General features: G+C 63.5%; 54 protein-coding genes and 2 tRNA genes (2 of these 56 cut by a window edge). 31 read left to right on the top strand and 25 right to left on the bottom strand.

All coding sequences use genetic code 11. The features are described from left to right. The 7 genes from cysE to B5M41_RS13430 form a co-directional block, all read left to right on the top strand. Positions 1–574: the 3' portion of a serine O-acetyltransferase gene (cysE, locus tag B5M41_RS13460; RefSeq protein ID WP_134649124.1), read on the top strand. Its footprint begins 260 nt before the window's first position; 574 of the gene's 834 nt are visible here — the last part of the coding sequence; its start codon lies off the left edge, out of view; it ends in the stop codon at positions 572–574. Positions 575–727: 153 nt separating this feature from the next. Beyond that, the gene (locus B5M41_RS13455; protein ID WP_134649125.1) at positions 728–931 is read left to right on the top strand and encodes a DUF3126 family protein; all 204 of its coding nucleotides are present in this window, start codon (positions 728–730) and stop codon (positions 929–931) included. Positions 932–1,150: 219 nt separating this feature from the next. Then, positions 1,151–1,504: a phasin family protein gene (locus tag B5M41_RS13450; protein WP_134649126.1), complete on the top strand. Its 354-nt coding sequence runs from the start codon at positions 1,151–1,153 to the stop codon at positions 1,502–1,504. Positions 1,505–1,750: 246 nt separating this feature from the next. Next, positions 1,751–2,101: an ATP-dependent Clp protease adapter ClpS gene (clpS, locus tag B5M41_RS13445; RefSeq protein ID WP_134649127.1), complete on the top strand. Its 351-nt coding sequence runs from the start codon at positions 1,751–1,753 to the stop codon at positions 2,099–2,101. Between the two features lie 9 nt (positions 2,102–2,110). Then, positions 2,111–4,624, top strand: a complete 2,514-nt coding sequence (clpA, locus tag B5M41_RS13440) for an ATP-dependent Clp protease ATP-binding subunit ClpA (RefSeq protein WP_134649128.1) — start codon at positions 2,111–2,113, stop codon at positions 4,622–4,624. Positions 4,625–4,687: 63 nt separating this feature from the next. Beyond that, the gene (locus B5M41_RS13435) at positions 4,688–5,431 is read left to right on the top strand and encodes an AzlC family ABC transporter permease (RefSeq protein ID WP_134649129.1); all 744 of its coding nucleotides are present in this window, start codon (positions 4,688–4,690) and stop codon (positions 5,429–5,431) included. Next, on the top strand, positions 5,428–5,772 hold the full coding sequence (locus B5M41_RS13430) for an AzlD domain-containing protein (RefSeq protein WP_134649130.1): 345 nt from the start codon (positions 5,428–5,430) through the stop codon (positions 5,770–5,772). The genes B5M41_RS13435 and B5M41_RS13430 overlap by 4 nt, the downstream gene beginning before the upstream one ends. 6 nt (positions 5,773–5,778) lie before the next feature. On the opposite strand, the gene B5M41_RS13425 is transcribed toward B5M41_RS13430, so the two are convergent. From B5M41_RS13425 to B5M41_RS13410, 4 genes are read right to left on the bottom strand one after another with little or no spacing between them, the layout of a single operon-like run. Further along, positions 5,779–6,201 carry an HIT family protein gene (locus tag B5M41_RS13425; protein WP_134649131.1) on the bottom strand — a complete coding sequence of 141 codons (423 nt, stop codon included), beginning with the start codon at positions 6,199–6,201 and terminating at the stop codon, positions 5,779–5,781. Between the two features lie 15 nt (positions 6,202–6,216). Continuing rightward, a complete protein-coding gene (locus B5M41_RS13420; RefSeq protein ID WP_134649132.1) occupies positions 6,217–7,410 on the bottom strand; it encodes a GNAT family N-acetyltransferase in 1,194 nt (397 codons plus the stop codon). A gap of 1 nt (position 7,411) precedes the next feature. Beyond that, entirely contained in the window at positions 7,412–8,137 is a 726-nt protein-coding gene (locus B5M41_RS13415; RefSeq protein ID WP_134649133.1) for a glycerophosphodiester phosphodiesterase, read from the bottom strand. Then, positions 8,137–8,601 (bottom strand): RidA family protein, encoded by a 465-nt coding sequence (locus B5M41_RS13410; RefSeq protein ID WP_134649134.1) that lies wholly within the window; start codon positions 8,599–8,601, stop codon positions 8,137–8,139. Before B5M41_RS13410 ends, B5M41_RS13415 begins: the two co-directional genes overlap by 1 nt. A gap of 179 nt (positions 8,602–8,780) precedes the next feature. On the opposite strand from B5M41_RS13410, the gene B5M41_RS13405 reads away from it, so the two are divergent. The 14 genes from B5M41_RS13405 (at position 8,781) to lpxB (ending at position 23,129) form a co-directional block, all read left to right on the top strand. Then, entirely contained in the window at positions 8,781–9,608 is an 828-nt protein-coding gene (locus B5M41_RS13405; protein ID WP_134649135.1) for a cell envelope integrity EipB family protein, read from the top strand. Between the two features lie 244 nt (positions 9,609–9,852). Further along, on the top strand, positions 9,853–10,614 hold the full coding sequence (rpsB, locus tag B5M41_RS13400) for a 30S ribosomal protein S2 (protein ID WP_134649136.1): 762 nt from the start codon (positions 9,853–9,855) through the stop codon (positions 10,612–10,614). Between the two features lie 233 nt (positions 10,615–10,847). Beyond that, positions 10,848–11,774, top strand: coding sequence for a translation elongation factor Ts (gene tsf / locus B5M41_RS13395; protein WP_134649137.1), 927 nt, complete (start codon positions 10,848–10,850; stop codon positions 11,772–11,774). 204 nt (positions 11,775–11,978) lie between these two features. After that, positions 11,979–12,701 (top strand): UMP kinase, encoded by a 723-nt coding sequence (gene pyrH / locus B5M41_RS13390; protein WP_134649138.1) that lies wholly within the window; start codon positions 11,979–11,981, stop codon positions 12,699–12,701. A 59-nt stretch (positions 12,702–12,760) separates the two neighbouring features. After that, on the top strand, positions 12,761–13,321 hold the full coding sequence (gene frr, locus B5M41_RS13385; RefSeq protein ID WP_134649139.1) for a ribosome recycling factor: 561 nt from the start codon (positions 12,761–12,763) through the stop codon (positions 13,319–13,321). 40 nt (positions 13,322–13,361) lie between these two features. Further along, a complete protein-coding gene (locus B5M41_RS13380; RefSeq protein ID WP_134649140.1) occupies positions 13,362–14,108 on the top strand; it encodes an isoprenyl transferase in 747 nt (248 codons plus the stop codon). Then, positions 14,108–14,941, top strand: coding sequence for a phosphatidate cytidylyltransferase (locus B5M41_RS13375; RefSeq protein WP_134649141.1), 834 nt, complete (start codon positions 14,108–14,110; stop codon positions 14,939–14,941). The genes B5M41_RS13380 and B5M41_RS13375 overlap by 1 nt, the downstream gene beginning before the upstream one ends. Positions 14,942–14,966: 25 nt before the next feature. Continuing rightward, a complete protein-coding gene (gene rseP / locus B5M41_RS13370) occupies positions 14,967–16,100 on the top strand; it encodes an RIP metalloprotease RseP (RefSeq protein WP_134649142.1) in 1,134 nt (377 codons plus the stop codon). Positions 16,101–16,333: 233 nt separating this feature from the next. Further along, positions 16,334–18,676 (top strand): outer membrane protein assembly factor BamA, encoded by a 2,343-nt coding sequence (gene bamA / locus B5M41_RS13365; RefSeq protein ID WP_134649143.1) that lies wholly within the window; start codon positions 16,334–16,336, stop codon positions 18,674–18,676. A gap of 48 nt (positions 18,677–18,724) precedes the next feature. Further along, on the top strand, positions 18,725–19,792 hold the full coding sequence (gene lpxD, locus B5M41_RS13360) for a UDP-3-O-(3-hydroxymyristoyl)glucosamine N-acyltransferase (RefSeq protein ID WP_134649144.1): 1,068 nt from the start codon (positions 18,725–18,727) through the stop codon (positions 19,790–19,792). Continuing rightward, entirely contained in the window at positions 19,785–20,255 is a 471-nt protein-coding gene (gene fabZ / locus B5M41_RS13355; protein WP_134649145.1) for a 3-hydroxyacyl-ACP dehydratase FabZ, read from the top strand. The genes lpxD and fabZ overlap by 8 nt, the downstream gene beginning before the upstream one ends. Beyond that, positions 20,252–21,070: an acyl-ACP--UDP-N-acetylglucosamine O-acyltransferase gene (gene lpxA, locus B5M41_RS13350; RefSeq protein ID WP_134649146.1), complete on the top strand. Its 819-nt coding sequence runs from the start codon at positions 20,252–20,254 to the stop codon at positions 21,068–21,070. The genes fabZ and lpxA overlap by 4 nt, the downstream gene beginning before the upstream one ends. A gap of 5 nt (positions 21,071–21,075) precedes the next feature. Continuing rightward, entirely contained in the window at positions 21,076–21,954 is an 879-nt protein-coding gene (locus B5M41_RS13345) for an LpxI family protein (protein WP_134649147.1), read from the top strand. Further along, positions 21,951–23,129, top strand: coding sequence for a lipid-A-disaccharide synthase (lpxB, locus tag B5M41_RS13340; RefSeq protein WP_134649148.1), 1,179 nt, complete (start codon positions 21,951–21,953; stop codon positions 23,127–23,129). Before B5M41_RS13345 ends, lpxB begins: the two co-directional genes overlap by 4 nt. Before the next feature lie 29 nt (positions 23,130–23,158). On the opposite strand, the gene gltA is transcribed toward lpxB, so the two are convergent. Further along, a complete protein-coding gene (gltA, locus tag B5M41_RS13335; protein WP_134649149.1) occupies positions 23,159–24,448 on the bottom strand; it encodes a citrate synthase in 1,290 nt (429 codons plus the stop codon). 307 nt (positions 24,449–24,755) lie between these two features. On the opposite strand from gltA, the gene B5M41_RS13330 reads away from it, so the two are divergent. After that, positions 24,756–27,275, top strand: coding sequence for a ComEC/Rec2 family competence protein (locus B5M41_RS13330; protein ID WP_230640082.1), 2,520 nt, complete (start codon positions 24,756–24,758; stop codon positions 27,273–27,275). A 207-nt stretch (positions 27,276–27,482) separates the two neighbouring features. Here B5M41_RS13330 and lexA read toward each other — a convergent pair whose 3' ends face one another. The 6 genes from lexA to B5M41_RS13300 all read right to left on the bottom strand — a co-directional run bounded on the left by lexA (position 27,483) and on the right by B5M41_RS13300 (position 33,767). Continuing rightward, positions 27,483–28,205, bottom strand: coding sequence for a transcriptional repressor LexA (gene lexA, locus B5M41_RS13325; RefSeq protein ID WP_134649150.1), 723 nt, complete (start codon positions 28,203–28,205; stop codon positions 27,483–27,485). A gap of 93 nt (positions 28,206–28,298) precedes the next feature. Then, complete coding sequence (locus B5M41_RS13320) at positions 28,299–29,522, bottom strand: molybdopterin molybdotransferase MoeA (protein ID WP_134649151.1); 1,224 nt, start codon at positions 29,520–29,522, stop codon at positions 28,299–28,301. Beyond that, a complete protein-coding gene (gene moaC, locus B5M41_RS13315; RefSeq protein ID WP_134649246.1) occupies positions 29,522–30,016 on the bottom strand; it encodes a cyclic pyranopterin monophosphate synthase MoaC in 495 nt (164 codons plus the stop codon). The genes B5M41_RS13320 and moaC overlap by 1 nt, the downstream gene beginning before the upstream one ends. After that, the gene (gene trpC, locus B5M41_RS13310; protein ID WP_134649152.1) at positions 30,016–30,831 is read right to left on the bottom strand and encodes an indole-3-glycerol phosphate synthase TrpC; all 816 of its coding nucleotides are present in this window, start codon (positions 30,829–30,831) and stop codon (positions 30,016–30,018) included. Before trpC ends, moaC begins: the two co-directional genes overlap by 1 nt. Positions 30,832–30,839: 8 nt before the next feature. Continuing rightward, positions 30,840–31,862 carry an anthranilate phosphoribosyltransferase gene (trpD, locus tag B5M41_RS13305; RefSeq protein WP_134649153.1) on the bottom strand — a complete coding sequence of 341 codons (1,023 nt, stop codon included), beginning with the start codon at positions 31,860–31,862 and terminating at the stop codon, positions 30,840–30,842. A 15-nt stretch (positions 31,863–31,877) separates the two neighbouring features. Further along, entirely contained in the window at positions 31,878–33,767 is a 1,890-nt protein-coding gene (locus B5M41_RS13300) for a peptidylprolyl isomerase (protein ID WP_134649154.1), read from the bottom strand. Positions 33,768–34,049: 282 nt separating this feature from the next. Here B5M41_RS13300 and B5M41_RS13295 point away from each other — a divergent pair, with 282 nt between their 5' ends. The 4 genes from B5M41_RS13295 (at position 34,050) to B5M41_RS13280 (ending at position 39,996) form a co-directional block, all read left to right on the top strand. Continuing rightward, positions 34,050–35,696, top strand: a complete 1,647-nt coding sequence (locus B5M41_RS13295) for a Na/Pi cotransporter family protein (protein WP_134649155.1) — start codon at positions 34,050–34,052, stop codon at positions 35,694–35,696. A gap of 78 nt (positions 35,697–35,774) precedes the next feature. Beyond that, a complete protein-coding gene (gene glmU, locus B5M41_RS13290; protein WP_134649156.1) occupies positions 35,775–37,154 on the top strand; it encodes a bifunctional UDP-N-acetylglucosamine diphosphorylase/glucosamine-1-phosphate N-acetyltransferase GlmU in 1,380 nt (459 codons plus the stop codon). Between the two features lie 123 nt (positions 37,155–37,277). Further along, entirely contained in the window at positions 37,278–39,104 is a 1,827-nt protein-coding gene (gene glmS / locus B5M41_RS13285) for a glutamine--fructose-6-phosphate transaminase (isomerizing) (RefSeq protein ID WP_134649157.1), read from the top strand. A 187-nt stretch (positions 39,105–39,291) separates the two neighbouring features. After that, the gene (locus tag B5M41_RS13280; RefSeq protein ID WP_134649158.1) at positions 39,292–39,996 is read left to right on the top strand and encodes a DUF502 domain-containing protein; all 705 of its coding nucleotides are present in this window, start codon (positions 39,292–39,294) and stop codon (positions 39,994–39,996) included. 124 nt (positions 39,997–40,120) lie between these two features. On the opposite strand, the gene B5M41_RS13275 is transcribed toward B5M41_RS13280, so the two are convergent. Both B5M41_RS13275 and recG read right to left on the bottom strand, forming a co-directional pair. Next, positions 40,121–40,333 carry a hypothetical protein gene (locus B5M41_RS13275; RefSeq protein ID WP_134649159.1) on the bottom strand — a complete coding sequence of 71 codons (213 nt, stop codon included), beginning with the start codon at positions 40,331–40,333 and terminating at the stop codon, positions 40,121–40,123. A 75-nt stretch (positions 40,334–40,408) separates the two neighbouring features. Further along, positions 40,409–42,514, bottom strand: a complete 2,106-nt coding sequence (recG, locus tag B5M41_RS13270) for an ATP-dependent DNA helicase RecG (RefSeq protein WP_134649160.1) — start codon at positions 42,512–42,514, stop codon at positions 40,409–40,411. A gap of 109 nt (positions 42,515–42,623) precedes the next feature. Here recG and B5M41_RS13265 point away from each other — a divergent pair, with 109 nt between their 5' ends. From B5M41_RS13265 to B5M41_RS13255, 3 genes are read left to right on the top strand one after another with little or no spacing between them, the layout of a single operon-like run. Then, positions 42,624–42,932: an FAD assembly factor SdhE gene (locus tag B5M41_RS13265; protein WP_134649161.1), complete on the top strand. Its 309-nt coding sequence runs from the start codon at positions 42,624–42,626 to the stop codon at positions 42,930–42,932. Then, a complete protein-coding gene (gene mfd, locus B5M41_RS13260) occupies positions 42,929–46,444 on the top strand; it encodes a transcription-repair coupling factor (RefSeq protein ID WP_134649162.1) in 3,516 nt (1,171 codons plus the stop codon). Before B5M41_RS13265 ends, mfd begins: the two co-directional genes overlap by 4 nt. 23 nt (positions 46,445–46,467) lie before the next feature. Next, positions 46,468–47,109, top strand: coding sequence for a glutathione S-transferase family protein (locus tag B5M41_RS13255; RefSeq protein WP_134649163.1), 642 nt, complete (start codon positions 46,468–46,470; stop codon positions 47,107–47,109). A 6-nt stretch (positions 47,110–47,115) separates the two neighbouring features. Here B5M41_RS13255 and B5M41_RS13250 read toward each other — a convergent pair whose 3' ends face one another. Together B5M41_RS13250 and B5M41_RS13245 are read right to left on the bottom strand one after the other, a co-directional pair. Then, on the bottom strand, positions 47,116–47,787 hold the full coding sequence (locus tag B5M41_RS13250; protein ID WP_134649164.1) for a DsbA family oxidoreductase: 672 nt from the start codon (positions 47,785–47,787) through the stop codon (positions 47,116–47,118). Between the two features lie 113 nt (positions 47,788–47,900). Continuing rightward, positions 47,901–49,706 carry an extracellular solute-binding protein gene (locus B5M41_RS13245; RefSeq protein ID WP_370359638.1) on the bottom strand — a complete coding sequence of 602 codons (1,806 nt, stop codon included), beginning with the start codon at positions 49,704–49,706 and terminating at the stop codon, positions 47,901–47,903. Between the two features lie 285 nt (positions 49,707–49,991). Between B5M41_RS13245 and B5M41_RS13240 the strand changes: the two genes are divergently transcribed. Both B5M41_RS13240 and B5M41_RS13235 read left to right on the top strand, forming a co-directional pair. Beyond that, positions 49,992–50,618, top strand: coding sequence for an invasion associated locus B family protein (locus tag B5M41_RS13240; protein WP_134649166.1), 627 nt, complete (start codon positions 49,992–49,994; stop codon positions 50,616–50,618). Between the two features lie 160 nt (positions 50,619–50,778). Then, a complete protein-coding gene (locus tag B5M41_RS13235) occupies positions 50,779–51,522 on the top strand; it encodes a FadR/GntR family transcriptional regulator (protein WP_230640081.1) in 744 nt (247 codons plus the stop codon). Positions 51,523–51,592: 70 nt separating this feature from the next. Here B5M41_RS13235 and B5M41_RS13230 read toward each other — a convergent pair whose 3' ends face one another. The 10 genes from B5M41_RS13230 to sthA form a co-directional block, all read right to left on the bottom strand. Further along, entirely contained in the window at positions 51,593–51,964 is a 372-nt protein-coding gene (locus B5M41_RS13230) for a hypothetical protein (RefSeq protein WP_134649168.1), read from the bottom strand. Next, positions 51,964–52,224: a hypothetical protein gene (locus B5M41_RS13225; RefSeq protein ID WP_134649169.1), complete on the bottom strand. Its 261-nt coding sequence runs from the start codon at positions 52,222–52,224 to the stop codon at positions 51,964–51,966. The genes B5M41_RS13230 and B5M41_RS13225 overlap by 1 nt, the downstream gene beginning before the upstream one ends. A gap of 86 nt (positions 52,225–52,310) precedes the next feature. Then, entirely contained in the window at positions 52,311–52,835 is a 525-nt protein-coding gene (locus B5M41_RS13220) for a DUF992 domain-containing protein (RefSeq protein ID WP_134649170.1), read from the bottom strand. Between the two features lie 424 nt (positions 52,836–53,259). Next, positions 53,260–53,349, bottom strand: a tRNA-Ser gene (locus tag B5M41_RS13215). 139 nt (positions 53,350–53,488) lie between these two features. Further along, positions 53,489–53,665 carry a hypothetical protein gene (locus B5M41_RS13210; protein WP_167719050.1) on the bottom strand — a complete coding sequence of 59 codons (177 nt, stop codon included), beginning with the start codon at positions 53,663–53,665 and terminating at the stop codon, positions 53,489–53,491. Positions 53,666–53,672: 7 nt separating this feature from the next. Further along, entirely contained in the window at positions 53,673–53,798 is a 126-nt protein-coding gene (locus B5M41_RS26890) for a hypothetical protein (protein ID WP_268998340.1), read from the bottom strand. Between the two features lie 101 nt (positions 53,799–53,899). Then, on the bottom strand, positions 53,900–54,163 hold the full coding sequence (locus B5M41_RS13205) for a hypothetical protein (protein WP_134649171.1): 264 nt from the start codon (positions 54,161–54,163) through the stop codon (positions 53,900–53,902). A 182-nt stretch (positions 54,164–54,345) separates the two neighbouring features. After that, positions 54,346–54,422 (bottom strand) — tRNA-Arg (locus tag B5M41_RS13200). Positions 54,423–54,431: 9 nt separating this feature from the next. Beyond that, positions 54,432–54,737 carry an ETC complex I subunit gene (locus B5M41_RS13195; RefSeq protein WP_134649172.1) on the bottom strand — a complete coding sequence of 102 codons (306 nt, stop codon included), beginning with the start codon at positions 54,735–54,737 and terminating at the stop codon, positions 54,432–54,434. Between the two features lie 340 nt (positions 54,738–55,077). After that, positions 55,078–56,313, bottom strand: the 3' portion of a protein-coding gene (gene sthA / locus B5M41_RS13190) for a Si-specific NAD(P)(+) transhydrogenase (protein ID WP_134649173.1). The gene runs 171 nt beyond the window's last position; only the last 1,236 of its 1,407 coding nucleotides appear in the window; its start codon lies off the right edge, out of view; it ends in the stop codon at positions 55,078–55,080.

Below are 56,313 nucleotides of genomic sequence, written 5' to 3'. Positions count from 1 at the left end.
GGGCGGCATCCTGCGCGTCGATATCCAGGCCGTCTATGACCGGGATCCGGCATGCCTGCGGTTCCTCGATGCCGTGCTCTATTTCAAGGGTTTTCACGCCATCCAGACGCACCGCGTTGCCCATTGGCTCCACAACAGCGGGCGGCGCGACCTCGCGCTCTATTTGCAGAGCCGCTCCTCCAGCATCTTCCAGACCGATATCAATCCGGCTGCGCGCATCGGCAAGGGCATCTTCCTCGACCACGCGACGGGTCTGGTCGTGGGCGAGACGGCGTCCATCGGCGACAATGTCTCGATCCTCCACAATGTCACGCTCGGCGGCACCGGCAAGGAAGGCGGCGACCGCCACCCCAAGATCGGCGACGGCGTGATGATTGGTGCCGGCGCGAAAATCCTCGGCAACATCCATATCGGCCATTGCTCGCGCATCGCGGCCGGCTCCGTCGTACTCAAGCCCGTACCGCCGAAATCGACGGTGGCGGGTGTGCCGGCGCGCGTCGTGGGCGAGGCGGGTTGCAACGAGCCGTCGCGTGCGATGGACCAGTTGCTTGCGGCCTTCGATTACGATCTCTGACCGCGCCGGCCAGGGCCGAAACGGCCTTGCTTGCGGTACCGCGCCAAAAGCCTGAACGCGGGAAAAGTCGGCGCGCACCGGCATTGAAGGGTTTACACGCCCGGGAGCAGGTGCGAGAAGCGCGGCACATCAAATCGTTGACGGAGACGTATCGTGAAGCCGGAAGAAATCAGAAAGCTCGAGGCCTACTTCAAGCGCAATATCAACAAGGAGATTGTCGTGAAGGCCCGCCCGCGCAAGGATGAATCCGCCGAAGTCTACCTCGCGGACGAATTTCTCGGCGTCATCTTCCGCGACGACGAAGACGGCGAGCTCTCCTACAACTTCTCCATGGCGATCCTCGACATCGATCTCTGATCTGAAGGATTTCCAGCAAAACAAGGCCCGGCCGCCCTTGGCGCCGGGCCTTTTGTTATTGTTTTGCGGCAAATTGGCTTTCGTCAGCACCAATAATCATACGTATCGTCCAACATCTTGCTTTGGTTACGGAATATTGCATTGCAGCATATACATTGACTTTTTTGTGCATCGCATATATATTTCGAGCTAAGTCACAAGGGACCAAAGGAGACTTCGATGTTCAATTTCGACGAAGCAAGCAAGAAGAACAAGGAAGCCATGGATACGTTCGTGAAGAGCTATACGACTGTCGCGCAGGGCTGGCAGGCCATCGCCACCGAAGCCGCAGACTATTCCAAGAAGTCCTTCGAAAATGGCCTTGCCCATTTCGAGAAGCTTTCGGGCGTCAAGAGCATCGAGACCGCCGTCGAGCTGCAGTCCGCCTTCGTGAAGTCCTCCTATGAAAGCTTCGTCGCCGAAGCCACCAAGATCGGCGAACTCTATGCCGATCTCGCCAAGGGCGCCTACAAGCCTTACGAAGCGCCGGTTGCCAAGGCCACCGCGGCGGCAAAGTCCGCAGTCGCCGCCTGAGGCCGACGCGCCCTAATACGCGTATGACGTTCAACGACCGGCCGCGGGCAACCGCAGCCGGTCGTTTCCGTTTCGGGGATTGCGCGAGGCTGACGCGCCGGCGGCAAATTTCGCTATTTCCTTCGGACGGTCCGCGATTATGATTGCAGTGCGAAGCGAGGGTCTTACAATCGTGTGTCGAGACATTAGATAACACGTCGAGAGGCAACCTCGAGACGGACTACGCAGTCAGGGAATGAACAGGAAATGGAAGTGAGACGGGTTCGAATGCAGGATGGCGAAGACGGCGGCGATACTCCCGGCCGCAGCACGTCCGTCATTACCCGTACGAAGCCGAAGACCAAGAAGCCGAGTCTTTACCGCGTCCTGCTTCTGAATGACGACTACACGCCCATGGAGTTCGTGATCCACATTCTGGAACGTTTCTTCCAGAAGGACCGGGAAGCGGCCACGCGGATCATGCTCCATGTGCACAATCATGGCGTGGGCGAATGTGGTGTATTCACCTACGAGGTTGCCGAAACCAAAGTGACACAGGTGATGGATTTCTCCCGCCAGCACCAGCACCCGCTGCAATGTGTCATGGAAAAGAAATGAGGAACCAACGTGCCAACATTTTCTGCAAGCCTTGAAAAGGCGCTCCATCAGGCACTGACTTTTGCAAACGAGCGTCACCACGAATACGCAACGCTGGAGCATCTGCTTCTGGCGTTGATCGACGATTCCGATGCGGCGGCCGTCATGGGCGCGTGCAACGTGAACCTCGACGCGCTGCGCAAGACCGTTACCGACTATGTCGATCACGACCTCGCCAACCTCGTGACCGGATACGAGGAAGACTCCAAGCCGACCTCCGGCTTCCAGCGCGTCATCCAGCGCGCGGTCATCCATGTCCAGTCGTCCGGCCGTGAAGAAGTGACCGGCGCCAACGTGCTCGTCGCGATCTTCGCCGAGCGCGAAAGCCACGCCGCCTACTTCCTGCAGGAGCAGGAAATGACGCGGTATGACGCCGTCAACTTCATCTCGCACGGCATCGGCAAGCGGCCGGGCGCTTCCGAGCAGCGGCCTGTCCGCGGCGCGGACGAGACGGAAAGCGAACCCAAGCAGCAGCGCAACGGCAGCAACGAACAGGAAGAGCCGGCCAAGAAGCAGGATGCGCTCACCGCCTACTGCGTCAATCTCAACGAGAAGGCCAAGGGTGGCAAGATCGATCCGCTGATCGGCCGTCACGCCGAAGTCAACCGGACCATCCAGGTGCTGTGCCGCCGCTCCAAGAACAACCCGCTCTATGTGGGTGATCCGGGCGTGGGCAAGACGGCCATCGCCGAGGGCCTTGCCAAGCGCATCGTCGAAGGCAAGGTACCGGAAGCACTCGCGGATGCCACGATCTTCTCGCTCGACATGGGCACGCTGCTCGCCGGCACCCGCTATCGCGGCGACTTCGAGGAGCGCCTGAAGCAGGTCGTCAAGGAGCTGGAAGAGTATCCGGGCGCTGTGCTGTTCATCGACGAGATCCACACCGTCATTGGCGCCGGCGCCACCTCCGGCGGCGCAATGGACGCGTCCAACCTCCTGAAGCCGGCGCTGTCTTCCGGCGCGATTCGCTGCATCGGTTCGACGACCTACAAGGAATACCGCCAGTTCTTCGAGAAGGATCGGGCACTCGTGCGCCGCTTCCAGAAGATCGACGTGAACGAGCCGACCATCGACGATACGATCGAGATCATGAAGGGCCTGAAGCCCTATTTCGAAGAGTATCACAAGCTGCGGTACTCGAACGAGGCGATCAAGACCGCCGTCGAGCTGTCGGCACGCTACATCAACGACCGCAAGCTGCCGGACAAGGCGATCGACGTGATCGACGAGACCGGTGCGGCCCAGATGCTGCTGCCGGCCGGCAAGCGTCGCAAGCTGATCACCGAAAAGGAGATCGAAGCGACGATCGCCACCATGGCCCGCATTCCGCCGAAGACGGTTTCCAAGGACGACGAGCAGGTGCTCGCCAACCTGGACAAGGAACTGCGCTCGGTCGTGTATGGCCAGGATCTCGCCATCGAGGCGCTGGCTTCGGCAATCAAGCTGTCCCGTGCGGGCCTGCGCGAGCCGAACAAGCCGATCGGCAGCTACCTGTTCTCCGGCCCGACGGGCGTCGGTAAGACGGAAGTCGCCAAGCAGCTCGCCAGCTCGCTCGGCGTCGAACTGCTGCGCTTCGACATGTCGGAATACATGGAGCGGCACACGGTCTCGCGCCTGCTCGGTGCGCCTCCCGGCTATGTCGGCTTCGACCAGGGCGGCCTGCTGACCGATGGCGTCGACCAGCATCCGCATTGCGTGCTGCTGCTGGATGAAATCGAGAAGGCGCATCCGGACCTCTACAACATCCTGTTGCAGGTCATGGATCACGGCTCGCTGACCGACCATAACGGCAAGAAGATCGACTTCCGCAACGTCATCCTGATCATGACGACCAATGCGGGCGCGTCCGACATGGCCAAGGCCGCCATCGGCTTCGGCTCGTCCAAGCGCGAAGGCGAGGACATGGAGGCGATCAATCGCCTGTTCACGCCGGAGTTCCGCAACCGTCTCGATGCGATCATCCCGTTCGGCTCGCTGCCGACCCCGGTCATCCATCAGGTCGTGCAGAAGTTCGTCATGCAGCTGGAAACCCAGCTGGCCGAGCGCAACGTCACCTTCGACCTCCAGCAGGACGCCATCGCCTGGCTGGCCGAGAAGGGCTACGACGAGAAGATGGGTGCCCGCCCGCTGGCGCGCGTCATCCAGGAAAACATCAAGAAGAAGCTGGCCGACGAGATCCTCTTCGGCAAGCTCAAGAAGGGCGGCGTCGTCCGCGTCTCCGTCGGCACCAAGGAAGACGGCTCGAAGGGCCTGATCCTCGATGCCGTGCCGGAGACCGCGCCGATCAAGCCCAAGGCCGAAGTGGAAGAGGCTGCCGCCAAGAAGGCAAAGCCGCGCAAGGCCAAGGAAACGGTTGCCGCCGAGGCAGCACCCGCCAAGGCGAAGTCGTCGAAGAAGGCGACCGAGGCCAAGGCACCGGAGCCGAAGGACGAGCCGCCGCGCAAGTCTTCCAGCGCCGTTCCCAAGGTGCCGCGCAAGAAATAACGGCTTTACAAACGGTACGGGCCGGGCAGGAAACTGCCCGGCTTTGTTTTTTTGCACGAGATCATGATGACGGCCGACACCGCGCCAGACACCCAATCCCAGACCCACTGGTTCCTCATCGGCATGCGCGGGCTCTTCAGCCTGCCGGCCATCATTCTCATGCTGTCTTTCGTGGGCTTTGCCGCCTTCACCGCCGAAGCGAACATCCCGGTCGATCAGGTGATGTTCATGACGGGCATGGTCTGGGCGCTGCCCGCCAAGGTGATCCTCGTCGGCTCCATGCTATCAGGCGCGCATGTCGCCGCCGCCTTCATCGCCGTCACGCTTTCGTCCGTGCGCATGATGCCGATGGTGGCGGCGCTCATTCCGGAAATCCGTGACCGCCGCACGCCGACCTGGCTGCTGCTCATCATCTCGCACTTCGTCGCGATCACCGCCTGGGTCTTTGCCATGGAGAAGGTGCGTGACGTGCCGCGCTCCGGCCGTGTGGCGTTCTTTGCCGGGTTCGGCATCACGCTGACGGTCACCAACATCATCCTCGTCGGCCTAGTCTACGGCGCCGTCTCGCACTTTCCGCCCATCGTCTCGGGCTGCCTCTTCTTCCTGACACCGGTCTACTTCCTGACCTCGATCTGGATTTCGGCCCGTCATCGCGTGATCTACTGGGCGCTCGGCATCGGGCTTGCTCTCGGCTACCTCTTCGCCGTCATCGCGCCGGAATACGATATCCTGCTGGCCGGCATAATCGGCGGTACGGTGGCATGGTGGGCGGAAAAGCAGCTGCGGCAGAAGGAGGCCGGGCAATGAGCTTCGACGGTGTCTGGCCCTATATCTACATCGCGATTGCCGGCTGGCTGGCAACGGACATCTGGCGCTGGGCCGGCGTCATCGCCGGCAAGCGGATCGACGAGAATTCGGAAATGCTGAACTGGGTGAGGGCGGTCGCCACGGCGCTGGTGGCTGCGGTCATCGCCAAGCTCATCTTCTTCCCGACCGGCGTGCTGGAAAACTCGCCCTTGTGGTTGCGGCTCGGGTCGATCCTGTTCGGAGCCCTGTTCTTTTTCATCGGCGGACGTTTCCGCCAGCCTCTGGGCATCGCCGCGGCCATGGCCTTCCTGGCCGCGGGACTTGCGCTTACCGGTGTCTGAGCAGGCTCAGCCGGCCAGTGCCTTGCGAAGCTTCTCGGCGTTTGCCGCCAGCACGCCCTGATCCTCCATCGTGCCGGAATGTGGCCGGAGGGGGGCACCTTCCACACGCGGGATGATGTGGAAATGCAGGTGGTAGACGGTCTGGCCGGCAGCCGGTTCGTTGAACTGCATGACGGTGACGCCGTCGGCCTGGAAAGCCTCCTTCGCCGCCTTCGCCACCTTCTGCACGACGGGCAGGAGGTGCGACAGCGTTTCGGGATCGGCATCCAGGATATTGCGCGATGCCGCCTTGGGAATGACGAGCGCGTGGCCGTTCGCCTGGGGCATCACGTCCATGAAGGCGACGGTATGCTCGTCCTCATAGACGCGGTGCGACGGGATCTCGCCGCGCAGGATCTTTGCGAAGATGTTGTTGCTGTCGTAGCTCATGCCCGTCTCCCGGTCTCACTCAGTCTCGTTGTTGTCGCCGCCGCGGCGGAAGGGGCCGTGTTCGGCCAGATATTCGCCCATCATCTCCACATCGCGCCGCTCGCGCTCCAGATAGTCGGCGACGGCCCGACGAAGCCCTGGATGGGTGATGTAGTGCGCGGAATGGGTCGTGACCGGCAGATAGCCGCGCGCCAGCTTGTGCTCGCCCTGCGCGCCGGCTTCGACGCGCTTGAGGCCCCTGGCGATCGCGAAATCGATCGCCTGATGGTAGCAGACCTCGAAATGCAGGAACGGGTGATCCTCGATGCAGCCCCAGTGCCGGCCGAAAAGCGTGTCGCTGCCGATGAAATTGATCGCACCGGCAACATAACGGCCGTCGCGCCTGGCCATGACCAGCAGGATGTCCTCGGCCATGCGCTCGCCAATCAGGCTGTAGAATTCCCGGTTGAGGTAAGGCCGGCCCCACTTGCGGCTGCCGGTATCCATGTAGAAGGCGAAGAACTGGTCCCAGATGGATTCGGTCAGGTCCTTGCCCGTGAGCCAATCGATCTCGATGCCGTGCTCGAGGGCGGCACGACGCTCCTTCTTCAGCGCCTTGCGCTTGCGTGACGCCAGCGTCTCCAGGAAATCGTCGTGCGAGCCGTAGCCCTCATTGATGAAATGGAATTGCTGGTCGGTGCGGTGGAGATAGCCGGCCGCTTCGAAGACCGGCATTTCGTCCTGTGGCGCGAAGGTGACATGCGCCGATGAGACGTCATGGCGCTTCGCCAGCTCCTTGAGCCCCTCGGCAAGCGCCGTCTGCGTGGCGACGACCGGTTGGCCGACGCGGGAAAGCAGCCGCGGGCCCGTGGCCGGCGTGAAGGGGACGGAGGCTTGCAGCTTGGGATAATAGCGCCCGCCGGCACGCTCGAACGCATCCGCCCAGCCATGATCGAAGACATATTCGCCCTGACTGTGGTTCTTCAGATAGGCGGGCAGGGCGCCGAGCAGGGCACCATCGTCGCCCTCCAGAAGCAGGTGCTGTCCGAGCCATCCGGTTTCGGCGACTGCGCACCCCGATTCCTCCAGCGAGGACAGGAAAGCGTGGCTGATGAAAGGGTTGTAGGGCGTCTGCGCATCCGCCCTGGAGGCGCCGGAAAGGCGGCCCCAGTCGTCCGCCGCGATGTCGGCGAAAGTCGTTTCGACGCGGATGCGCACGGTTTCCGTCATCCTATGCTGTCAGGGGCTCGCGGGGATCGAAGCCCTCGAAGGTCATCTGGTCCGCGTTGAGGGCCGTGATCGTGCGCGCCTCGTCGTCGCGAACGGTCCAGGTGATGATCTGCCTGCCGAGGTCGCGCTGGCGGCTGATGAAGGCGTTGGGCAGGTGTCCGTAATAGTAGGAAATGAAGTCGAGCCCGTACTGCATGGCGTCCTCGTGCACGGCGAAGTTTTCCGGGCGCGCGCCCTCGGCCGTCAGTCCGACGGGATGGTCGGTACCGATCGCCTTGAGGTCCTTGAGGAGCCAGTGATCGAAGCTCATCAGCGCCACGGGCCCATCGTAGCCCTCAAGGGCATCCAGAACCGCCATCGCGAAACCGTCGTCGTCGCCCTTGCGACCCTTGAGCTCCAGGATCAGCGGCACCCGGCCCTTCACGAGATCGAGCAACTGCTTCAGCGTCGGGATGCGGTCCGCCGTGCCGCCGATCGGCAACAGGCCGAGTTCGGCGGCCGTGCGCTGGCGTACGTCCCCCTCGATGCCGCAAAGGCGTCTCAGGCCGTCGTCATGAAAGACGACCGGAATGGCATCGGCCGCATATTGCAGGTCGCATTCGATGGAGAAGCCGGCCTCGGCCGCGCGGGAGAAGGCCGAGAGCGTGTTTTCCCAGACCGCGCGGTTGAGATCGTGGTAGCCGCGATGCGCAATCGGGCGCTCGGTCAGCCAGTTGAATTTGTGCATCAGGCGATTTCCATGATGGCGTCGATCTCGACCGCCGCATTCAGGGGCAGGGCGGCCATGCCGACGGCGGCACGCGCATGCTTGCCGGCATCGCCCAGCGCGCCGACGAGGAAATTGGACGCACCGTTGATGACGAGGTGCTGCTCGACGAAATCGGGCGTGGAGGCGACGAAGCCGTTGATCTTGATGACGCGCTTGATGCGCGAGAGGTCGCCGAGTGCGGCCTTGGCCTGGGCGAGCAGGCCGAGCGCGCAGAGTTCTGCTGCTTTCTGTGCACCCGCCACGTCGACGTCCTTCCCGACATGGCCGGTCACGGCGATCTTGCCGTCGCGCATCGGCAGCTGGCCGGAGATGTGGAGGACGTTGCCGCTGATGACGAAGGGCACGTAATTGGCTGCGGGGGCTGCGGCGACCGGGATATCGTAACCCAGTTCCTTGACGCGGTTTTCGATTTCAGCGGACATTCCGGTCTCCGTAGTGTGTTCACCACCCTCAGATAGGGTCGGCGCGGTTCGACTGTCAGGGGCATCGCGACACGGCAGATCGCGCCATTGCAAATGAATATGTCATCGCACGGATATTGCCTCGCTTTTGCCGGAAGAGTTCATATAACATCGCCGCTGGATTCAACAGGAGGAAACGGATGTTTCGTTCATCCTTTGTCACGGCTCTTGTAGCCGGGGCATGTGTCGCCGGCAGCGGCGTGACCGGCGCTTACGCCAACCCGGCGAGCGGGCTTGCGCCGCACCGCGCCGTCTATGACCTCCAGCTCAAGGATGCGAGCGAGCGTTCCGGAATCGCGGGCATGTATGGCCGCATGGTCTACGAATTCAACGGCAGCCCCTGTGACGGCTATACGGTGAGCTTCCGCTTCGTCACGCAGGTCAATACGGGCGAGGAAACGCGCCTCACCGACCAGCAGACGACGACCTACGAGGACCTGAAGAACGGCAGCTTCCGCTTCCTGACCCGCTCCTTCACCGATGAGAAGCTGGACAAGGAAGTGCGCGGCACGGCACGCGAGGAAAAGACCGGCGTCAGCGTCGACCTGACCGCGCCGGATGCCAAGCAGGTGGAACTGGCCGCCAGCCGCTTTCCGACCGAACACATGCTCGAGGTGATCGATCACGCCAAGAAGGGGGAGCGGTTCTTCGAATCGCGGATCTTCGATGGCTCCGATTCGGGCGACAAGACGTTGATGACGACGGCCGTCGTCGGCAAGAAGGAGAAGCCCAAGGCGGGCGATCCCGACGCGGACAAGGCGGGCACCTTCTCGAAGCAGGCGTTCTGGCCGGTCTCCGTTGCGTACTATAATGACACCAGCGATGGCGACGCCGTGCCGGTCTACCGCATGTCCTTCAAGCTCTATGAAAACGGCATCACCCGCGACCTGACGATGGACTACGGCGAGTTCGTGCTGAGCGGAAAGCTCGCCAAGCTTGAAATGCTCAAGCAGCAGGACTGCAAATAGGCGATCCGCCGCTTTGGCGGTGCCGGCCGTTGCCGGCATCGCCGGATAGGGACGAAAGAGCGCTCGCCGGCGTTTTTTTACCCCGCTGCCCTTGATTTGCCGGGAAACTGCGGTTATGGGGCAGCCATTCCACACGTGAGACATGGGATCGTCCGGGAGAAATCCGGACTGTTCCGCCCGGTGGCGCTTCCCAAGGAAGGGCTGTTCGTCTCGCGAAGGTTCAACCGGAAAAGGATAACTAGGCATGGCATTGCCCGATTTCTCTATGCGCCAGCTTCTCGAAGCCGGCATCCACTTCGGCCACCAGACGCACCGCTGGAACCCGAAGATGAAGCCGTACATCTTCGGCGACCGCAACAACGTTCACATCATCGACCTGGCACAGACCGTTCCGATGCTGTCGCGCGCCCTTCAGGTCGTCAGCGACACCGTCGCCGGCGGCGGCCGCGTTCTCTTCGTCGGCACGAAGCGTCAGGCTTCCGACATCATCGCCGACGCTGCCAAGCGCTCGGCCCAGTACTACGTCAACGCCCGCTGGCTCGGCGGGATGCTGACGAACTGGAAGACGATCTCCAACTCGATCCAGCGCCTGCGCAAGCTCGACGAGATCCTGGCCTCGGAAGGCTCGGGCTACTCGAAGAAGGAACGCCTGAACCTCGAGCGCGAACGCGAGAAGCTTGAAAAGGCTCTCGGCGGTATCCGCGACATGGGCGGCACGCCGGACCTGATGTTCATCATCGATACCAACAAGGAATCGATTGCGATCCAGGAAGCCAAGCGTCTCGGCATCCCGGTCGTCGCCGTCATCGACTCGAACTGCGACCCGGACCCGATCGATTTCCCGATCCCCGGCAACGACGACGCCTCGCGCGCCATCGCTCTGTATTGCGACCTGATCGCCCGCGCCGCCATCGACGGCATCGCGCGCCAGCAGGGCGCCTCGGGCCGTGACCTCGGCGCCTCCGCCGAAGTTCCGGTCGAGCCGGCTCTCGAAGCCGAAGCGTAAGGCCAAGGCCGGAGCGATCCGCTCCAGCTTCCTGATCAACCGAGGCCAGAGAGACGATCCCTGGCCTCGGCTTGTTTGAAGGCCCTGCTGCCGGCAATCCAAGCGGTTGCATTCGAGGCACGGGCCGGAGGTGATCTTCATCACCCTGTCATATTTCCGGGTACATTCGTTCCCAAAACCTTGAGTTCGCCGAGGTTTTTCGGCGGCACGCAACAACCGACAAGAGGCTCACAATGGCTGAAATCACCGCTGCACTGGTGAAGGAACTGCGCGAAAAGTCCGGCGCTGGCATGATGGACTGCAAGAAGGCGCTGGCTGAAAACAACGGCGACATCGAAGCGGCAATCGACTGGCTGCGCGCCAAGGGCATCGCCAAGGCCGACAAGAAGTCGGGCCGCACGGCTGCCGAAGGTCTCATCGGCGTTGCTTCTTCCGGCACCAAGGCCGTTGTCGTCGAAGTCAACTCCGAAACCGACTTCGTTGCCCGTAACGATGCCTTCCAGGGCATGGTTCGCGGCATCGCCGACGTTGCGCTCACCACCGATGGCACCGTCGAAGCCGTTGGCGCCGTGACCTACCCGGCAACCGGCAAGTCGGTCACCGACACGATCAAGGACGCCGTCGCCACCATCGGCGAGAACATGAACCTGCGCCGTTCGGCCGCCCTGTCGGTCGAAGACGGTGTTGTCGCGACCTATATCCACAATGCCGCCGCCGACCGTCTCGGCAAGCTCGGCGTTCTCGTCGCGCTCCAGTCGACCGGCGACAAGGAAGCCCTGAACGCTATCGGCCGTCAGGTTGCCATGCACATCGCAGCGACCGCGCCGCTGGCGATCCGCGCCGAAGAAGTCGATGCAGCCGTCGCCGAGCGCGAGCGCAACGTCTTCATCGAGCAGTCGCGCGCTTCCGGCAAGCCGGACGCCATCATCGAAAAGATGGTCGAAGGCCGCATGCGCAAGTTCTTCGAGGAAGTCGCCCTGCTGTCGCAGGCCTTCGTCATGAACCCCGACCTGACCGTCGGCGCTGCCGTCAAGGAAGCTGAAAAGACCGTCGGCGCGCCGATCGAAGTCGTCGGCATGGCCCGCCTCCTGCTCGGCGAAGGCGTCGAAAAGGAAGAGTCGGACTTCGCCGCTGAAGTCGCAGCCGCTGCAAAGGGCTGATTTCACTTCTCCCGCAAGGGAAAAGTAATCTCGGTTTGGAAAAGAGGAGGGCGCCGCGTGACAACGCGGCGCCCTTCGTGTATCCGGCTTGCCGAAATGCCTGCCCCGAAATTTCTCTGCGGCCAGGACTGCCTCGTGCGGCGCCGATCCGGTATCTTCCCGGCGGCCGAACGGGTGAGCAGGCACACGAATTCAGGAGCGACGATGACCGCCACGCCAATCTACAAACGTGTTCTGCTGAAAGCCTCGGGTGAGGCGCTGATGGGGTCGCAGGGCTTCGGCATCGATGTCGCCGTCGCCGATCGCATCGCCTCCGACATTGCCGAAGCGCGTGCACTGGGCGTCGAAGTCGGCGTTGTCGTGGGTGGTGGTAATATCTTCCGCGGCGTCGCCGTCGCCTCCAAGGGCGGTGACCGCGTCACCGGCGACCACATGGGCATGCTGGCGACCGTCATCAATGCGCTGGCGCTCGCGACCTCGCTGCGCAAGCTCGACATCGATACCGTCGTCCTCTCGGCCATAGCGATGCCCGAGATCTGCGAGAGCTTTTCGCAGCGCGCCACGCTCTATCACCTCTCGCTCGGCCGCGTGGTGATCTTCGCCGGCGGCACGGGCAATCCGTTCTTCACGACCGACTCGGCCGCAGCACTGCGTGCGGCCGAAATGGGTGCGGAGGCGATCTTCAAGGGGACCCAGGTCGACGGCATCTACTCGGCCGACCCGAAGAAGGACCCGACGGCGACCCGCTTCGATAGCCTGACGCACAGCGAGGTTCTGGAAAAGGGGCTGGCCGTGATGGATGTCGCCGCCGTGGCGCTGGCGCGCGAGAATTCGATCCCGATCATCGTGTTCTCGATCCACGAAAAGGGCGGATTTGCCGAAATATTGACCGGTGGCGGCCGCGGGACCATCGTAACCGACAACTGATTCTGGAACGGTTGCGCGCTCATCGCGTGCGGCCGTTCTGCGACAATGGGAGTATTCCGATGAGTGAAGGTATCGACCTCAAAGAACTGAAGCGCCGCATGGATGGCGCGATCAACGCGTTCAAGAACGACATCGCCTCGTTGCGCACCGGCCGCGCCTCGGCCAACGTGCTCGACCCGGTCCAGGTCGAAGCCTACGGTTCGCGCGTTCCGCTGAACCAGGTCGCCAACATCAGTGTTCCCGAGCCGCGCATGCTGTCCGTTTCCGTCTGGGACAAGGGCATGGTCGGCGCGGTCGAGCGCGGCATCCGCGAATCGAATCTCGGCCTCAATCCGATCATCGACGGCCAGAACCTGCGTATTCCGCTCCCGGAACTCAATGAAGAGCGCCGCAAGTCGCTCGTCAAGGTTGCGCATGATTACGCCGAGAAGGCCAAGGTCGCGATCCGCCACGTGCGCCGCGACGGCATGGACGACCTCAAGAAAGCCGAAAAGGATGGCGATATCGGCCAGGATCTGAGCCGTGCGCAATCTGAAAAGGTGCAGAAGATGACCGACGAGACGATTTTGGACGTCGATCGCTTGCTTGCGGACAAGGAAAAGGAAATCATGCAGGTTTAAAGCAAAGGCTCGCCTGCTTTTCTTCTTTTTCGGATTGTCCATGAACCAGCTTTCGCCCAGTACCGTTCCGGCTCACGTCGCCATCATCATGGATGGCAACGGCCGCTGGGCGAATGCACGCGGCCTGCCGCGCGCCATGGGACACCGCAAGGGTGTCGAGGCCGTGCGCGAGGCCGTGAAGACGGCCGCCGAGTGCGGCGTCTCCTATCTGACCCTGTTTGCCTTCTCGTCGGAAAACTGGAGCCGTCCGGAAAGCGAGGTCTCGGACCTCATGGGCCTCCTGAAGGCTTTTATCCGGCGTGACCTTGCGGTTCTCCACAAGCAGAACGTGCGCATCCGCATCATCGGCGACAAGACGAACCTGTCCGGCGATATTCTCCCGCTTTTGCTGGAAGCGGAGGAAACCACGCGCGCCAACACGGGCATAACGCTCATCATTGCGTTCAACTACGGGGCGCGCGACGAGATCGCGCGTGCGGCAAGGAAGCTTGCCGCCGAGGTCGCGGCCGGCCGCCTCGAGGCATCCGCCATCACGTCGGAACGGATCGGTGCGGCGCTCGATACCGCAGGAATCCCGGACCCCGATCTCGTCATCCGCACGAGCGGCGAGGAACGTCTGTCCAATTTCCTGCTCTGGCAGGCCGCCTATGCCGAACTGATGTTCATACCCGAATTCTGGCCGGACTTTTCGCGCGACACCTTCGTCGCCGCGCTCTCTCGCTATGCCATGCGGGAGAGGCGGTTTGGCGGGTTGCAGCCCGCCACCACGCTTGCAGTGGGTTCCTGATGCAGACTGAACTGCGCCTGCGCATCATTTCCGGCATCGTGCTGGCTATCGCCGTTCTTGCCGCGACCTGGTTCGGTGGCTTTGCCTTTCGCGTGCTCGCAGCCGGCATCGGCGTCCTGATCTACTACGAGTGGTCGACGATCACCCGGCTTGCCGATTCGGATTTCCGCGGCAACGCATTCGGCTGGCTGGCCGTCGCGCTGGTGGCTGCGCTCGTGCTTTTCGACTTCGACGAGCTGGCCCTGCCAGCGCTTCTGGCGGCGACGGTCATCGGCATCGCATATGCGCTGGTCGCCAGGTCCAGCCGCTGGCTGCCCGGTGGCATCGTCTATTCGGGCCTGACGGTGATCTCGCTTGCGGCGATCCGCGGCGACACCGCGCATGGTTTTGCCGCCATGCTCTTCATCTTCGCCGTGGTCTGGGCAACCGATATCCTTGCCTATTTCATCGGCCGGGCCATCGGCGGCCCGAAGCTTGCGCCATCGATCTCGCCGGGCAAGACCTGGTCGGGCGCCATCGGCGGCGCGGTTTCGGCCGTCGTCGCCGGCACGCTGGTCCACATGGCGTTCTTCTCGCTGAACGGTCTGTGGGTGCCGGCGATCGCGCTGGTCCTGTCGATCTTCAGCCAGATCGGCGACCTCTTCGAATCCTTCATCAAGCGCCGTTTCGGCGTGAAGGATTCCAGCCGTCTCATTCCGGGGCATGGCGGGGTCATGGACCGCGTCGACGGCCTTGTTTTTGCCTGCTTCGCCGCGTTCCTCATTGCATTGGGCGACGCGATCATGAAGGGCACCGTCAACACGCCCGCCGGCGTGTTCCTTTTCGGCCCGTGACCGCGACAGACTGGGGACTGGATATATGGAAATGCTTGCAGGCTCGCTCGGTTTCGTGACGGGCTATATCGTTCCCTTCCTGATCGTGCTGACGCTCATCGTCTTCGTGCACGAAATGGGCCATTATCTGGCGGGCCGCTGGTCCGGTATCGGCGTGACCGCCTTCTCCGTGGGCTTCGGTCCCGAGCTCCTGGGCTTCACGGACAAACACGGGACACGGTGGAAACTCTCCGCCATTCCCTTGGGCGGATATGTCAAGTTTCTCGGCGATGACGATCCGGCCTCGACGCCGGACTACGACGCCGTCGCGGCACTGCCGGAAAGCGAGCGCAAGCGCACCTTCCTCGGTGCTGCCCTGTGGAAAAGGGCCGTGACGGTCGCCGCGGGCCCCATCGCCAATTTCGTCCTCGCCATCGCGATCTTCGCCGTGATGTTTTCCATCTACGGCCGCCAGATCGCGGATCCCATCGTTGCGGAAGTGCGGCCGGACAGCGCCGCGCAGGAGGCGGGCGTACGTCCCGGCGACCTGCTGGTGGCGCTCGACGGCCATGCCGTCACGACCTTCGACGACGTTCGCCGCTATGTGAGCGTACGCCCCGAGCTGCCGATCACCGTGACGGTGCGCCGCGACGGCGAGGACCTCAATCTTCCGATGGTGCCGAAGCGCACGGAGATTACCGACCAATTCGGCAACAAGGTGGAACTCGGCCTGATCGGTATCGTCACCAATCAGGAGACCGGCAATTTCCGCGTCGTGGAGTACGGACCGCTTGAAGCCGTGGGGCAGGGCGTTATCCAGAGCTGGCATATCGTGACGGGTACGTTCGACTATCTGTCGAACCTCGTGACTGGCCGCATGAAGGCGGACCAGCTCGGCGGCCCGATCCGCGTGGCGCAGGCATCCGGCCAGATGGCGACGCTGGGTGTTGCCGCATTGCTGCAACTCGCCGCGGTTCTCTCTGTTTCCATTGGACTTTTGAATTTGATGCCGGTTCCGGTACTTGATGGCGGCCACCTGATGTTCTATGCGGTAGAAGCTGTTCGGGGCAGGCCTGTCGGGCCCGGGGCGCAGGACGTCGCATTTCGCATCGGCATGGCGCTGGTGCTCATGCTGATGGTTTTCGCGACCTGGAACGACATATCCATGCTTCTTGGCTAAAGGCCGCCGGCATCGCCGAGGCCGTATTATTAAGGGGAGCCGCAGTCCGGGTGAGGGCGCTAACGCTCTGTTTACCGTGATGAAAAGCAATTAGTGGCGTTGAGGCCACTGTTGCAATCGAAGTAAACAGAAATTAACGCGTGGCCTTGCTTGTATGGCAAAAGCGGTTAAAACGGCATCGTGTCCGGAATCGGGCATGCCTGCCGGACGTAAAACGAAGGTAAGTTGTGAAGATGAAAGCTGGTTCGAACTTTTTGAACGCCGTGTCTGCCGTAGCCTTGTCGGCAAGTATGGTCGTTACGGGCGGCTCTGTTGCCACGCTTGTCTCCGCAACCGTTGCAGAGGCGGCCGTCATTCGCAACATTCAGGTGCATGGCGCCGATCGCGTCAGCGCGAATACGGTCAAGGCCAACCTGGCGATCAAGCCCGGTGAGAACTTCACCAGTGCCGACATCGATGAGTCCGTTCGTCGCCTTTACGCGACCGGCTACTTCTCCGACGTCAAGGTTGCCGTTTCCGGCAGCACACTCGTCGTGACGGTGAACGAAAGCCAACTGCTCAACGAAGTCGTCATCAACGGCAACCGCAAGATCAAGGATGACAAGCTGCAGGCGGTTCTCCGCTCGCGCTCGCAGGGTCCTTACAGCGAAGCCACGATCGAGGCCGACAAGCAGGCTATTCGCGACGCCTATGCCGCCATCGGCCGCAGCGATGCAACGGTGACCACGCAGACCTACCCGCTCGGCAACGGTCGTGTGAACCTCGCCTTCGTCGTCGATGAAGGCGACCGCACGAAGATCTCGCAGATCAATTTCGTCGGCAACCAGGCCTACAGCAACGGCCGCCTGCGCTCGGTCATCCTGACCAAGAAGTCGAACTTCCTGTCGTTCCTGACCCGTAAGGACGTCTACAGCCCGGAAAAGCTGCGCGCCGATGAAGAGGCGCTGCGCCAGTTCTACTTCAACAACGGTTATGCCGATTTCCGCGTCATCTCCTCGGATGCCGTTCTGGATGAGGCGTCGAACGAATATGTCGTCACCTTCACGGTCGACGAGGGTCAGCGCTACAACTTCGGCGACGTGAATGTCGAATCGACGGTCGAGGGCATCGATCCCGAGGAGCTGAAGGGTCTCGTCGAGACGAAGGCCGGCAAGACCTACCGTGCCAAGGATGTGCAGGACACGATGTCCGCGATTTCCCAGCGCGTCGCGGCAAACGGCTATCCGTTCGCCCGCGTGACGCCGCGCGGCAACCGCGACCTCGGCAATGGCACGATCGCCGTCGACTATCTCGTCGACCAGGGCGAGCGCGCCTATGTCGAGCGCATCGAAATCCGCGGTAACACCCGCACGCGTGACTATGTCATCCGTCGCGAGTTCGATATCGGCGAAGGCGATGCCTTCAACCAGGAAGTCATTACGCGCGCCAAGCGTCGCCTTGAGGCACTCGGTTACTTCTCTTCCGTCGAGGTCACCACCGCGCCGGGCAGTGAAGCCGACCGCGTCGTTCTCGTCGTCGATGTGCAGGACCAGTCGACCGGCTCGTTCGGTATCGGCGCTGGTTACGAGACGGGCAACGACGGCGGCTTCAAGCTTGAAGCGTCGATCGAAGAGAAGAACTTCCTTGGTCGCGGCCAGTATATCCGCATTGCTGCCGGTGGCGGTGAGGATTCGCGTAACTACAGCCTGAACTTCACCGAGCCCTACTTCCTCGGCTATCGTCTGGCTGCCGGCTTCGACATCTTCAAGAACGAAGACCGAAGCGAAGATTACTACCGGGTCGACTCGCAGGGTTTCACGCTGCGTGTCACCGCGCCGATCACCGAAGATCTGTCGACGACGTTCCGGTACAACTACACGAAGCTCGACTATAGGTCGTCGCTGGCGACAAATGATCCCCGCCTGTCGACGCCCTATTGGGATGCGGTGAACAATGGCCCCTGGGTTCGTTCGTCGATCTCGCACAGCCTGACCTTCGACACGATCGACGATCGCACGCTGCCGCGTGAAGGTATCTTCGCGCAGATCACGCAGGAATTCGCCGGCCTCGGTGGCGACTCCGATTATTACAAGATTTCCGGTAAGGCGCGTTACTTCCACACGCTGCTGGAAGATGCCGATGTCATCGGCTCGCTGTCCGTCAGCGGCGGCCACATGTGGGGTACGGGTGACACGGTTCGTGTCTACGATCAGTTCACCCTCTCGGCGGGCGAATTGCGTGGCTTCGAGTCGGCTGGTATCGGCCCCCGTGCCACATCGACCGGCGATGCGCTCGGTGGCACGACGTTCTTCACGGCTTCGGCTGAAGCGTCGTTCCCGCTGCCGGCGATCCCGCGCGACTCCGGCTTCCGTGGCGCCGTCTTCATCGATGCCGGTACGCTTTACGGCAACAAGGTCGCCTACGCCGCTTCCGACAGGGTTCGGGGTACGGATATGAGCCTGCGCGCGTCCGTCGGTGCGTCGATCATCTGGGCGTCGCCGTTCGGCCCGCTGCGCTTCGACTATGCTGTTCCGATCAAGAAGGAAGAGTTTGACGAGACCCAGCGCTTCAAGTTCGGTATCGCAACCCAGTTCTGATGCAGCGCGTCCAGAACCGCGAGTATTTGGACGTTCTGGAGTCTTGCGATGGAACATAACTGGTTCTTTCCGCCCCACGAAGGCATTCGTCTGGGAGACCTGGCGGTAGCGCTTGGGGCGGAGCTTGCCGATGCGGCGCACGCCGACCGCATCGTGCGCAATGTGTCGCCGGTCAGCCGTGCGAAAGAGGGCGACCTCTGTTACATCCTTTCCCGGAAGATGCGCGCTGAGCTCGAGACGAGCGAGGCGACGGCAATCCTGTGCGACGCCGCGCTGGCGTCGCTCGTCCCGTCGCATATCGCCGTCCTTCTCTCGAAGCGCCCCCACACCGCCTTTGCGATCGCGGGCGCCATGCTGCATCCCGCAGCCATGCGTCCAGGCGTGACGACGTCCGATTCCACCGGCATTTCTCCGGCGGCCTTCGTCGATCCCGCCGCGCGCCTCGAAGCAGGCGTTGTCGTCGAGCCCATGGCCGTCATCGGCAAGGGCGCGGAGATCGGCGAGGGAACCCGTATCGGTCCCGGCGTCATCATCGGTGCGGATGTCCGCATCGGCCGCAATTGCACGATAGCCGCAGGCGCGACGCTGCAATGCGCCCTGGTCGGAAACGAGGTCATCATCCATCCGGGCGCGCGCATCGGCCAGGACGGTTTCGGTTATGCGCCGGGTCTCAAGCCAGGCATGATCAAGATCGTGCAGATCGGCCGCGTGATCATCCAGGACCACGTCGAGATCGGCTCCAATACGACGATCGACCGCGGTACGATGGACGATACCGTGATCGGCGAGGGCACCAAGATCGACAATCAGGTGCAGGTCGGCCATAACGTGCGCATCGGTCGCCATTGCGGCATTGTCAGCGGCGTCGGCATTGCCGGCAGCACGCGCATCGGCGACGGCGTGATGATTGGCGGAGCCTCCGGTATCAACGGCCATATCACCATCGGCGATGGCGTGCAGATCGCCGCCATGAGCGGCGTTGTCGGCGACATCCCGCCGGGTGAACGATACGGCGGCATTCCGGCGCGCCCGATGCGTGATTTCCTGCGTGACGTGGCGGAAATGGCGCTGCGTTCCAGCGCGCGAGACAAGAAGAAGGGCAGCAAGGATGACTGAAGAGACGACGAAGGCCACCCTGGGCGTAGCCGATCTGCGTGAGATCCTGACGCTGCTGCCCCATCGTTATCCGTTCCTGCTGGTGGACAAGATCATCGAGATCGACGGCGACAATTCCGCCATCGGCATCAAGAACGTCACGGTGAACGAGCCCCATTTCATGGGGCATTTTCCCGATCACCCCATCATGCCCGGCGTCCTGCTCGTCGAGGGCATGGCCCAGACGGCCGGCGCCATCTGCGCGCGCAAGGCCGCATCCGGCTCGAACCTCGTCTACTTCATGACCATCGACAATGCGCGTTTCCGTAAGCCGGTCGTGCCGGGCGATCGCGTGGAATTCCATGTCACGAAGCAGAAGCAGCGCGGCAATATCTGGAAGTTTCACTGCGATGCAAAAGTTGATGGGCATCTTGTCGCCGAAGCTGATATCGGCGCCATGATCGTGAAAAAGGAAGATGCCTGAAAATGATTGCCGCCAGTGCAAGGGTCCATCCGCTCGCCGTCGTTGAGGACGGAGCGGTCATCGGGGAGAACGTTGTCGTCGGTCCCTTCTGCTATGTCGGGCCCAAGGTCGTTCTTCACGATGATGTGGAGCTGCTGCAGCACGCGGTCGTCACGGGACGCACGGTCATCGGCCGCGGCTGCCGCTTCTTTCCGAATTCGGTCGTCGGCGGTGATCCGCAAAGCCTGCATCATGATGGCGCTGAAACGACGCTCACCGTCGGCGAGAAGTGCACGTTCCGAGAAGGCGTGACCGTCAACACGGGCACCACGGACGGCGGCGGCAAGACGGTTATCGGCAACAACAACCTGTTCCTGGCCAATTCCCACGTCGCGCATGACTGCATCCTGGGCGACCACATCGTCATGTCGAACAATGTCCTGCTGGCCGGCCACGTGATCGTTGAGGACCGCGTCATCCTGGGCGGCGGCTCGGCCGTGCACCAGTTCACACGCATCGGCCGGCAGGCGTTCATCGGCGGTCTCTCCGCCGTGTCCTACGACGTCATTCCCTATGGCATGCTCAACGGCAATCCCGGCCTGCTGAGCGGCCTCAATGTGGTCGGCATGTCGCGCGCCGGCATCGAGAAGGCGACGATCCATGAGGTCCGGCGCGCCTACAAGCAGATTTTCGAGGGCGAGGGCTCGATTCGCGCCAATGCCGCTGCCATTCGCGACGACTATGCGGGCAGCGCGCCGGTCATGCAGATCCTCGACTTCATCGCCGCCGAGAGCGATCGTGCGCTCTCGTCCCCGCATCGGGGCAGCAAGGGCTGACCGCCATGAGGGACAGCCGGCCCGATATCCGTGACCGGCTCGCCATCATCGCAGGTGGCGGTCTTCTTCCCCGTTACGTCGCCGAGGCGGCGCGCGCGCGTGGTGAGGTGCCGTACATTCTCGCCTTGCGCAACGAGTCCGGCGATGACTGGTCGGATTTCGATCACGAGATCATTTCCATCGGAAACTATGCCGGCATCGGCGGGGCCTTTCGCCGGCACGGCATCGGACGGGCGGTGCTGTCGGGCTGGGTGCGCCGCAGGCCGGAATGGCGCGATATCCATGCCCCGTTGCGTATGCTGCTGGCTGTTCCCTCGGTGGTGCGTACCCTGCTGAAAGGCGGCGATGACGCGGTTCTGAGGATGGTCATCCGCCTGATCGAGGCCGAGGGCGTACGTGTCGTCGGCGCGCACGAGATCGTGCCCGATCTCCTCGGCTGCGAGGGGCCGCTCGGCCAGGTCGTGCCGGATCGTGATGCCGAGGCGGATATTGCCGCGGCCACCGCCGCAGCGCAGGCGCTCGGCCGTCTGGATGTGGGGCAGGGCGCCGTCGCCGTCGGCGGTCGGGTGGTGGCGCTCGAAGGTGCCGAGGGCACGGATGGCATGCTGGAGCGCGTCGCAGCATTGCGTGCAGCCGGACGCATCTCGCAACGCCGCAAGGGCGTTCTGGTCAAGCTCTGCAAGCCGGGACAGGATATGCGGGCCGATCTTCCCGCCATCGGCGTGGAAACACTGTCGCGCGCCCGCGCCGCGGGCCTTGCCGGTATTGCTGTGGAGGCGGGTCGCTCCCTGGTGCTGGAGCGGGATGCGATCGTTGCCGAGGCGGATGCACACGGCCTCTTCGTAACGGGGATCGTGCCGGACAGAAGGGAAAAGACGCCATGACGAAGGGCCCCCTCAAGATCGCCGTCGTCGCCGGCGAGGTCTCGGGCGACATGCTCGGCGGCGATCTCGTCGCCGCCCTGCGTTCCGCCTATCCCGGCGATATCGAAATCATGGGCGTCGGTGGCCCGGCGCTGGAGGGGCAGGGGCTGAAATCCCTGTTCGACTTCTCCGAACTCTCCATCATGGGCATTTCACAGGTGTTGAAGCGGCTGCCGCTGCTGCTGCGCCGTATTCGCCAGACGGCGGATGCCATCGTCGCGGCGCAGCCGGATGTGCTCGTGATCATCGACAGCCCGGATTTCACCCACCGCGTTGCAAAGCGTGTGCGCAAGGCGAGGCCCGCTCTGCCCGTCGTCAACTATGTCTGCCCCAGCGTTTGGGCTTGGAAGGAACAGCGCGCGCCGCGCATGCGCGGCTATGTCGACCGGGTCCTGGCGCTGCTGCCCTTCGAACCCGACGTCATGCAGCGGCTGGGCGGCCCCGTGACGACTTATGTGGGCCACCGCTTGGTAAGCGATGCCGATATCGGCCGGATACGCGCAGCACGGCTTGTGCGGCCCGAAACGCCGCCGGGCGAACGCCGGTGCCTTCTTTTGCCCGGTTCGCGCAGCACCGAAATCACCCGCCTCCTTCCGATTTTCGGTGAAACGGCGAGGATATTGGCTGAGCGCAATCCTGGTATCGGTTTTCTCCTGCCCACCGTTCCGCGTCAGGAGGCGCTGGTGCGCCGCCTGACGGCCGATTGGCCGGTCAGGCCTGTCATCACCGTGACACCGGAAGAGAAATGGCAGGCCTTCATCGAGGCGGACGCCGCCATCGCCGCCTCCGGGACCGTCATCCTGGAGCTCGCGCTGGCGTGTGTGCCGGTGCTTTCCACCTATCGGTTCGACTGGCTGGCCAACTTCTTCGTGGGCCGCCTCAAGATCTGGACGGCGGCCATTCCCAACATGATCGCCGACTACGGCGTCGTGCCCGAGTTTCTCAACGAGCAGGTCCGTCCCGGCACGCTCGCCCGCGGCTTCGAGCGGCTCGCCGCCGACACGACCGAGCGCCGGGCGATGCTGGAGGGCTACGATCTCGTTCTGGAGCGCATGCAGACCGTCCGGCCGCCCGGAGAAACCGGTGCTGCCGTCATTCTGAACCTTCTTGCAGAAAAAAAGCCCGGTCAGTTCTGACCGGGCTTTTTCATGTCGTCCTTGCTGGATCAGCGCTTGGAAACCGGCGTGTAATCACGCTTCGGCTCGCCGATATAGAGCTGGCGCGGGCGGCCGATGCGCTGTTCGGGATCCTCGATCATCTCGTTCCACTGGGCAATCCAGCCCACGGTGCGGGCAAGCGCGAAGAGAACGGTGAACATCGTGGTGGGGAAGCCCAGCGCCTTCAGCGTGATGCCCGAATAGAAGTCGATGTTCGGATAGAGCTTCTTTTCGATGAAGTACTCGTCCGTCAGAGCGATACGCTCCAGCTCCATGGCGACTTCGAGCATCGGATCGTCCTTGATGCCGAGTTCACCGAGAACCTCATGCGTCGTCTTCTGCATGATGCGCGCACGCGGATCATAGTTCTTGTAGACGCGGTGGCCAAAGCCCATCAGGCGGAACGGATCGTTCTTGTCCTTGGCACGCGCGACATATTCCGGAATGCGATCGACCGAGCCGATCTCGGCCAGCATGTTGAGCGCTGCTTCGTTCGCGCCGCCATGGGCCGGGCCCCACAGGCAGGCGATGCCGGCCGCGATGCAGGCGAACGGGTTGGCGCCCGAGGAGCCGGCGAGGCGAACCGTCGAGGTCGACGCGTTCTGCTCGTGATCGGCATGCAGGATGAAGATGCGATCCATGGCGCGCGAAAGCACCGGATTGACCACATATTCCTCACAGGGAACCGCAAAACACATGCGCAGGAAATTCGACGCGTAGTCGAGGTCGTTCTTCGGATAAACGAAGGGCTGGCCGATATGGTACTTGTAGGCCATCGCCGCAATCGTCGGCATCTTGGCGATCATGCGCAGCGAGGCGACCATGCGCTGGTGCGGATCGGTTATATCCGTCGAGTCGTGGTAGAAGGCCGACAATGCGCCGACGCAGCCGCACATCACGGCCATCGGGTGGGCATCGCGACGGAAGCCGGTGAAGAAGCGGCTCATCTGCTCGTGCACCATCGTGTGGTGCGTGACGCGATGGTCGAAGTCGTCCTTCTGGGCCTTCGTCGGCAGATCGCCGTACAGCAGGAGATAGCAGACTTCGAGGAAGTCGCCGTGTTCCGCCAGCTGTTCGATCGGGTAGCCGCGGTGCAGCAGCACGCCTTCATCGCCGTCGATATAGGTAATCTTCGATTCGCACGAGGCCGTGGAGGTGAAGCCGGGATCGTAGGTGAAGGTACCCGTGTTCTTGTAGAGCGTGCCGATGTCGATCACATCGGGGCCGATCGTCCCGGATCGCGTCGGCAGCTCGATTGTCTTGCCACCGACCGATACGTCCGCGCCTTTTCCTGTCATAACGATCCTCCGTTGTTTCGAATGGCGGCATCCGGTTGTACCGGCGCCACGAACATGCCCGTTTTGCTAGCCCATTTGCGATGTCCTGCCAAGCGATACGAAAGGCAAATTGTGCATTGCGGTAACAGGCTTTCCGGCAACGCAATATCTACCCTTTGAGCGAAGTTGCAAGCAACTATTGAGGGTGGTCGGAAAATTGCGGAGGGCGCATCCTTTCTGCCTGCCTTATCATCGGCTTCATCTACTTTCGATTGAATGTTGCACCGATCGATTGCATGATGCGGCGGGGACAGCGAGGCCGGGGCGCATGGCCGGAACGGAAATCGCAGAGCGGGAGCGGGCCGCGAAGGCCTATAAGTGGGATGTCCCGCCAGGCGATGGCGCGGTGCCCGCCGCGTTCGACGATGCTGCTGCGCCGGCCGGGAAAGCCGCATCGTGGTACAGCGAGGCTTTGGCCTGGCTCCGGACGCGCCGCGCCGTCGGTGAAAGCCTGTCGGAGGCGCTGGTCGAAGAGCGCAGCCATGGGCATTTCTTCCTGTTCGTGCCGGTCTTCCTGGGAATAGGCGCGGCTCTCTGGTTTGCCGCCGGGGTGGATCCGCCAGTCTATGCCATGGTCCTGGGGGCCATCGCCGCCGCGGTACCCGCCTGGCGGCTTCGCCATCGCGAGGATCTGGGTGCGATCCTGGCGGGCGGCGCGTTCCTCGTTCCGATCGGCATGCTTCTCGCGGCGCTCGAAAGCGCACGGCTTGACACCGTCATTCTCGACACGCCCGTGACGACCATGATCGAGGGCCGGGTGCTGGCGCGCGAAAGCGGTGCGGGCAACGCGATCCGGTATCGCATCGCACTGGAAAAGACGCGCGAGCCGGTCCTGAAACGCGCGCCGCAGGTTGTCACGCTGCTGGCGCGAAGCCGTCACGATCCCATTGCCATCGGCCACGGCATATCCGGCCGGGCGCGTCTTGGGCCACCCTCGGGCCCCGCCCTGGCCGGCCTCAACGACTTCGCCTTTGACGCATACTTCGCCGGCACGGGCGCCATCGGTTATTTCTACGGTGCGCCGGTCGCAATCGAGGCCGCTCCGGCCAGCTGGAGCGATCGCATATCGCAGGGGATCGCGATATGGCGAAACAACCTCACCGAGCATATCCGCGGACGCATCGGGGGCGACGCGGGTGCGATCGCCGCGGCACTGGTGACGGCGGAACAGCGGGCGATCAGCGAGGAGACGGTGGAGGCGCTCCGCCAGGCCGGGCTCGCTCATGTCCTGGCCATTTCCGGTCTCAATATGGTGCTCGCGGCCGGCACGTTCCTTGTCGGCGCGCGCATGCTGATGGCGCTCATACCGGGCTTTGCCGAACGCTTTCCCACCCGCAAGATTGCGGCGGGCGGTGCGCTCGTCATGGTCACGCTTTACATTCTCGTGTCGGGCGGCGCGATCTCGGCCGTCCGGTCCTGGATCATGATCTGCGTGATGTTGATCGCCGTGCTCTTCGGCCGCTCCGCCATCAGTATGCGCAATGTGGCGCTGTCGGCCATCATCATCCTCGCCGTCACGCCCTCCGCCATCACCAACCCCGGCTTTCAGATGTCCTACGCCGCAACGCTCGGTCTCGTCGCCGGTTATGCGGCGTGGCGCGAGCGGCCTGTGCGCAAGGAGGGCAAAGGCGGCGCGTTGCGCCTGACCGGCGGCGCGGCCGGGCGCTTCTTCGGCGGACTTCTGCTGTCATCGGCGATCGGAAGCCTATCGACGCTGATCTACTCCATCGGCCACTTTCACCGTGTGCCGGCCTACGGCCTTGCCGGCAACCTGCTTGCCATGCCGGCGATCAGCGCGATCGTCATGCCCTTCGGCCTCATCGCCGTCCTGCTCATGCCCTTCGGGCTGGATGCCGTTCCTTTTGCCATCATGGGCAAGGGCATCGAATGGATGATCGCGCTGGCGGTCTGGGTTTCGAGCTGGAAGGGCGGGGATATCGTCACGGGCCGCATCCCCATGTCCGCCTTCCTGCTGATCGGTGTCGGCGGCGGGCTTCTCTGTATCCTGCGCACGCGGCTGCGGCATGCCGGGACGGTTTTCATCGTCGCCGGTGCACTGGTGGCCCTTTGGCCGTCTGCGCGCGGGAAGCCGGAATTGCTCATCTCCGAAGACGGTCGTCTGGTTGCGATCCTGCGCGGCGATGCGGTCGCCACGAACCGCGCCAAGCCGCCAGGTTTCATCTACGACCAGTGGCGCCGTGCCTTGCGGCTCGGCGACCTGACCAAGCCGGACATGCGAAAGACCGCCGGCCTGCTGCTGGCGGAACCGGCGACGAAGAAGGCTGCTGCCGAGACTGAGAGGAAACGACCGCGCCGCAAGGCGGACAGGAAGAAGGCGAAGGACGCGATGACGGAGGCTATCGCGGCGGCACGACAGGCGCAAACGTTCGTCTGCGAGGCGAAGGCCTTCTGTGCTGCCGTTTCCCCCAGCGGCTGGACGATCGTCACGCTTCAGGATATGGCCTTTCTGGGCACGGCCTGCGACACGGCCGATCTCGTCGTCGTACCCTTCGCCCTGCGGCTGGACAACTGCCGCTCGGGTGCGAGGCTTGTGACCGCGCGTCATCTGCGCCGAACGGGGGCTTTGGAAATCACGCCGCCGCTCGACGATCCCGCCGCAAGCCTCGGCGGCGCGACCAACATGCCGGCCGTGGAAACCGTGGTGCGCGCCTGGTCACGGCACCGCACCTATGACTGGCGCAGCGATACATTCGAAACGGCAGCCGCAGCGCCGCCGGCAGAGATTGAAACCAACGAGGCCGATCGCTCGCCGCCGCACCTCCCGTGAAGCCAATCAAGCGGCAAGCTTCCCGGTTGGCAGCGATCGTAGAGGTTGGCAGCGATCTTAGAAAAGGCCGACTGACAGGAGGCAATCACAACCGCAGAGCACCGGGCGAAGCGAGGGGAGCCTTAACCTGCCACGATCCATCATACCCGAACTGTGCGTTCCACACCCAATACGACGCTCACGACCCGCTATGCTGTCCAACGCCGCTCAGTGATACCGTCGGATAAGCCCGACGAGCTTGCCCTGGATCTTGACTCGGTCGGGGCCGAAGATCCGGGTCTCATAAGCCGGGTTCGCGGCTTCAAGTGCGATGGACGCGCCCTTGCGGCGGAAGCGCTTCAGCGTCGCCTCTTCGTCATCGACGAGAGCAACGATGATTTCACCGGGATTGGCGGTGCTGGCATTGCGGATGATGACCGTGTCGCCATCGAGAATGCCGGCCTCGATCATCGAATCGCCCTTGACCTCCAGCGCATAGTGATCGCCGTTGCCGATCATTTCGGCCGGGACGGTGATCTCGTGCGTGTTGTTCTGGATGGCCGAGATCGGAACACCGGCGGCGATACGGCCCATGACCGGAACGGACACGGACGACGACATGGTCGTCTGCGGTGCCACGGGTTTGGATGGCGTCACGGCGGGGGGCTGCTTGCCGAGGCTGCCTTCGATGACCGACGGCGAAAATCCGCGGCGCGGCTGGAGGCTTGGCGAATAGGCCTCCGGAAGCTTGATCACCTCGAGCGCGCGGGCCCGATTCGGCAGGCGGCGGATGAAGCCCCGTTCCTCGAGCGCCGTGATGAGGCGGTGGATGCCCGACTTCGAGGCAAGATCCAGTGCATCCTTCATCTCGTCGAAAGACGGAGGAATGCCGGATTCCTTCATACGCTCGTGAATGAACAGGAGCAGTTCCTGTTGTTTGCGCGTCAGCATGGCCTCTCCAGCGAGAATCGTGAAACAAATCCAGAACAGACACTATCCGTTCCACATGTGTTCCGCAAGGGCCTGCGGGCACAATAATACCGTTCAGGCTGCCGGTTCCCTGAGAACGAGGACGTCGCAGAGCGCGCCGGGTTCCTCTGCCGGCGCATGCGGCGGGCGGATCAGCAACCCTTCGGATTCGGCGAAGATCTTCATCATCGATGAATCCTGCTTTTCGAAGGGCGTGACCAAGAGACCGCCGTCCGAGCCGCGCTGAAGTCGCGCACGAATGTAATCCTGCCGGCGGTCGTTCTGCTTGAGCGGCACGGCGGCGGCGGCCTGGCGCAGCCGGTTCATCGCGGGCAGGCGCGCGAGTTTGCGGACCAGCGGCTCCAGATAGAGATAGGAACAGACAAGGCTGGAGACGGGATTGCCGGGCAGGCCGACCACCTGGATATCGCCGAGGCGGCCGACCATCAGCGGCTTGCCCGGGCGCATGGCGATGCGCCAGAAATCCAATGCCATGCCGGCCTCGCCGAGCACGGGCTGAACGAGATCGAAATCGCCGACGGATGCGCCACCGAGCGTCACCAGCACGTCGATGTCCGTTTCCAGTGCCCGGCGCACGGCATCCAATATGGCCTGCTTGTCGTCTCTCACGATGCCCAGGTCTATCACCTCTGCGCCGGCTTCGCGCGCGATGGCCGCGACGCCGAAGCTGTTGGAGGCGATGATCTGGCTTGCACCGGGCGTTTCTCCCGGCGGCACGAGTTCGTCGCCCGTCGCAAGGATCGCGACCCGCGGGCGCGCATAGACGGACAGGTTTGGGTGGTTCATGGCTGCCGCAACGGTCAGCCGGCCGGCATCCAGCACCTGGCCGGCTTTCAGCACAACCTCGCCCGCTGTGAAATCCTGCCCCCGCGGGCGGATATGGCGGCCCTTCGGCGTGAGGAACGTCGTGCGGATACGGTTGTCTTCGAGGCGCTCGGTGTCCTCCTGAAGGATGACCGTATCGGCGAAGGCCGGGAGCGGCGCGCCGGTGAAGATGCGCACCGCTTCCCCCGGGCCGGCCGTGCCGTCGAAAGCGTGACCGGCGGAGGACAGGCCGGCGACCCTGAGAACCGATCCGATCTCCGCGATGTCGGCATGGCGGACGGCATAACCGTCCATCGCCGAATTGTCGAAAGGCGGCTGGGTGAGGCGGGCGGCGACATCGTCGGCCAGCACGCGTCCTGCGGCGCCGTGGAGCCGGACGCTCTCCGTCCGCTGCAGCGGCCTGGCCGCGGACAGCAGGCGGTCGAGGGCGTCGGCAACGGGAAGAAGGGACATCAGCCGTCCCTGCGCTTGTAGTCGCCGGAACGGCCGCCGGATTTTTCGACGAGGCGAATGCCGCCGATTTCCATCTCGCGGTCGACCGCCTTTGCCATGTCATAGATGGTCAGGCACGCGACGCTGACGGCGGTCAGCGCCTCCATCTCCACGCCGGTACGGCCGGTGAGCTTGGCCATGGCCTCGATGCGCAGGCCGGGCAGGGCGTGGTCCTCGCGGATTTCCACGGAAACCTTGCTGAGCATCAGCGGGTGGCAGAGCGGAATGAGGCTGGACGTCTGCTTGGCGGCCATGATGCCGGCGAGGCGCGCCGTGCCGATGACGTCGCCCTTCTTCGCATCGCCCTTGAGAATGAGGTCGAGCGTAGCGGGCAGCATACGCACGAAACCTTCCGCCACGGCTATCCGCACGGTTTCCGCCTTGTCGCCGACATCGACCATATGGGCTTCGCCGGCGGCGTCGATATGGGTGAGGGTGCGGGCGTCGTCGCCCATCATTCCGCCGCCAGCATGTCGGCGGAGCCGGTCAGCAGTTCGTGCGTTGCCGCCGTGACGTCATCCTTGCGCATCAGGCTTTCGCCGACGAGGAAGGTGGAGATGCCGACCTTGGCGAGGCGCTGGCAATCGGCATGGGTAAACACGCCGCTTTCGCCCACGAGCAGCCGGTCCTCGGGCACCATGCCGGCCAGCTTTTCAGAAACGGCGAGATCGACCGCGAAGGTGCGCAGGTTGCGGTTGTTGATGCCGACGAGCTTGGATTTCAGCTTGAGAGCGCGCTCCATTTCCGCTTCGTCATGCACCTCGATCAGGACATCCATGCCGAGCGAAAAGGCGGAGTCTTCCAGCATCTTCGCCGTGTCGTCGTCGAGAGAGGCCATGATGAGCAGGATGCAGTCGGCACCCCAGGCGCGCGCTTCCAGCATCTGGTAGCTGTCGAACATGAAGTCCTTGCGCAGCGCCGGCAGTGCACAGGCGTCGCGCGCGGCCGTCAGGAATTCCGGCGCGCCCTGAAAACTCGGCGTGTCGGTCAGCACGGAAAGGCAGGCCGCACCGCCGGCCTCATAGGCCCTGGCAAGCGCCGGCGGATCGAAATCCGGGCGGATGAGGCCCTTGGAAGGGCTGGCCTTCTTGATTTCCGCAATCAGGCCGAACTGACCTTGTGCCTTCTTGCTCTTTAGACTGGCAAAGAAACCGCGCGGCGGTTCCTGGTCGCGGATGCGGGCGCGAAGCTCGGCCGGTGCCACGCGCGCCTTGGCGGCGGCGATTTCGTCCAGCTTGTAGGCTTCGATCTTCTTCAGGATATCGGTCATGAGCAATCCTAACCCGCCGCGGCTTCGTTGGAAACCGTGACGAGTCGTTCCAGGGCAGCACGTGCGCGGCCGCTTTCGAGCGATTCGGTGGCGAGTTTCATGCCGTCCGCCAGCGTTTCGGCCTTGCCGGCGACGACGAGCGAGGCGGCGGCATTGGCGAGCGAGATGTCACGATAGGGCATGTGCGCGCCGCCGAGCACGGAGAGCAGGGCCGCGGCATTGTGCGCGCCGTCACCGCCGCGCAGATCGTCGAGCGTCACCTGCGGCAGCCCGAAATCGGCGGGCGTCAGTTCGAAGGTACGGATCTTTCCGCCTTCCAGGGCCGCGACCTGGGTGGTGCCGGTCGTCGTGATCTCGTCCAGCCCTTCGCCGTGCACGACCCACAGGCTTTCCGAACCGAGATCGCGCATGACTTCGGCCAGCGGCAGCAGCCACTGGGGAGAGAAGACACCGAGCAACTGGCGCTTCACGCCGCCGGGATTGGAAAGCGGGCCGAGCAGGTTGAAGATCGTGCGCGTTCCCAGTTCGACGCGGGAGGGGCCGACATGCTTCATCGCCGGATGATGCAGCTGGGCGAACATGAAGCCGAGGCCGGCATCGTGCACGCACCGCGCAATATCGGCCGGACCGATATCGAGCTTTACGCCGAGGCAGGAGAGGGCGTCCGCCGTGCCCGATTTGGAGCTGAGCGCGCGGTTGCCGTGCTTGGCGACATGCACGCCCGCGCCCGCCACGATGATCGCCGCGAGCGTCGAGATGTTGTAGGTGCCGGCGCCATCGCCGCCCGTGCCGACGATGTCGATCGCATCGGCCGGCACGTCCACCGGCAGCATGCGCGCCCGCATCGAACCGACTGCGCCATAGATCTCGTCCACGGTCTCGCCACGCACGCGCAGCGCCATGAGGAAACCGCCGATCTGCGATGGCGTGGCCGCGCCCGACATGATGATCTCGAACGCGCCGCGCGCTTCCTCGCGGTCAAGGGAGGCGCCGGCGGCGACCTTGGCGATATAGGGTTTCAGGTCGGACATGCGGCTGCGTCTCCCTCAGCGCGTGATGCTCTGTTCGGCGAGCGTCCGGTTGATGGAGACGCCATAGGAGGTCTGCAGCGCGCTGACCATCTGGTCGAGGATGTCGTCGCCGCTGACCCGGGCAACGGCCGCGATCTGCTGCGCGTCATCGGACAGCGCGTCGGTGGTCGCGTCGGTATTGACCTCGGTCACCTTCAGAAGGATCTGGCCTTCACCGTCGACGCCGGGCGTGTTGGCGACGTGGCCGACCGGGCCGCCGAAAGCAGCGGCAACGGCCGGCGGGCTCAGGACGGCATCCTGCGCGCCGCGATGCAGGCCCGCCTTCGTCTCGACGACCATGCCGAGTTCGGCCGCGATCGCGGCGAGATCGCCGCCCTTGCGCACGCGCTCGGCCAGCTCTTCGGCCTTCTTGCCGAGCGCCTGGCGCTGCTGTTCTGCCGTCCAGTCGGCGACGACGCGGTCGCGGACCTCGTCCAGCGTGCGGTCGCGCTCCGGCACGATATCGAGCACTTCGAACCAGGCGTAGCCCTCGCGGCCGATATTGACCGGCGACGTCTCCATGCCGACATCGGTCTTGAAGACCTCGCCGATCAGCGCGGCCTTTTCCGGAATGCCGGTGATCTCTTCGCCCTTGTCGTCATTGCCCTGCGCATCGGCGGCCTCGACCGTCACGGCCTTGAGGTTGTTCTTGGCAGCGGCTTCCGCCAGCGTCATGCCATCGGCGCGGCTGTCCTCGATGCGGTCGTGCACGGCGAGGATGCCCTGGGCCGCCTCGTTGAGTGCAAGCTCGTTGCGCAGGTCTTCCTTGACCTCGTCGAAGCTCTTGACGGTTTCCGGGCGGATGTTCGTGACTCGCAGGATGATCGGGCCGAACGTGCCGTCGATGACAGGCGTCGTGCCGCCATCGGCGGCCACCGCGAAGGCGGGCGCGGCAAGCTTCTGGTCAGGCACGCTGGCTTCCGTGAAGTCGCCGAGCAGAACGTCTGCGGCTGTCTTGCCTTCTTCGGCGATGAGGGCGTCGAAGGTCGTGCCGGCTGCCAGCTTGGCGGCGGCAGCGTCGGCCGCTGCACGGTCGGCGAAGCTCAGCTGTTCGATGGTGCGCGTCGCAGGGGTGCGGTACTTGGCGACGTTCTTGTCGTAATCGGCCTTCACCGCTTCATCGGTAATGGCCGCCGTGTCCATGATGTCCTTCGGCTCGAGCGAGACGTAGACGAATTTGCGGTATTCAGGCGCGCGGTACTTTGCCTTGTTTTCTTCGAACCACGGCGCCAGCACGTCGTCGCCCGGCGCCTTGACCGGATCGATATTGGCATTGGTCAGGATGAGGTAATCGATCGAGCGGGCCTCGCCGCGGTACTGGCGCAGCGCTTCGAGAAGCGTTTCAGGCGCCTTGTAGCCATCCGAGACCGCCTCGACGACCTGCGTGCGGATCGCGACCTGGCTGCGGTTGTTGATATAGTCGTTTTCGCGCAGGCCTGCATTGCGCAGGATGGCGGAGAAGGCGGTGCGATCGAACTGGCCGTTGACGCCGCGGAAGGCCGGATCGTCGGCGATCAGCTGCGCAAGGCGGCCTTCGGACAGGCCGAGATTCATGTCGCGCGACAGCTGGTCGAGGGCCGCACCGGCGACGAGCTCGGCAAAGACCTGGTTCTCGACACCAAAGGCGCGGGCCTGCTCGGCGTTCAGCCGCATGCCGAAGCGCTGCGACATCGTGGCGACCTGCCGCTCATAGGCAAGGCGGAAATCGGTCGGCGAAACCTTGACGTCGCCGACGGTGACGACGGCATTGGACGCGCCTGTGACGATCGAGCTCGAAACGCCCCATATCGCAAAGGAACCGACCAGAACGATCAGCAGGGCTTTTGCCACCCAGGTCTGGGCGGCGCGTCTCAGGGCTTCGAGCATCGTCTATATTTCCTCATCTCGGCGGCCATGCGGCCGGAGAACGTCTCATAACGGAAAGTTCTCGGGAAATGAAGTCCGCGGACTTCTGCAATTCCAGGCAAAATCGACCGATGGCGCAAATCGGCGCGACACTGTCGATATTCTTCGCCGGCAAAATAAAATTTCCTGAAATTATTAGCGGATTCAGGCCGGATTGCGCTGTCATAATCGAAAGATTCGTGTTCGGATGCATGATCGGTCCGGCTATTCCCGCAATCCCCGGGCTGCAAGGAGACGGAAGACGTGGAATCCACGATCGTCATGATCAACCTTTTCGGCGCCGTCGCGCTGCTTCTCTTCGGCCTCGCTCTGGTCAAGGACGGCATGACGCGGGCGTTCGGCGTCAAGCTGCGCTCGGGGCTGGCGCTCGGCACGCGCGGTCCCTTCCGCTCGTTCTTCGCCGGTTTCGTGGCAACCGTCGCGCTGCAGAGTTCGACAGCGACGGCATTGATGATCGCCTCCTTTGTCGAGAAGAACCTGGTTCGCGCGCGCATGGCCCAGATCGTGCTGCTCGGCGCCAATGTCGGCACCGCCGTCACGGCCTGGCTGGTTGCGACCGGGATAGAGTCGATCTCGCCGCTGATCATTCTCGTCGGCGTCATATTCTACAAATCCACGGGATCGACGGCGCGGCAGGGCCTGGGATCGGCGCTCGTCGGCATCGGCCTCATGCTGCTGTCGCTCCATCTTCTCAGCCTTGCGACGGAGCCGATGCGCCAGTCGCCGGCGCTCGCGGCTTTCCTGACGCTGCTGGATGGTGCATGGCCCGCGGCGCTCGCGTTCTCCACCGTGCTCGCGATCATTTCCTCCTCCAGCCTTGCGGTCGTCGTGCTCATCCTGTCGCTGGCGGCGATGGGCATCCTGTCGCCGGCACTGACGGTTATCCTCGTGCTGGGCGCCAATCTCGGCGGCGCCGTGCCGCCGGTCATCGCGACGCTGCGGGCTGCCGCCTCCGCACGGCGCGTGACGCTCGGGAACCTGCTGGTGCGCGGCGCGGGATGCCTCGTCGTCCTGCCGTTCGCCGGTCAGGTGGCGGATCTGCTTGCGCTGCTGCCCGTGCCGGCCGCCAAGTTGCCGGTGGACGTGCACCTTGCCTTCAACCTCGTCGTGGCGCTGGTGCTCTGGCCGCTGTCCGGACCGCTCTCGCGGCTGATGGAAAAGCTGGTGCCGGATGACAAGCCGGAGGAAAGCGGGCCGAAATATCTGGAGGATTCCGCGCTCTCCAGCCCGGTTGTCGCGCTGTCGGGCGCGACCCGCGAGGTGCTGCGTGTCGGCGACCTGATCGAGGCCATGCTGATCCGCACCATGCGCGCCTTCAACGATAACAATCTGGCGCCGCTCAAGGATATCGGCGATCTGGAGCGGCAGGTCGACGGCCTCCAGCAGGAGGTGAAGATATACCTTTCCCGGCTCGGTCGTCAGGGTGTCGACGGCGAGTGCGCGGCGCGGTCGATCGTCATCATCGACTATGCAATCAATCTGGAACATGTCGGCGATATCATCGAGAAGGGATTGCAGGACCAGGTCCGCAAGAAGGTCGTCAACGGCCTGAAATTCTCCGAGGACGGCTACAAGGAACTGGCCAATCTCTTTAATCTGACCATCGAGAACCTGCGCATCGCCCAGACCATCTTCGTGACGCGCGATTCCGCGCTGGCGCGCCAGTTGGTCGAGGTCAAGGTCGATGTGCGCCGCATGGAAAAGCAGTCTTCCGAACGCCATCTGGAGCGCCTGCGCGACGGCCGTCTCGACAGCCTCCAGACGAGCTCGCTGCATCTCGACATGCTGCGCGACCTCAAGCGCGTCAACGCGCACCTCGTTTCGGTCGCCTATCCGATCCTGGATGAAAACGGATTGCTGACGGAAAGCCGCCTGCGCAGCACCAGCTGATCGTGCGAAATCCTTTTGTGTCTTCTCACCGCTTTTTGCTAAGGAACGCCATCGAAGACGCCTGAACGAGGGATTCCCATGACCGCAGACCGGACGAAGCGCACTTGCCTGGCCGTCATCCTGGCCGCCGGCGAAAGCACGAGGATGAAGTCCTCGAAGTCCAAGGTGCTGCATCCGGTCGCCAACCGCCCGATGATCGCCCATGTCGTTGACGCGCTCGCGCGGGCCGGGATCGCCGATATCGCGCTGGTGCTGGGCCGCGACGCGGAAAAGGTCGAGGCCGCGGCGAAGAACGCGGCGGTTAAAAGCACCGTGCATATCCAGACGGAGCGCCTCGGCACGGCACATGCCGTGCTGGCCGCCCGCGAGGCGATCGCACGCGGTTATGACGACCTGCTCGTCGTCTTCGGCGATACCCCGCTCATCACCGAAGCGCCGTTGATCGCGGCCCGGGAAGGGCTGGCCGACGGGGCCGATGTCGTCGTCATCGGTTTCGAGACCGCCGATCCGACGGGCTACGGCCGCCTCATCGTGGAAAACGGCGAATTGCTGGCGATCCGCGAACACAAGGATGCAACCGAAACCGAACGCGCCATCACCTATTGCAACGGCGGCCTGATGGCGATCGACGGTCGCAAGGCGCTCGACCTGATCGGCCGCATCGGCAATGAAAACGCCAAGGGTGAGTACTATCTGACCGATATCGTGGAAGTCGCGCGTGCGTCCGGTGGCCGCGCCATCGCAGTGGCGGCGCCCGAGGAGGAACTGACCGGCTGCAACACGCGCGCCGAGCTTGCCGTCATCGAGCGGCTTTGGCAGCAGCGCCGCCGCCACGCCATGATGATCGAGGGCGTTTCGATGATCGCACCCGAAACGGTCTTCCTTTCCTATGACACCGAGATCGGCCGCGATGCGACCATCGAACCGAACGTCGTCTTCGGTCCGGGCGTGACGGTGGAGAGCGGCGCGGTCATCCATTCCTTCTCGCATCTCGAAGGCGCGCATGTCGGCGCGGATGCAGAGATCGGCCCCTATGCGCGCCTGCGGCCCGGCGCGAAGCTGGGAGATGGCTCCAAGGTCGGCAATTTCACCGAGATCAAGAAGGCCGAGGTCGGCGCGGGCGCCAAGGTCAATCACCTCAGCTATATCGGTGACGCCTTTATCGGCGCGCACACCAATGTCGGTGCCGGCACGATCACCTGTAACTATGACGGCATCAACAAGCACATCACGCGCATCGGTTCGGATGCCTTCATCGGCTCCAACACGTCGCTCGTCGCGCCCGTGACGGTCGGCAACGGTGCCTATATCGCATCGGGCAGCGTCATCACCGCCGACGTGCCTGACGACGCTGTCGCCTTCGGCCGTGCGCGCCAGGAAAACAAGGAGGGCAGGGCCGTTCTGATCCGCGAGCGCAACCAGGCGATCAAGGACGCGAAGAAGAAGGACGCCCGCTGATGCGCATGTGGGCGCGCCCACATTAACGATTGCAATCGAAAGTGAGTGCGCGTCTGTTGCGCCGCGACGAAAAAACACTACGACAAGCGCAATCGAAGCATCTCTAGAACGCGGAGCGGGGCCATGTGCGGAATTGTCGGTATCGTCGGAAATCAGCCTGTCGCGGGCCGGCTGGTCGATGCCTTGAAACGCCTTGAATACCGGGGTTACGATTCCGCCGGCGTTGCGACCATCGTCGATGGCGCGCTTGCCCGTCGCCGTGCCGAGGGCAAGCTGTTCAACCTGGAGAAGCGCCTTGCCGAGGAGCCGCTCGCCGGTACGATCGGCATCGCGCACACGCGCTGGGCCACGCATGGCGCGCCGACCGAAGGCAATGCCCATCCGCATTTCGTGGACGGCGTCGCGGTCGTCCATAACGGCATCATCGAAAACTTCTCGGAGCTCAAGGACGAGCTGATCGCCGACGGCGCGACCTTCTCCACGCAGACGGATACGGAAGTCGTCGCCCAGCTGCTCGCGAAGTATCGCCGCGACGGCCTTGGCCGCCGTGAGGCGATGCATGCCATGCTGCGACGGGTGACCGGCGCCTATGCCCTTGCCGTGATCTTCGCGGACGATCCGTCCACCATCATGGCGGCCCGCAGCGGCCCGCCGCTGGCGATCGGCCATGGCCATGGGGAGATGTTCCTGGGGTCCGACGCCATCGCGCTTGCCCCCTTCACCAACGAGATCAGCTATCTCGTCGACGGCGACTGGGCGATCCTCGGTCGGGACGGCGCCCACATCTTCGATATGGACGGCAACCGCGTCGAACGTCCGAAGCAGGTTTCCTCGGCGGCCGCTTATCTCATCGACAAGGGCAACCACCGCCACTTCATGGAGAAGGAGATCCATGAGCAGCCGGAGGCCATCTCGCACGCGCTCGGTCATTACGTCGATTTCCTGGAGCATGCGGTTCGCCCGGTGGCCGGCGGCATCGATTTCGCCAAGGTGCCGAGCCTTGCCATTTCCGCCTGCGGCACGGCCTATCTGGCAGGCCTCGTCGGCAAGTACTGGTTCGAGCGTTACGCGCGCCTGCCGGTCGAGATCGACGTCGCCTCGGAGTTCCGCTATCGCGAAATCCCGCTGAACCCCGAATCCGCCGCCCTCTTCATCTCGCAGTCCGGCGAGACCGCCGACACGCTCGCCTCGCTGCGTTACTGCAAGGAGCATGGCCTGAAGATCGGCGCGGTGGTGAATACGAGGGAATCAAGCATCGCCCGCGAATCGGACGCCGTGTTTCCGATCCTCGCCGGCCCGGAGATCGGCGTCGCCTCGACCAAGGCCTTCACCTGCCAGCTGACGGTGCTCGCCGCACTCGCGATCGGTGCCGGCAAGGCGCGCGGAACGCTCACGGCGGCCGACGAAAAGGCCCTCGTGCGCCACCTCGCCGAGATGCCGCGCGTCATGGCCGGCGTGCTCAACACCATCCAGCCGTCCATCGAACAGCTGGCGCGCGATCTCTCCAAGTGCAAGGACGTGCTCTATCTCGGCCGCGGCACCAGTTATCCGCTCGCCATGGAAGGCGCCCTGAAGCTCAAGGAAATCTCCTATATCCATGCCGAAGGCTATGCCGCGGGTGAGCTGAAGCATGGGCCGATCGCGCTGATCGACGAAAACATGCCCGTCATCGTCATCGCCCCGCATGACCGTTTCTTCGAGAAGACGGTGTCGAACATGCAGGAAGTGGCGGCCCGTGGCGGTCGCATCATCTTCATCACCGATGCGAAGGGGGCCGCGGCTTCCAAGCTGGAGACGATGGCGACGATCGTGCTGCCGGATGTGGACGAGGTGATCGCACCGATGATCTATTCGCTGCCTATCCAGCTGCTCGCCTACCACACCGCCGTCTTCATGGGCACGGATGTCGACCAGCCGCGCAACCTCGCCAAATCCGTGACGGTGGAATGACCGTCAGGCCGGAGCGGCCCGCCGATGTCGGCTTGGAGGCAGATCGCGCCTCGTGGCTTGATGGCGTGCCGCCCGGGTATTTCCTGCGTCCGGCGTTTTCACAGGTTTACGGAGGCGGAACGGTTTTCTATCATCCGGCATTCTATGGCTGAGCGGCCTCCCGCGCTCGCCACACGCTGGATATTCGATGACCGAACCCCTCCCGAGACCGTCGCTGCCCACGCGGCTGCGCAACAATTTCCTGACCGGCCTGGTCATCTGCGCGCCGATCGCCATCACAATATGGCTGACCTGGACGTTCATTCACTGGGCGGACAGTTGGGTCAAACCCTATATTCCCGCGCGCTACAATCCTGAAAGCTACCTTCAGTTCGCCATTCCCGGCTTCGGTCTGCTGATCGCGCTGGTACTGATCACGCTGATAGGCTTCCTCGGCAAGAACCTCATCGGCCGCTCCATCGTCGAGTTCGGCGACGGGCTGTTCAACCGCACGCCACTGGTGCGCACGGTCCACAAGAGCCTCAAGCAGATTTTCGAGACGGTTCTGAAGGACAAGGGCACATCCTTCAACAAGGCGGCGATGATCGAGTATCCGAGCGCGGGCCTCTGGTCGATCGTCTTCGTGGCCACGGATGCGCGCGGCGAGATCGCCACCAAGTTCCGCTCGATGGGCAAGGACATGGTGGCCTGCTTCCTGCCGCCGACCCCGTTCCCGACCGCCGGCTGGCTGGTTTACATTCCAAGAGAGAAGATCGTGCCGCTCGACATGAGCGCGGAGGACGCCGCAAAACTCGTCATCTCCGTCGGCCTTGTCACGCCGCCGGAAGGCGCATTGCTTCCGGCCATGAAGCCGGAGAGCAAGACGAAGTCGAAGGATCGCAAGAAAGGCTGAGGCATGCGCCAGTCGACGTCAGCGATGGTCCGCGGCGTAACCGGATAGGCTTAAAGGTGACGATCGTGCCGGCCGGATGATACCGGCCGAACGCGGTCATCGTTTAAGCTGGCCCACGAAAAGCCTATTCCGTGGTCGCGTCCGTACGGTCTTCGACGCGGATCGTATCGGCATCCGCCGGAAGCCGGGATTGCTTTTCCGTCGTGGTGACGCTGGCGGTGGTGATCGTCCTGTCGACATCCGCCGCCGCGGTGGTCTTGTTGTGCCCGGCGCAATCCGCGAAGGCGGCGGATGCCGAAAGCCCGAGTACTGCTGCGACTGCGAGAACTGTCTTCATGGCATTTCTCCTTTTTCGCTTGTGCGGGAGAAGTATGCCCTCACGCGCTTTATCGGCGAAATCACGATTTTGTGGTCAGCCGGCCCTGAGGAAGCGGATCGCCTCGTCGCGACGGTAAAGGTAGAGCAGGGTGCGGATCGCTTCGCCCCGCTCGCTGGTCAGCTCCGGATCGCGCTCCAGGATATAGGCGGCGTCCTTCCGGGCGATCTCCAGGAGGTCGCCGTGGGCTTCCAGGCTCGCGACGATGAAGCCCGGCGTGCCGGACTGCCGTGTTCCCAGCAGTTCGCCTTCGCCGCGCAGCTTCAGGTCCTCCTCGGCGATGCGGAAACCGTCTTCCGTTTCGCGCAGGATGGAAAGCCGCGCCCGGCCATTCTCGCTGAGCGGGCCCTTGTAGAGCAGGATGCAGCTCGACGCCTCGTCGCCGCGGCCCACGCGCCCGCGCAACTGATGGAGCTGGGCGAGGCCGAAGCGTTCGGCGTGCTCGATGACCATGATGGAGGCATCCGGCACGTCGACGCCGACTTCCACGACGGTCGTCGCCACCAGAAGACGTGTCTCGCCGCTCTTGAAGGCAAGCATGGCGGCGTCCTTTTCCGGCCCGCCCATGCGTCCATGCACGAGACCCGCCGCGTCGCCGAAGACGCTGGCGAGCGTCGCATGCCGCTCCTCGACGGACATGAGGTCGCTTTCTTCCGATTCCTCGACGAGCGGGCAGATCCAGTAGGCCTTCTTGCCTTCGGCAAGAGCGGCCCGCAGCCGGTCCACGATCTCGCCGACACGCTCCTGCGCGACGACGACGGTCTGGATGGGTTTTCGGCCGGCCGGTTTTTCCGTCAGCTTCGACACGTCCATGTCGCCGAACGCCGCCAGGACGAGCGTTCTGGGGATCGGCGTGGCTGTCATGACCAGCATATGCGGCGAGATGCCCTTGGCGGTCAGGCGCAGGCGCTGGTGCACGCCGAAGCGATGCTGCTCGTCCACGACGGCCAGGACAAGGTCCTTATAGGCGACATTGTCCTGAAAAAGGGCGTGCGTCCCGATGACGATCTGTGTTTGGCCCGAGGCGATGCGCTCCAGGATGGCATCGCGCTCGCGGCCCTTGGTGCGGCCCGTCAGCACGTCTATGGTCAGGCCGGCCGGTGCCGCCATTTTGGACAGTGTCGCGAAATGCTGCCGCGCCAGGATTTCGGTCGGGGCCATCAGCACGGCCTGGCCGCCGGATTCGACGGCCGCGAGCATCGCCATCAGCGCCACCGCCGTCTTGCCGGCGCCGACATCGCCCTGCAGGAGCCGCAGCATGCGCTGCTCGCCGGCCATGTCCTTCAGCACCTCACCAATCGCCGCCTGCTGGCTGTTGGTCAGCGAGAAGGGCAGGGCGTCGATGACCGGGCGGCTGAGAGCGCCGGTCGCGATGACCGGCCGGCCCGCGACCTTGCGCAACTTCTGCCGCACCAGCGCGAGCGAAATCTGGCCGGCCAGGAATTCGTCATAGGCAAGCCTGCGGCGGGCCGGCGCCTGCGGATCGAGGTCGGTTTCGTCGCGCGGGTCATGCAGCTGGTGGATGGCATCGAAGGCCGTGGGGAAATCCTGCCGTTGCGCAAGCGCGGGATCGATCCATTCGGGCAGGTGCGGCACGCGCGCCACCGCCGCCTCCACCGCCTTGCGCAGCACGCGGGAGGTGAGGCCGGCGGTGAGGCCGTGCACCGGCTCGACCAAAGGCACGCTGTCGGCCTCGCCGAGCCGCGCCATATAGTCCGGATGCACCATGGAGGCGCGGCCGTTGAACCAGTCGACCTTGCCGCTCACCACGACGGTTTCATCGATCGGCAGCGATTTTTCCAGCCAGTTCCCCTTGGCGCGGAAGAAGGTGAGCGCCAGTTCACCGGTCTCGTCGTGCAGGAAGACGCGGTAAGGCATGTTGGATTTGCCCGGTGGCGGCGGCTGATGGCGATCCACGCGGCCGGTGATCGTGACGATGACGCCTTGCTGCGCATTGGCGATACCCGGCTGGTTGCGCCGGTCGACGATGGAATGCGGGAAGTGGAAGACGAGGTCGACCACCCGGCAGTCCTCGATGCTTTCCTGCCCGAGCAGGCGCGCGAAGAGTTCGCCCAGCTTCGGCCCGATGCCGGGAAGCGTGGAGAGCGGTGCGAAGAGTGGATCGAGCAGGGCGGGTCTCATGGGGCGCCAAAATCGCCGGAGATGGTGTCTTTGGCAAGGCTGACAAGCGGCTTTTGCCGGTCTATAGAAGCGCGAAATTCTTTGCGATGTCAGAAAGGCGAGGACGATCATGACGGGAACGACGCGCTCGAGTGCCGATATCGACCCGCGCCGCAAGCGCATCCTCTTCCGCTGCTGGCATCGCGGTATCCGCGAAATGGATCTGGTGCTCGGCGCCTTCGCCGACGCGGAGATCGCGACGCTGTCCGATGTCGAGCTGGATGAGCTGGAGCGCATCATGGCCGAAGAAGACAACGACCTCATCAAGTGGGTCACAGGCGAAAGACCCGTGCCCGACGCCTTCCGCGACGGCCTCTTTCCGCGGATCGCCGCCTACCGCCCCGATTTTTCCCCGCTCTTCAAAGACGACCGCGCATGATCCCCGGCTTTTCTCCTGAACGCATCGCGGCTGCCGACAGGCCGCTGACGATCGGCGCGGTGCCATCGGGCGTCGAGCCTCTGATTCTGGCCGATCTGGCGCGCAAGTCCGGACCGCTCGCCTATGTGCTGTCGGATGGCCAGCGCATTTCCGATCTGGAGCAGATGCTGGGGTTTGCGGCGCCGGACATTCCGGTGCTCACGCTGCCCGGCTGGGACTGCCTGCCCTATGACCGCGTTTCGCCCAGTGCGGATGTTTCCGCCCGCCGCCTTTCGGCGCTTTCGGCGCTGATCGCCCACCAGAAGAAGCCGCATGCGGCGATCGTGCTCGTCACCGTCAATGCCATGTTGCAGAAGACGGCGCCGCGCGCGATCATCGAAAGCCTCGCCTTCTCCGCCAAGCCCGGTCAGCAGGTCCGCATGGACGACATCGCCGCGCGGCTGGAGCGCAACGGTTTCGACCGTGTCGCGACTGTGCGCGAGGTGGGCGAATTCGCCGTTCGCGGCGGCATCCTCGACGTTTTCGTGCCCGGCAGTCTGGAGCCCGTGCGCCTCGATTTCTTCGGCGATACGCTCGAAAGCATCCGCTCCTTCGATCCGACGAGCCAGCGCACGACGGGGCAGGCCCGCTCGCTCGACCTCAATCCCATGAGCGAAGTGACGCTGACGCCGGAGACGATTTCGCATTTCCGCAAGCAGTACCTGTCGTCCTTCGGTGCCGCCACGCGCGACGACGCGCTCTACCAGGCCGTCTCCGAGGGCAGGCGTTATGCCGGCATGGAACACTGGCTGCCGCTGTTCTACGGCGAGCTGGAAACCACCTTCGACTATCTCGCCGGCTTCCGTATCGTCACGGACCACACCGTACGTGAGGCTGCCGTCGAGCGTTCGCGCCTCGTGCGCGATTATTACGATGCGCGCCTTGCCTCCGCCACGCCCGGCAAGGGGCAGGTGGCGCAGGCGACACCCTACAAGCCGGTGCCGCCGGGTCAGCTCTATCTCGACGCCGAACGCTTTGCCAGCGAACTCGACGAGCGCGCCGCCATTCGTCTGTCGCCCTTCAACGAGCATGAAGGCGAGGCACGTCAGGTCGTGACCATCGAGGCCCGGCCCGGCCAGCGCTGGGCAAGGCCGGCCGGCAGCGAGGATGCCGACGGCGGTCGCGTCAACGTCTTCGACCAGGCTGTCAAACACATCGCCGACAAGCGCGCGTCCGGCGCCAAGGTGCTGGTCACCGGCTGGTCGGAAGGCTCGCTCGACCGCCTGCTGCAGGTCCTTGCCGAACACGGCCTTGGCAATGTCGTTCCGGTCGAAAAGTTTTCCGATCTGCGCAAGCTGAAGCCGGGCGAGGCGGCGTCGGCCGTTCTCAGCCTGGAAAGCGGCTTCGAAGCGGGCGACATCGTCGTTATCGGCGAGCAGGATATTCTGGGCGACCGCATGGTGCGGCGCGCCAAGCGGCGCAAGCGCGGCGCGGATTTCCTCACCGAGGTTGCCGGCCTCGACGAAGGCTCGATCGTCGTGCATGCCGAGCATGGCATCGGCCGGTTCGTGGGTCTTCGCACCATCGAGGCCGCCGGCGCGCCGCATGCCTGTCTCGAACTGGTCTATGCCGACGACGCGAAACTCTTCCTGCCCGTCGAAAACATCGATCTCCTGTCGCGCTATGGCGGCGAGGGTACCGATGCGCTGCTCGACAAGCTTGGCGGTATCGCCTGGCAGGCGCGCAAGGCCAAGCTCAAGAAGCGCCTGCTCGACATGGCCGGCGGGCTCATCCAGATCGCCGCCGCGCGCCTCGTGCGCCATGCGCCGGTGCTGAGCACGCCGGAAGGTGTCTATGACGAGTTCGCCGCACGCTTCCCCTATGACGAGACCGACGATCAGGCGAACGCCATCGATGCCGTTCGCGACGATCTGGGCGCCGGCCGTCCCATGGATCGCCTCGTCTGCGGCGATGTCGGCTTCGGCAAGACCGAAGTGGCGCTCCGCGCGGCCTTCATCGCGGCCATGAACGGTGTGCAGGTCGCCGTCGTCGTGCCGACGACGCTGCTCGCCCGCCAGCATTTCAAGACCTTCTCCGACCGCTTCCGTGGCCTGCCCATCCGCGTACAGCAGGCTTCGCGCCTCGTCGGCTCCAAGGAACTGGCGCTGACGAAGAAGGAACTGGCCGAGGGCAAGACGGATATCGTCGTCGGCACCCATGCGCTGCTCGGCTCGTCGATCAAGTTCGCCAATCTCGGCCTGCTGATCATCGACGAGGAGCAGCATTTCGGCGTGAAGCACAAGGAACGGCTGAAGGAGCTGAAGAGCGACGTGCATGTGCTGACGCTCTCCGCCACGCCGATCCCGCGCACCCTGCAGCTCGCCATGACGGGTGTACGCGAGCTTTCGCTCATCACCACGCCGCCGGTCGACCGCATGGCCGTGCGCACCTTCATCTCGCCCTTCGACCCGCTCGTCATCCGCGAAACGCTGATGCGCGAGCATTACCGCGGCGGCCAGAGTTTTTACGTCTGCCCGCGCCTGAGCGACCTTTCGGAGATCCACGATTTCCTGCGCCAGGACGTGCCGGAGCTGAAGGTCGCGGTCGCCCATGGCCAGATGCCGGCCACCGAGCTGGAGGACATCATGAACGCCTTCTACGAAGGCCGCTACGATGTGCTGCTCTCAACCACCATAGTCGAGTCGGGCCTCGACGTGCCGACGGCGAACACGATGATCATCCATCGCGCCGACATGTTCGGCCTCGCCCAACTCTACCAGCTGCGCGGCCGCGTCGGACGTTCCAAGGTGCGCGCCTTCGCTCTGCTTACGCTGCCGGTCAACCGCACGCTGACGGGCACGGCGGAACGGCGGCTGAAGGTGCTGCAATCGCTGGATACGCTCGGTGCGGGCTTCCAGCTGGCTAGCCACGACCTCGATATCCGCGGCGCCGGAAACCTGCTCGGCGAGGAGCAGTCCGGCCATATCAAGGAAGTCGGCTTCGAACTGTACCAGCAGATGCTGGAGGAGGCGGTCGCAGAGATTAAGGGCGACGAGGAAGTCGCCGACAGCGGATGGTCACCGCAGATCTCCGTCGGCACACCCGTCATGATCCCGGACGATTACGTGCCGGACCTGCATCTGCGCCTCGGCCTGTATCGTCGCCTCGGCGAGATCACCGAGCTTGCCGATATCGATGCCTTCGGTGCGGAAATGATCGACCGTTTCGGTCCTCTGCCCATCGAGGTCCAGCACCTTCTGAAGATCGTCTACATCAAGTCGCTGTGCCGCGTGGCGAATGTCGAAAAGCTGGATGCCGGTCCCAAGGGCGTCGTCGTCCAGTTCCGCAACAAGGAGTTCCCGAACCCGGCGGCACTTGTCGGCTATATCGCCAAGCAGGGCACGCTTGCGAAGATCAGGCCGGACCAGAGCCTCTTCCTGTCGCGCGATTATCCGACTCCGGAACGGCGCCTCACGGGCGCCGCACAGGTCATGACGCAATTGGCCGGCCTCGCCAAACAGGGTGCGGCCTGACGAACGGGAGAGGAAGGCAGATGATGTCCGATATCGACAATAGCGTCGTCGTCTACGGCGCGGGCTACAGCGTCTATGTCAGGATCGTGCGCATCGTGCTGGCCGAGAAGGGCGTCTCCTATGCGCTCGTGCCGGTCGATGTCTTCGCGCAGGAAGGCCTGCCGACGGATTATATCGCCCGCCATCCCTTCGGCCGCATCCCCGCCTTTTCCCATGGCGGTTTCGATCTCTACGAGACCACCGCCGTCACCCGCTATATCGAAGAGGGCTTCGATGGCCCCGCACTCCAGCCGCAGGCAACGCGTGAACGGGCGCGCATGAACCAGATCATCGCCATGCTGGACAACTATGCCTATGGCCCGATGGTCTGGGACGTCTACGTGCAGCGCGTGGAGCCGCCCGAAGGCCAGCACCCTGATGAGGCGAAAATCGCAGACGGCTTGGCGAAAGCCCGTCGTTTCCTGATCGCTCTAACAGATCTCGTCGGAGACCGGCTTTGGCTGGCGGGCGACACGCCTTGTCTCGCCGATTTCCACGCTGCGCCGGTCTTCGACCTGTTCCAACAGGCGCCGGAGGGCGCGGCCATGCTGGCGGAATTCCCGAGCCTGGTTGCCTGGTGGGAGCGCATCAAAGTCCGCCCCTCCGTGGTCGCCGCGCTGGCCTGAGCCGCGTCAATTCTTGCCGATACGCTCCTGCGCCTTCATCGCCGCGATTTCGCGGAAGGCATTTGTCAACACGTCGACGGACTGCGCGCCCATCACGGCGTATTTGTTGTCGATGATGAAGCAGGGCACGCCGGAGACGCCCATGTCGCGGGCCATGCCGATCTCCTCCTTGACGGAATCGACGTCGGCACCGGCGGAAAACAGGGCCGTCACGACCGCGCGGTCCATTCCGGCAGCTTCGGCCACATCGAGCAACACGGCCCGGTCCCCGACATCGCGGCCTTCCTCGAAATAGGCCTTGAAGAGGGCCAGCGCCACGCGGTTCTGCACCTGCGGCCCTTCGATCATCGCCCAGCGCAGAAGGCGGTGCGCGTCGAGCGTGTTGGGGCTGATCTTCACCGCCGGGAAATCGAAGGCGATACCGTCTTGCCGGCCAAGTTCCGTCAGCGTGTCATGCGCCCGCTCGACGGCCTCGGCGCCGCCGAGCTTTTCGGCAAGATGCGCCTTGTGATCGGCGCCTTCCGGCGGAAGGTCGGGATTGAGCTGATAGGGGCGGAAGGTCACGGCGACGCCGAGTTCGTCCCTGACGTTCTCGATTGCCTGGTCGAGCCGCTTCTTGCCGAGATAGCACCACGGGCAGACGACATCCGAGACGACATCGATTGTAATGGCTTCCATCCGGTTTTCCTTTCGAGACGCCGGAACGATCCGGTCATGCGCCGAGATAGGCTCACGCGCCGTTTCTTTCAACAGGTTGCCTTGAGGGAACCCTAATTCTGGGGATCACCCCTTCATTGTGCGCGTGCGTCCCACCATGCGGGGAACTGGAAGCCGTAGAGCGGGGTCTTTTCCGGGCGCTGGATACGCTTGGAATGCGCAACCCACTGCTCGCCGAGATGGTAGAGCGGCACGACATAGTAGCCGGAAAGCAGCATCCTGTCGTGCAGGCGCACGGCCGAACGGAAATCCTCGGCGGAGCGCGCGTTCAGCATCGCATCGATGAAGCGGTCGACATCCAGATCGGCAACACCCGCAAAGTTCGAGCTTCCGGGAAAGTCGCTCATCGTCGAGCTCCAGTAGCTGATCTGGTCGCGCCCGGGCGAAAGCGAGGAGGGGAAGGACTTGATGATGACGTCGTAGTCGAAGGTCTGGCTGCGGCTCTGATATTGCGAATCATCCACCGTCCGGATGCCGACCTTCACCCCGAGCGCAGCAAGAAAACGCTGATAGGCGAGCGCGAGCTTTTCCTGATCGGCGTTCTGCGTCATGATCTCGAAGGCGAGCGGCTTGCCGTTCGCGTCGATCATCTGGCCGCCCTTGATGGTGTAGCCGGCCTTGATGAACGAATCCATCGCCAGGCGCAGCACCTTACGATCGCGGCCCGAGCCATCCGTGGTGGGCAGGCGATGCGTGCCGGCGAGGATATCCGGCTCGATCCGCTCGAGCGCCGCGCCGGCCACGGCCCGTTCACGGGCATCCGCCGGCACGCCCATGGAGCTGAGCTCGGAGTTCTGCCAGAAGCTCTGCGTGCGCTTGTAGGCATTCTCGAAAAGGCTGCGGTTGACCCATTCGAAATCGAAGACCAGCGTCAGGGCCTTGCGCAGTTCCCGGTTCTGGAAGACCGGCCGGCGTGTGTTGAAGACGAAGCCGAACATGCCCGATGGGGTTTTGGGACTGACCGCATCCTTCACGATGTCACCGGAGGCAATGGCGGGAAAATCGTAGTTCCGCACCCATTTCGTCGGGCTTCCCTCCTGGTAGAGGTCGATTTCGCCCTTCTTGAAGGCCTCGAACAGTGAATTGTCCTGCAGGAAGTACTCGACGGAAATTTCGTCGTAATTGTCGAAGCCGACCTTCGAGGGAAGATCCCTGGCCCAATAATCCGGATTCCGCTCGTAGACGATCCTTTCGCCCGGCCGGATCGCCTTCACTTTATAGGGTCCGGAGCCGAGCGGGAACGACAGCGACGTGCGGTCGAAGGTCTCGACGTCGATGGCATGTTTCGGCAGGATCGGCGAATAGCCGGCGATCAGCAGCGGCGTCTCGCGGTCAGCCTTGTCGTTGAAGGTGAAGCGCACGCTGTTTTCGCCGACCTTCTCCATTTTCGCCACACCGTCGAGCCTGCGGTTGAAGGGTGTGCGGCCCTTGTCGCGCAGCAGTTCGAAGCTGAAGATCACGTCTTCCGCGGTGACCTTCTCGCCGTCCGCCCAGCGTGCCCTGGGGTTGAGGTTGAACTGGATGAAGGTCCGGTCGTCGTCCATCACCACGGTTTCGGCAAGCAGGCCATACATGGTGAAGGCCTCGTCGCGGGAGCGCTGCATCAGCGGTTCATAGACGAGGTTGCCGAATTCCGGATCCCACATGCCGCGTGCGGTCGTGCGCATGCTTTTGAGGATGAAGGGATTGAGATTGTCGAAGGTCCCGACGACGCCATAGGCAATGCGCCCGCCCTTCTTGACGGCAGGATTGACGTAAGGGAAGTGCGTGTAATCCGCCGGCAGGGCAGGTTCGCCATGCATTGCGATCGCATGCACGGGCGCGGCCTCGACGAGCGTTGCGGAAAGGCCGATCGTGCAGGCGGCAAGGGCAATGAGGATGAGGCGCACGCAGGACTCCCGTGATGTCAGCATGATTCTCCCTATTATACTGCCTGCGCACGCGGCAGCAGCATGGCGACAGCGCGAAATGGCGTGGTTTGCGGGATTTTCGCAAGGAAAGACTGGATATCCGGCGCGACGCGATGTAACAGGGTTCACCGAAGCGGGTCATGTAAATGCCTCATTTCGCCGACAGGAGAGCGCACGGCTGACCGAATGCCCGAGAGGGGCTTGCGGGAGGAGCGCAGTCGCTCCGGCACCGGATTTTCAGGAGACCGAAATCGTATGATCTTCACATCGAATCTCATCAAGCGGACCGTCTTTTCTGCCTTCGCCGCGTCCGTTGCGATGGCTGCCGCTCCGTCCGCGTCGCTGGCCCAGCAGCAGGCCGCTCCGCCGAAGGGCTGGTTCAAGGTCTGCACCAAGCAGGAAGACAATGACGTCTGCATCGTGCAGAACCTGCTGACCGCCAACAGCGGCCAGCTCATCACGGCGGTCGGCCTTATCACCGTTGCCGGCAAGGCCAACCGCAAGATCATGCAGGTCTCGGTTCCGAGCGCACGCCTGATCCCTGTCGGCGTTCAGATGCAGGTCGATGGCGGCAAGGCCCAGAAGCTCGACTACGCCATCTGCATGCCCGACAAGTGCGTCGCCGAAGTGCCGCTTACGGATCAGGTTCTGGCCAGCCTCAAGAAGGGCGGCGAGCTTGTCCTGACCTCGGTCAACTTCCAGCGCGCCCCGAACCCGATCAAGATCTCGCTCGAAGGCTTCACGGGCGTGTTCGATGGCGAGCCGATCGAACAGTCCCAGCTCGAAGAGCGTCAGCGCCTGCTGCAGGAAGAAATGCAGAAGAAGGCCGAGGAAGCCCGCAAGAAGCTGGAAGACGCCCAGAAGGCTGCCAAGAGCCAGTAAGGCTCGGCACCGCATATCCATTTCAGAAAACCCGGCGTCTCGCCGGGTTTTTTGTTGGCGCCTGCGGGGGCGCGATCGGGCTTTGCGAAATCGCCGCCGCGTTCTATACCATCGGGATGTTTCGCGGCCGATGACGCGTGCGGGGCGCAGGAGGGGACATTTGCAAAAGGGTTTGCTGGAGGCCGCCATATCGGGGGCGAATACGCGTACCAGCCATGCGCAGGTCGTCAACGAACTCGGGCGGGCGATTATCGCCGGCGAGTACCCGGTAGGCAGCACCCTGCCGGGCGACGTGGATCTGGCGGCGCGCTTCAAGGTTTCGCGAACCGTCTTGCGGGAAGCGATGAAGACGCTGGCAGCGAAGGGACTTGTCGTGCCACGCGCGCGAATCGGTACCCGCGTGACGCCGAATACCCAGTGGAATCTCTTCGACGGCGATATCCTCACCTGGCATTTCGCCGTGGGTATCAACGAGGAGTTCCTGACTCACCTCTCCGAGGTGCGTCTCGGTTTCGAGCCCCATGCGGCGGCCCTTGCGGCGCGCAACGCCACCGAGGCCGATATCAGCCAGATGATGCGGCTTGCCGTGGCGATGGGCGACCCCGAACACACGGCCGGCTCGATGGCTATGGCGGACCTGAAATTTCACCTGTCCGTTCTGGAAGCATCGGGCAATCCGTTCCTGCGCACGCTGGGCAGCCTCATCGAGGCCGGCCTCGTCGGCGCCTTCACGCTCAGCTCGCCGGCCGAGGATCGCAGCAAGATCAACGATGTCGCCGCCAACCACATCCGTATTGTCGAGGAAATCCACAAGCGGGACGAGGAGGGCGCACGAAGCGCCATGGAGAATGTCATTCGCCTGGGTCGCGAGCGGGTCGTCCAGGCCCTGCGCGATGTGACGTGATTGACGGACACGGGTACGCCGGCGTCGTCGCCAGAAGCGCCGGCCGCTTAACGTTTTCTACGACGTTTTATCAGTCGTCGTTGCTGGCGTTGAGCTCTTCCGGCCGCTTGCCTTCGTCCGTGCTGCGGCTTGCAAGCTGTGCGGCGCCCATCGACTGGTAGAGATTGAACAATGCCTCGCTCGCACGCGCCGCCATCCGGAACCATTCCGGATTTCCGGCGATGGCGGGATGATGCAGCAACTGTTCGTCGACGAGATCGAGCACGATCGACGTGGTGTGCACCGCCTCATGGAAACCGAACGAGCCCGATTCGTAATGCGCCATCAATTCGGGCGCCGTCAGGTTGCGTTCTGCCGCGAGAATATCGAGCTGCTTCAGGCGCTCATCCTCGAGTTCGATATCCGAGCTTTCCAGCATGGCATTCTCCCGTTGTCCGTCCATCAGAACACCTCCACGCGCACATAACGGCGGACGATCGACAGCGACCGGTCCGGCTCGATGCGATAGGTCTCGAACACCTCGCGACCGCGGTCGTCGATGAACTGATGTTCGAACGTGCTGCCGACGGGGGCTTTCGTCAGCTTGGTGCGTGGCTGTGCGTGATAGGTGATGCTCCCCGGAATCGGTTCCAGCGTCATGCCGCCGGTCGTGCAACCGGCCAGAGCCAGGATAGCGAGAAGGGGAAGGGCAAAGCGTTTCATGACGGAACCTCTCGGCACCATCCTAGCAGATGGTGCAAAGGAAGAAACGGGCAACCGACATTGCCCGTTCCGATCGTAAGGTCTTCTCAGCCCTGCGGCTGCAAGGTGACGGACGTGCCGGTCGCGGCGAGGTTCAGACCGAGCTGGCCGCTGACGCTGATCGTCTGCAACTGGATCGAACCCGACGTGCCGCCGACCAGGATATTGGTGCCGACACCCACGCCGACCGTCGCCTCGGCCGTTGCGCCCTGATACAGGCCACCGAGCGAACCCTGATGGTAGCCGGCGGTCGGCGCGAAGACGGCCCAGATGATGCGGCCCTGCGTGGTGAAGCCGAGGTCGACGCCCATTTTGCGGATCACGCCCGAATAAACGTCCTGCTCGCCGTTGCTGGCTTTGAAAACGCAATCGACGCTCTTTGCCGAGCCGATGACATAACCGACACCACCGCCGACATCGCAGGTCAGCATGCCGATCTTCACACCGTCACGCGCGCCACGGTCGACATAGACCGGCGCATTGTCACGGCCGACCATGTCGGCTGCACCGGCGCTGGTGGCGACGACCTGTGCGAGCGTCAAGGCGAGAACCGTTCCAAGCTTCTTGTTCATTTGTGCACTCCTTCTGTCTGGCACGATAATGGCGAGCCCGGCGCATTGGTTCCCGGTCGCGACGCATCTCATGGCGAAGATCATGGCGGAGTGTGGGCGCGCGGGCCGCCGAACACAGGAAGCGGCAGCTTGACGGAAGCGATTCACATATTTAGATTCGATGAAATACGGGCAACAAAAAAGGCCGGGGCGAAACCGCACCGACCTTCCTCATCATCGCCTGTTTCGCCAGTGCCAGTACATCCGTGGTCAAAAGCACCAGGCGATGGCGGCATTGCGAGCGGCAGAAGCGTTCCAGCGCTCATCAGCAATGCCGATGACAGAGATATAGGAGGCCATTGTGGCCAAAACAAGGGGTGGCCACGAAATCGTCCTGCCGAGCAGCGAAACGCCTCGCTCGCCGACAGTGAACGTCTTCGAGAAATGGCGGATGGGGTGGGATTCGAACCCACGGTAGGCTCTCACCTACGCCGGTTTTCAAGACCGGTGCCTTAAACCGCTCGGCCACCCATCCTTGCATGGGGCGTTCCCCGTCCAAGCGATGCGGCTTTGTAGCAGCTTTGCCCGGCGCGTCAACGGGAGGCGCGTGCGGTGGCTGCCTGAGGCGTGGCCTCAGGCTAGAAATATCACGGCACCATGTTCAGAGATATAAGTCAGTTTGCTGCGGTGAAAATTCCGTAGAGCACCGTGAAGGTGTAGAGCACGAAGGCTGCAACGCCGACGCCGCAGATCACCATGATGGCGCCCCGGCCGATCTGGAGCTTGCGCCGCTTCTCTTTTGGGGAATCCGCTGATGGCGCGAGGCCAACAGGTGTCTCATCTTTATCCATGTCGTCCTCATTCAGATTGGTTGATCGCGTTCGGCAATGGAGGTCGCTCCGTGGCGCCCGGCGTCCAGAACACGATGTAGAAGCCGGCCAGAAGCAGGGCGATCCCGAAGAGGATGACGACGACCCGGTACATTCCGGCCTTGGCTTTGCGTTCGGTGTCTTTCAGTCAGCCCGAACGACGCAGACTCGTGAATGTTCCAGACGCCGAGCGAGTCTGCCGGGCGGGGCTCCGCGCTACCGCAGGATTTTACCCCAGGACGGATCCCATTCCACGCCCTCCACGAGCTCCACATAGATCGGCGCCTCGCCCTCGCTGTGAGATGCGGCCAACTGGAATGCCTTGGCCGGCTCCATTTCCTCGCCGGGAAATATCGTGTCGTTCTCGGCGGGGTCGGCGATCTTGCGCACATAGCCCCTGATCTTGTCGCCGGACGTGTAAAGCTTGACGACGATCGCGTCCGGCACGGATGTGTTGGGGTCGAAGGTTCTGTAATCCATGTCTGTTCTCCCTTGCGCGAGAAATCCGCGGCCGTCGGAGAAGTTCCAATTTGCCCAGTGATGAGGATGTTCGCGCAGCCGGGCGCTGCGTCATCCAGCCAAAAGCGAAGCCCGTCACGGCCTTTTGCCGTGCGGGCGTCTTTGCAGGCGAAATCTGTAAAGCTGAGTTACGTTGATCTGAATGGCGACCCCTGCAGGGCTCGAACCTGCGACATTCTGCTTAGAAGGCAGATGCTCTATCCAGCTGAGCTAAGGGGCCGTCGGGACCTCAGTGGGTCCAGGGCTGCATGCGGTTGAAGCGGAAATTGTCGGGATAGGCGACGCGCTTGCGGGTCGCTTCCTTCGGCTCGATCAGGCGATATTCGATGCCGTTGCGCTCGGCATAGGCAATCGCTTCCTCGCTGGTTTCGAAGGTCAGCTTGACCTGCTGGTACATGTCGCCCGAGCTGGTGTAGCCCATGATCGGATCGATCGTCCGCGGCTTCTCCGCATCGAACTCCAGAACCCAGAGATGGGTCTTGGCCTTGCCCGACTGCATCGCGGTCTTGGCGGGACGATAGATCTTGGCGGTCATCGACATGGCTCCAGAATTCGCGCGTCGCGGCGCAACGATCCGCCGGCGAGCATGAGGAAATGCATGATCCGGTTTGATTGGGGAACAACAACCGGTGTGACAGATTGCGCCGAAATGCTCACTGCGGGCAGGGCGAGGAGGCCATTTCGAAAACGAACATGGGTTCGTTTCCAAAGACGATTCCGCGCGCGTTGATGCCCGTGCGGTTGCCATTCAGACACAATTTGCAAGCGTTGATATAGCCGCGAATATAGGGGCTGACAACCTCGCTCACACCCAATCTTCGTCGCCTCTCCAGGCAATTGCGAGAGTACCCGCCGGGCTTTTCGACATGCCTGCATCAGCCTGCCTGCGAGAGGTCCCCCATGCGGTTCCAGGCGTCCAGACCGGCGATCTTGTAGGCTTCGGCGAGCGTGGGATAGTTGAAGGTGTTTTCGACGAAATATTCCACGGTGCCCTTCAGGTTCAGCACGGCTTGGCCGATATGGACCAGCTCGGTCGCGCCTTCGCCGACGATGTGCACGCCGAGCAGGCGGCGGGTCTTCAGCGAGAAGATCATCTTCAACAGGCCGGAATTCAGGCCCATGATGTGGCCGCGCGAGGTCTCACGGAAGCGCGCCATGCCGCATTCATAGGGAATGCCGCGCTCCTTCACCTCTTCCTCGGTCAGCCCACAGGTGGAGATTTCCGGCACGGCGTAGATGCCGTAGGGGAAGTATTTCGGCGGCTCCTTGGCGATGGCGCCGACGGCAACGCGCGCGGCGATGCGGCCCTGTTCCATCGACGTCGAGGCAAGTGCGGGAAAGCCGACCACGTCGCCGGCGGCGTAGATGTGCGGCACGTCGGTCTGGAAGGTTTCCGGGTTGACGCTGAGGCGGCCGCGCGAATCGGCGGTAAGGCCGGCGGCGGCGAGGTTCAGGCTATCCGTCGCGCCGACGCGGCCGGCCGCATAGAGAACCATGTCACAGGTGACACGGCGGCCGTTGTCCAGCGTGATCTCGCATTTGCCGTTGGGCAGCTTTTCCACCTTGTCGGCCTTCTGGCCGAGGATCAGCTTCATATTGCGGTCGCGCAGGTCGTGGATGAACTCCTCGATGATCTCCTTGTCGATGAAATCGAGGATGGTCGACTTGGGGTCGATGACGGTGACCTGCGTGTCGAGCGCGGAAAAGATCGTGGCGTACTCGATGCCGATGACGCCCGCGCCGATCACGACCATCGAGCGCGGCAGTTCCTGGATGTCGAGCAGTTCGTCGCTGTCGAGCACGCTCACGCCGTCGAAAGGGATGCTTTCCGGGCGATAGGGCTTCGTGCCGACGGCGAGCATGATGCTCTTGCCCTGGACATGGATGGTCTCGCCGTCGTCCTTGGCGATCTCCATCGTATCCGGTGTCAGGAACGTTGCCTTGCCGCGAATGTGCTGCACGCGGTTGCGGGCGAACTGGTGCTCCAGGACCTCGACCTCGTGGTCGAGCGTGATGAGCAGGCGGCGGCGCAGATCGTCCGCGCTGATCTCCTGCTTCACGCGGTAGGCCCGGCCGTAAAAGCCGCGCTCGCGCCAGCCCGAGAGGTTCAG

Origin of the sequence: Shinella sumterensis, from assembly GCF_004514425.2 — a bacterium.
Classification (GTDB): Bacteria; Pseudomonadota; Alphaproteobacteria; order Rhizobiales; family Rhizobiaceae; genus Shinella; species Shinella sumterensis.
This window is presented reverse-complemented; position numbering and strand designations above follow the sequence as displayed.

What these genes read in the sequence shown, in the direction of transcription:
- B5M41_RS13450 (WP_134649126.1), top strand. Translation starts at nt 1,151, where the DNA reads ATGTTCAATTTCGACGAAGCAAGCAAGAAGAACAAGGAAGCCATGGAT.
- clpS (WP_134649127.1), top strand. Translation starts at nt 1,751, where the DNA reads ATGGAAGTGAGACGGGTTCGAATGCAGGATGGCGAAGACGGCGGCGAT.
- B5M41_RS13435 (WP_134649129.1), top strand. Translation starts at nt 4,688, where the DNA reads ATGATGACGGCCGACACCGCGCCAGACACCCAATCCCAGACCCACTGG.
- B5M41_RS13430 (WP_134649130.1), top strand. Translation starts at nt 5,428, where the DNA reads ATGAGCTTCGACGGTGTCTGGCCCTATATCTACATCGCGATTGCCGGC.
- B5M41_RS13425 (WP_134649131.1), bottom strand. Translation starts at nt 6,201, where the DNA reads ATGAGCTACGACAGCAACAACATCTTCGCAAAGATCCTGCGCGGCGAG.
- B5M41_RS13420 (WP_134649132.1), bottom strand. Translation starts at nt 7,410, where the DNA reads ATGACGGAAACCGTGCGCATCCGCGTCGAAACGACTTTCGCCGACATC.
- B5M41_RS13415 (WP_134649133.1), bottom strand. Translation starts at nt 8,137, where the DNA reads ATGCACAAATTCAACTGGCTGACCGAGCGCCCGATTGCGCATCGCGGC.
- B5M41_RS13410 (WP_134649134.1), bottom strand. Translation starts at nt 8,601, where the DNA reads ATGTCCGCTGAAATCGAAAACCGCGTCAAGGAACTGGGTTACGATATC.
- B5M41_RS13405 (WP_134649135.1), top strand. Translation starts at nt 8,781, where the DNA reads ATGTTTCGTTCATCCTTTGTCACGGCTCTTGTAGCCGGGGCATGTGTC.
- rpsB (WP_134649136.1), top strand. Translation starts at nt 9,853, where the DNA reads ATGGCATTGCCCGATTTCTCTATGCGCCAGCTTCTCGAAGCCGGCATC.
- tsf (WP_134649137.1), top strand. Translation starts at nt 10,848, where the DNA reads ATGGCTGAAATCACCGCTGCACTGGTGAAGGAACTGCGCGAAAAGTCC.
- pyrH (WP_134649138.1), top strand. Translation starts at nt 11,979, where the DNA reads ATGACCGCCACGCCAATCTACAAACGTGTTCTGCTGAAAGCCTCGGGT.
- frr (WP_134649139.1), top strand. Translation starts at nt 12,761, where the DNA reads ATGAGTGAAGGTATCGACCTCAAAGAACTGAAGCGCCGCATGGATGGC.
- B5M41_RS13380 (WP_134649140.1), top strand. Translation starts at nt 13,362, where the DNA reads ATGAACCAGCTTTCGCCCAGTACCGTTCCGGCTCACGTCGCCATCATC.
- B5M41_RS13375 (WP_134649141.1), top strand. Translation starts at nt 14,108, where the DNA reads ATGCAGACTGAACTGCGCCTGCGCATCATTTCCGGCATCGTGCTGGCT.
- rseP (WP_134649142.1), top strand. Translation starts at nt 14,967, where the DNA reads ATGGAAATGCTTGCAGGCTCGCTCGGTTTCGTGACGGGCTATATCGTT.
- bamA (WP_134649143.1), top strand. Translation starts at nt 16,334, where the DNA reads ATGAAAGCTGGTTCGAACTTTTTGAACGCCGTGTCTGCCGTAGCCTTG.
- lpxD (WP_134649144.1), top strand. Translation starts at nt 18,725, where the DNA reads ATGGAACATAACTGGTTCTTTCCGCCCCACGAAGGCATTCGTCTGGGA.
- fabZ (WP_134649145.1), top strand. Translation starts at nt 19,785, where the DNA reads ATGACTGAAGAGACGACGAAGGCCACCCTGGGCGTAGCCGATCTGCGT.
- B5M41_RS13345 (WP_134649147.1), top strand. Translation starts at nt 21,076, where the DNA reads ATGAGGGACAGCCGGCCCGATATCCGTGACCGGCTCGCCATCATCGCA.
- lpxB (WP_134649148.1), top strand. Translation starts at nt 21,951, where the DNA reads ATGACGAAGGGCCCCCTCAAGATCGCCGTCGTCGCCGGCGAGGTCTCG.
- gltA (WP_134649149.1), bottom strand. Translation starts at nt 24,448, where the DNA reads ATGACAGGAAAAGGCGCGGACGTATCGGTCGGTGGCAAGACAATCGAG.
- B5M41_RS13330 (WP_230640082.1), top strand. Translation starts at nt 24,756, where the DNA reads ATGGCCGGAACGGAAATCGCAGAGCGGGAGCGGGCCGCGAAGGCCTAT.
- lexA (WP_134649150.1), bottom strand. Translation starts at nt 28,205, where the DNA reads ATGCTGACGCGCAAACAACAGGAACTGCTCCTGTTCATTCACGAGCGT.
- B5M41_RS13320 (WP_134649151.1), bottom strand. Translation starts at nt 29,522, where the DNA reads ATGTCCCTTCTTCCCGTTGCCGACGCCCTCGACCGCCTGCTGTCCGCG.
- moaC (WP_134649246.1), bottom strand. Translation starts at nt 30,016, where the DNA reads ATGGGCGACGACGCCCGCACCCTCACCCATATCGACGCCGCCGGCGAA.
- trpC (WP_134649152.1), bottom strand. Translation starts at nt 30,831, where the DNA reads ATGACCGATATCCTGAAGAAGATCGAAGCCTACAAGCTGGACGAAATC.
- trpD (WP_134649153.1), bottom strand. Translation starts at nt 31,862, where the DNA reads ATGTCCGACCTGAAACCCTATATCGCCAAGGTCGCCGCCGGCGCCTCC.
- B5M41_RS13300 (WP_134649154.1), bottom strand. Translation starts at nt 33,767, where the DNA reads ATGCTCGAAGCCCTGAGACGCGCCGCCCAGACCTGGGTGGCAAAAGCC.
- glmU (WP_134649156.1), top strand. Translation starts at nt 35,775, where the DNA reads ATGACCGCAGACCGGACGAAGCGCACTTGCCTGGCCGTCATCCTGGCC.
- glmS (WP_134649157.1), top strand. Translation starts at nt 37,278, where the DNA reads ATGTGCGGAATTGTCGGTATCGTCGGAAATCAGCCTGTCGCGGGCCGG.
- B5M41_RS13280 (WP_134649158.1), top strand. Translation starts at nt 39,292, where the DNA reads ATGACCGAACCCCTCCCGAGACCGTCGCTGCCCACGCGGCTGCGCAAC.
- B5M41_RS13275 (WP_134649159.1), bottom strand. Translation starts at nt 40,333, where the DNA reads ATGAAGACAGTTCTCGCAGTCGCAGCAGTACTCGGGCTTTCGGCATCC.
- recG (WP_134649160.1), bottom strand. Translation starts at nt 42,514, where the DNA reads ATGAGACCCGCCCTGCTCGATCCACTCTTCGCACCGCTCTCCACGCTT.
- B5M41_RS13265 (WP_134649161.1), top strand. Translation starts at nt 42,624, where the DNA reads ATGACGGGAACGACGCGCTCGAGTGCCGATATCGACCCGCGCCGCAAG.
- mfd (WP_134649162.1), top strand. Translation starts at nt 42,929, where the DNA reads ATGATCCCCGGCTTTTCTCCTGAACGCATCGCGGCTGCCGACAGGCCG.
- B5M41_RS13255 (WP_134649163.1), top strand. Translation starts at nt 46,468, where the DNA reads ATGTCCGATATCGACAATAGCGTCGTCGTCTACGGCGCGGGCTACAGC.
- B5M41_RS13250 (WP_134649164.1), bottom strand. Translation starts at nt 47,787, where the DNA reads ATGGAAGCCATTACAATCGATGTCGTCTCGGATGTCGTCTGCCCGTGG.
- B5M41_RS13240 (WP_134649166.1), top strand. Translation starts at nt 49,992, where the DNA reads ATGATCTTCACATCGAATCTCATCAAGCGGACCGTCTTTTCTGCCTTC.
- B5M41_RS13230 (WP_134649168.1), bottom strand. Translation starts at nt 51,964, where the DNA reads ATGGACGGACAACGGGAGAATGCCATGCTGGAAAGCTCGGATATCGAA.
- B5M41_RS13225 (WP_134649169.1), bottom strand. Translation starts at nt 52,224, where the DNA reads ATGAAACGCTTTGCCCTTCCCCTTCTCGCTATCCTGGCTCTGGCCGGT.
- B5M41_RS13220 (WP_134649170.1), bottom strand. Translation starts at nt 52,835, where the DNA reads ATGAACAAGAAGCTTGGAACGGTTCTCGCCTTGACGCTCGCACAGGTC.
- B5M41_RS13210 (WP_167719050.1), bottom strand. Translation starts at nt 53,665, where the DNA reads ATGGATAAAGATGAGACACCTGTTGGCCTCGCGCCATCAGCGGATTCC.
- B5M41_RS26890 (WP_268998340.1), bottom strand. Translation starts at nt 53,798, where the DNA reads ATGTACCGGGTCGTCGTCATCCTCTTCGGGATCGCCCTGCTTCTGGCC.
- B5M41_RS13205 (WP_134649171.1), bottom strand. Translation starts at nt 54,163, where the DNA reads ATGGATTACAGAACCTTCGACCCCAACACATCCGTGCCGGACGCGATC.
- B5M41_RS13195 (WP_134649172.1), bottom strand. Translation starts at nt 54,737, where the DNA reads ATGACCGCCAAGATCTATCGTCCCGCCAAGACCGCGATGCAGTCGGGC.